We start from the raw sequence: 54,647 nt of genomic DNA, 5'->3' as shown, positions 1-54,647 counted from the left end.
ATGTGAATGCCGAATGCGCGGCGTGCAAGAGAACATTCCACGTAGGCAACTGGGAGCTGGCTTAATCGATGGGAGCTTTCCACCCGGTCCAGACATTCGGCCCAAGTCGGCTTTCGACCCATTGCAGACATCAACGTGAAGCGTAGAGTTCGCGCTCATGGGGCGGATGCAGAAGTCGACGGCCGTATCTGTGCTGCTGCTGCTGCTGAGTGCCGCGGACAATCCGCCGCGAGCGCATTTTCAGGAGATGACCGGAACAACATTTCAGCGTTTCGCACTCATCGCTGACAAGGTCTGTCTTTCTCGCAATCTGCGCGATCTTGATCCTTCAGGTCTCGTCGAACTGGAGGAGGAGTTTGAGATCCGGCTCTCGCCGCAATCTCGGAAGCGACTTACTTCCTTGGACAAGAGATGGGAGGGCTGCCCAATTGCGGGTGCGTCCTGCCCGGGCCAGCATACTCTACAAGCCCTAGAGAAGTTGAACTTGCTCGGTCCGTTCACGATGTTCGCTTGCTCGAGCGGCCAGTGACTTACCTTCTGCACGCTGGTACCTTTCGCGCCTGATGTCCGATTTCCACCCATTGCGGGCATTCAGTTCATCCCAGCGCAGTGCCCGTTGGTGTGAGTGAACCAACCTAGGGGGACCCGCGCTGAGGCCCTCCGAATGGATTAGTAGCTGAAACGCGCCGTCAGGCGGATGTCACGTCCTGCAAGTGGCGCGTAGTCTTTCAGGAGACTAGCCGAGCGGCGTGCCTCGACGTCAAAGATGTTGTTAGCAGCCAGCGACAAAGTCAGGTCATGCCGTGTTGTCAGGGGATGCCAGTCGACCCCAGCATTCACCAGCGTGAACCCTGACGTGGGGAGTTCCAGTGGCGCGGTCCGGCGGTGAGCGAAGTCATGCTCAAGCTCCACGCGCCCGTTGACCCGACCCCTCTTGGCAGTGAGCGCCCCCTGTAGTCGCAGCGGCGGGATCAGAGGCGCTGGGCCGAAGTCCTTGATGCTCACCCGAGAAGCGTCGGCGATGCCCTCGACGCCAAGATCGATCCCGTGGACAGAACCAAGCCGCCCGTCCACCTCCACCTCAAAACCCGAGTAGTTCGCTCGCCCCTGCCGGAAGGCATAGACCGGCAGATCGTCACGGACTTCACCGGTCGGTGCCTGGTAGATGAAGTTGGAGTAGCGGCTGACGTAGTAAGTTGCGTTGATGTCGAGCCGGCCGCTTCTGTGCTTGACGCTCGCCTCGAAGCCAATGCTCTTCTCGGGCGACAGGTCGGGGTCACCCAGTTCGAAGCTCGCGTTGCCACCGTGGGGCCCATTCGCGAACACCTCGTCCACGGATGGAGCGCGCTGCGAACGCGCTATGTTCAGGCCCAGCGTCCATGCAGGCGTGAGTGCATAGGTTCCGCCCGCCGACACCGAGAGCGTCGAGTAGCGGCGCTGCAGGTCCCGATTGCCGACGACGCTGCTTGCCTGCGCCTTAAGGCTAGTGCGCTCGAACCGGGCGCCGGCCTCTAGGCGAAGCGGCCCAGTCTCAATGTGCTGGACACTGAACAGACCGAGTGTCCGCTGACCTGTGGGGGGCAGATACTGCTCGTCACCGGCGATATGCTGGCGAATGTCCAGGTACTGCACGCCGCTGTCGCCGCCCCAGCCGCCCGTATCGCGCTGGACGAGGTCCGCACGGGCTTCCCCGCCCTTGGAGAACACTTGGCTGCCGATCGAGCCATCCGCGCCAAGCTCCTTATGGTTGTAATCGGAGTACCCGCCGCGCAGTCGGATCTGCCGGAACGCACCATGGAGAGGGGCCTCGACACGGGCATCGTACCGGGTCTGGTGAACGTCGATATGGGTCTGCTCCGCCTCGATAGCCGGATAAAGCGAGAAGCGGATCGGAACGCCATACTTCGCCGTGTGGCGAGTGATGGACACACCGGCGTTGAAGCCGCCGTCGATATACGCCACCGAACCAGCTGCCTCGAAACCACGCCCATCGCTGTTCGGGAGCTTGCCCTTCAGCCTCGCGAGTGACTGCACTTCTGGGTGCGCACTGGCGGTCGCTTCAGCACGCAAGGGTGACGAGAGGATATACCCGCCGGTGCGCAGGTCGTCATTGTGGGTGTAATTGGCGTCACCGTGCACAACAAAGTGACTGCCGAAGGGCACGTCGACTTCGCCATTTGCGAGCACCTCGTGCGCAGCACTCCCGTAGCCGGTGATGCCCTGCCCATGGAGCGGCGCGTCGGGCACTCGGCGCGGAATGCGCGAGTCGATTACATTGACTATGCCTCCGATGGCCGATGAGCCGTAAAGCAGCGCCGCAGGGCCGTGCAGCACTTCGATCGCGTCCGCCGTAAGCGGGTTGATCGCGACAGCGTGATCGCTGCTCGACGCCGACACATCGAGGCTGCCGATACCATCTGTCAGGATACGCAGTCGCTCACCTGAAAGACCACGAAGGACGGGGCGGGCGACGTTCGGACCCGAACCCGAAGTCGAGATACCAGGCTGGTGCGCAAGCGTCTCGCCGAGTGTGGGTCGGAGTTGGTTCGTGAGTTCCTGACCGCCAAGGACGGAAACCTCTCCCAGCACATCGTCGCTCCTGCGGCGCCGCGCAGTGACTACAATGTCCTCACCCAGAGGCGCAGCTGGGGGACCAATGCCTGCCGCAGGTGCCGCTGCCGGCCGCTCTGGCGTCGGTGCGATGGAGCCTGCGTCCGTGTCCCCGGCAAACGCCGCGCTGGATGCACTGGCGGCGAGTATGAGAGCGACGGCTGTGGAGGGGGTTCGAGATACGACTAGGAGCACTGGCATACCTATAACGCGCTCCAGTGGTAATGTAATAGTGTATCAAGGGTGAATAAATGGTCAGGAAAGTGGGCCCGTGAGCTGTTCGGCGAACCTGGAGGGCCATGCTCGGCTTATGTCCACTTTCCACCGGAAGCTGCCACTAGTGCAGATTGCTCAGCCCTTCCTCAGCAAATGCTCATGCTGCTCAGCCGTCTCGCTGTCATAAGACCAGCGTATGGGAGGCGAGCAAATGACTGAAGCGAGCACGAGCCGAGCCTACCGCACTGGAGTTTCCATCGCGGTTCTGGCGTCGTTACTCACTGTTTGGACAACGATCGTTCGCGACGATGGCACGGGTATCAGCTGGTTCCTGGTTATCATGGCGGCAGTAGTGGGTGGGTTCTCTGCTTGGTTCCGGCCAGCGGGCCTGGCACGGACCGCAGTGGGCGTAGCAATCATGCAGGCGTTGCTCGGCGTTGCGACTGCAACCGCGCCCTCGACTGCGATCATGGGGGGTGGATCCATCGGCGCGATCTTATTCAGCGGCTTATTTGCAGCGCTGTGGCTGATATCGGCGGTGTGCTTTCGAGCCGCTGCGTCAAAGGATAACGCGACGGCGTATTAGATGCCGAAACTGCGTCGGCCGCACGGGATCGCTAGGGTCCATTTTCCACCGATCGCAGCCACTAGCGGGCCAGCGGCAGCTTTCGACCCAAAGCCGACGTGCTGAGGTCCTTGCCTCGGTCATCGCTGGCGGGTGTGAGGCAATTCGCTTAGCACGTACGCGGTTGCGAAAGGCCCTGCGCGACTGGAGCCACGTCAATGCCGATGTTCGACTACGTCATGGTTCTTGCCTCAATCGTAATCGGTTTGGCGCTGACGCATCTAATGCAGGGTGTCGCTGGGTTGATCCAGCAGCCGCGTAAAGTCCGTATCTGGTGGGTGCACCTGCTTTGGGTCGCCTATATGTTTCTGGCGTCCGTGTTTTGGTGGTGGTCGGAATACCTCCTGCGCGACATCGCGGTCTGGACCTTCGGAATCTATGCGTTCGTATTGTCTTACGCTTTCATCATCTACCTCGCCGCAGCGCTGCTGTTTCCGCGCGACCTCGACGGCTACTCGTCCTTCGAGAACTACTTTCTGTCTCGACGGCACTGGTTTTTCGGCGTTCAAATCCTCTGGGCTACGATCGACCTGGTGGACTCGGCACTTAAGGGCCGCACCCATTTCAATGCTCTTGGGACGGAATATTGGCTCGCACAGATTGCGTTCATCGCCATGGCGTCCATTGGCATTTGGACCGCGCGCCGCTGGGTGCAGGCCGCGATCGCCACCATCTATTTGGCGTATCAGCTCAGCTGGGCCATTCGGTTGTTCCAAACCGTAAGTTGAGGTGCGAGGGTGAACGGGGCGGATGAGGCGGCATGAGCTAGTGTCCGTTTTCCACGCGTTGCGGAAATTCGGCGAACGCCTGCATTCGACAAAAGCAGACATTTGCTAGTCACCGCTATTCGCCACCCTCCTGCCTGTAGAGCGGAGTCATCCCCGTAAGCAGATGTTCGTTGGATCAGCGCAGGAGCAACGAGGAGCGCAGCCTAAAGCAGGCCTTCGCAGTTAGACTTCGCATACGCTCCTGCTGTGAGCCCCAGATCAGCGCTCCGGACGTGCATCAAGCCTGAGCGGGCTCTTCCCAGGTCTCCGTCTCACCTTCCGGAGGTGCGCTGGTCAGATCACCCGTGAATGCGTCGTGCAGTTTGGCGGCGGTCTCAGCGACCAGGCGACCTTGGAAGCGTGCGCCTTCAAGTTCGTTCTCGCTTGGCATCCTCTGGCCTTGCCCGCCCGTGATCGTAGTGGCGCCATAGGGTGCTCCGCCTGTGACCTCGTCGAGAGTCATCTGCCCCGCGAAAGAGTAGGGAAGGCCAACGGTCACCATTCCGAAGTGCATTAGGTTCGTCAGTATTGAGAACAGGGTCGTCTCCTGTCCGCCATGCTGGGTAGCAGTAGCCGTGAAAGCTGCGCCAACCTTGCCGTTCAGAGCGCCCCGGGCCCAGAGGCCGCCCGCCTGATCCAAGAAGCTGGCCATCTGCGATGCCATGCGTCCGAACCTAGTTCCGCAGCCGACAATAATGGCATCGTACTGCACCAGGTCCTCGATGGTCGCCACGGAAGCAGGCTGATCGAGCTTATACCCCGCATTGCGGGCAACCTCGTCCGGCACGAGCTCGGGAACACGCCTGACATCAACATGCGTGCCCTCGACGGATCGTGCGCCGTCCGCCTCCGCCTGGGCCATCGCTTCGATATGACCATAAGTGGAATGATAGAGAATGAGGACGCGAGCCATGATGCTTTCCTGTTTGTTTGGGCGGCCCCTCGAACGATTAGCCGAGGAGCTTGTGCCGGTTATTGAGCAAGCGAAACGGGGATGTTTGGAGCTAGCGGCCCCCGTGGGCGCCACAGCGCAACACTCGAGCTAATCAGGCGGCATCGACCAGAACGATCTCGCTGTCCTCGATCGCGGTCACACGCAAGGTGCCCACATCCGTGATTGCGGCGCCATCACGGGCACCGATGAGCTTCCCCTCGATCTCTACCGCTCCGGTGGCCGGAACCAAGTAGGCGCGGCGGTCAGACCCAAGTGGATATTCCGCGGACTCACCGGCCTTGAGCGTTGCGGCAACGACCCGCGCATCTGTCCGGATCGGCAATGCGTCGTTGTCGTTCGCAAAGCCGCTTGCAAGCACAACGAACTGGCCGGACCGGTTTCCCTTCGGGAAGGGCTTGGCGCCCCACGCAGGCTTCTCTCCGGTGCGGTTCGGCTGAATCCAGATCTGGAAAATCTTCGTCGTGACGTCTTCCTGGTTGTACTCAGAGTGCGCAACGCCCGTTCCCGCGGACATGACTTGCACGTCCCCTGCTTCCGTGCGGCCTTCGTTGCCGAGGTTGTCCTTGTGCGTGATGGCGCCTTCGCGAACGTAGGTGATGATTTCCATGTCGCGGTGCGGATGGGTGGGGAAGCCGGTCTTCGGCGCGATGGTGTCATCGTTCCAGACGCGCAGCGAGCCCCAGTTCATGCGAGCGGGATCATAGTAATTTGCGAATGAGAAGTGGTGCTTGGCGTCGAGCCAGCCGTGATTGGCGCCGCCGAGGCCAGTGAGAGGACGAACTTCGATCATCGTGGATCTCCCAATTGTTCGAGGACAATCATCCTCGCTTCCACGCTCAATTAGGCGCTGCCGCTTCGCGCGATCAGAGGTATAAGTTCGGGCTCAACCTTCGAGAAAGTTGAAATGTCAAATCCTGGAACGCCGACCTATGAGCAATTGCGCACCTTCATGGCGGTGGTGGACGCCGGCAGCTTCGCTGGCGCCGGTCGGCGCCTCAACCGAGCAGTATCGGTGGTAAGCTATGGCATCGCCAATCTTGAAGCGCAGCTCGGGGTGCTGCTGTTCGACCGGGCGGGAACCCGTAAGCCGCAGCTGACCGTAGCGGGTCGTGCGGTCCTGGCCGAAGTGCGTGCGATCGGCGAGGGCTTCGATGGGCTCCGTGCAAAGGTGAAGGGCCTGCTCGAAGGCCTGGAGGCAGAGGTCAACTTGGCCGTCGACGTTATGCTGCCGGCTGATCGCCTTGGTGCTGTGCTGCGTGCTTTCCGCCACGAGTTTCCGACAGTCCCGTTGCGGCTCCATGTTGAGGCGCTTGGCGCCGTCACGTCGCTGGTCTTGGAGCAGAATGCGAACCTCGGCATCTCCGGGCCGCTCGCCGTCGGGGGAAGCGGGGTCGATTGCGTTTCAGCTGGCTCCGTCGTGATGGTGCCCGTGGCTGCACCCGATCACCCGCTCGCGCGTATGCAACGGATCGCACCTGGCGCAGGGCGCGACCACATTCAGCTTGTGCTGACCGACCGCTCTCCGCTCACAGAAGGCCGTGATTTCTCGGTGATGAGTCCGCGCACCTGGCGGCTGGCGGACCTCGGCGCGAAACACTCGCTTCTTCGCGAAGGCATAGGGTGGGGTAATATGCCGTTGCCAATGATTGAAGGGGACCTTGCGGCAGGGACGCTCGTGCGCTTGGCAATGCCGGACCATCCCGGGGGCATTTACCGCTTCGCCGGCGTCTGGCGAAGGGATCTTCCGCCTGGGCCAGCGGCCTCATGGCTGCTGCGGCAGTTCGTCGATCGCGCTGCGGCCGATCCGAATGAAGAAGCGTTGGCAGACATCTGACCAAAGGCGGCACGGAGTTGGCTGGCACTCGCTTCAAAGTCCCACGTCCTCCCGTAAGCTGACGAATTCGGCCGAGCCGAATTTGAACCGTGAGCCTGCTCGTTGGGGAGCTCCTCCGCCAACACGACGCGGAGTTCAGTGGCCCGCGATGCGCACGCACGCAGGATGCAAGGCCCAATTGTGCGGACCGCGCCGAAGTAAGGATTGCCGGTGCGACACTTGGTCGTTCGCGATGTTCACGGCGGCTCGAATGGCCTGCTGCCAAGCTTCTACCACGTCCGAGGCTTCCTGCTCTGCGGACTGGGAGAAATGCTCGTTGACGATGCTGACGCGAAAAGGTTTGGTTGTCCTGATGTATGACCATCAACCCGTACCTGCGGACGTGCTTGGAGCAGCGGACGTGCACGAACGGTTGGGAACAGCGGCCAAAGAAGAAGTCCCTGCCGCGCAGCACCGGAGCGCCGTCCGATCAGCTTACTGACCGCAGAGGGCGGGTGGCTGCGACGAGCCGAGCGTCCTCCCAGACCTCGGATCTAAGTCCTTGCCGGTTACGTAACTTGGCAGCCTCGAGCGCGGTGTCGTCTGAAGCGGCCATAAACTTTTCAGTGGAACAGATGTGTCCTGCTCGGTCGAAACAGTAGAGCCGATATTGAGCCATGGTTCGATACGCCCACAAACATTTACATAGATTAGGAACGCTGCCGATCTAGCTTCGTCTTAAGTAGATGCCCCAAGATGTCGATCGGTTTCGGGTGCGGGCTCAAGAGTGCCGGGCACTAGCTGAAGGCGCCCGCAATCAGATTGACCGGAAAGGTCTGATTGAAATCGCTGAAGAGCTCGAGGCAGAGGCCGCCATGATCGAGGCTGAAGCAATCAAGCAGGGTCAGGGGAGAGGTCCTGAGCATTGAGCGTCGCGACCAGGCGCGCTCCCTGCCATACCTCGCATTTGATAGCGCCGTTCTTCATGTTGCGCGCTTTTTCGATAGCCTCCGCATCATCGCCAGCTGTAATCGGCTCCGCGAAGCAGATTTTGCCTGCACCGTCTAGACAGTAGATCCGGTAGTCAACCATGCGCACCGCCCCCGTGCGGTTCGTCGAACTACCATAACAGCACAGTGGAACGATACAGCCGTTAGGCGTGCTCACTCGGGCTCCACCCGGGGCGCCATGCCCCGAAATAGAGAACCCCTGCCAAGGGCGTTGTCAGAGCAAATGCATCGATAGGTAATCGAGCGAGGGTAGGGGCTGCGCAATGCCTCGCTCCGGTGTCCCGATTAGTCCGTTCCGCTACTTCAAGACCTCCCCTGAAGTGATCCGCCTGGCGGTGCTGCTGTACGTGAAGTACCCGCTCAGCCTGAGGAACGTCGAAGACCTACTATCAGAGCGAGGCATCGACATTAGCCATGAGACAGTCCGCTATTGGTGGCAATCGAAGCAGCCACGCCTGAGCAGCGATCTGGGCGCAAGGCTTTAGGAACAACGCTATCCAACGGTTGTTCAAGGCGCCGGCGAGGATAGAACGCGCACAATAGGTCGGTTCTTTCCCGCTGATAAACGAGAGGGAAAAACCATATGAAAGCCACCACGAAGATCCTGACAGCGTTCGGCGCGGCCTCACTGGGGCTGACCGCAGTTCCGGCTCTCGCACAAGATACGACCAACACTACGACCACCAGCACCACTTATCCTGCTCCGCAGCAGGATAACGACGATGATCACGGTAAGTGGGGGCTTTTGGGCCTACTTGGTCTAGCTGGGCTGCTCGGGCTCAAGCGGCGCGATCGCCACGATCACGTGCACACTGACAACACTACTCGCCGTCCCTAATCTGATCGCGCGATTAAGTGGGCGGCTCGTCACTTGGGGCCGCCCCCATCTCAACCGTCTGAGCGTTGTGGAGGAAGGCAGCAACGCATTCCTACGGCTGCTCGGGAGTAGGGACGTGCTTTGCCGCGTGCGCTTCGATCTCGGCAGCTTCGATCTCCAAATCCTCTGCTACTTCCAGCAAGGCGTGTCGGTCGCGATCGTCCCGTGCCCCCGCCGCCAGAGCGCGACATTCCCGCGCGCGTTTCCGGTAGCGCTCCGCGTCGTCTGCTATCAGCGAGGTTCCAACCTGCAGCTTCACGCCGCGCCGCGTAGGACAGCTGATTGTCGGTCGGCAAGGGCCGCGCGCTCACATCGACAGTCAGTGCACGGCCACCCAAAACACGTAAGCAAACACCGCGACGATAAAGATCCAAAGGGTTGCCGCGCCCAGCCTTACGCTACCCACGAGCAGCACTCGCTCGCCGTTGCTCCGCGTAGAGTTTTGCGAGTTCCTGGTGGACGCGTCGCGCAGCTGCGTCCGTGCTCTTCTTAGCTGCCGCTCGCTCCGCCATTTCTCGCGCCCAGAGGTCTTCTTGAGAGATCCAACCGCCGGGGCCGTTAGATTCTCCGTGGTCGCCGTGGAAGCTAACTATCGGGCCGCCGACACTCACATTCGCCATTGTAGATCCGTTGCTCGGTAATACTGGGCTTCCCAATGATCGTGCGAGCTACGGGTTGCGACGGATTAATCCGTGTTATGAAGAATGTAGCGGCGTCCCCGTGATGTTCGAACCGGCACGCTGATTACTGAGCTAACCGTTGCTCTTCAGCAGCTTCAGACGGCTCTTGCGTAACGACCCTGCCGACAGATGCGCCTCGGACGCTCTCATGCCCTTCCTTCGCCAGCTTGGGGCGCCAGTTCATCCATCGAGCGGCACTCAGGCGCGGACTGATAAGCGCGTTCCACCACCCCGCTCAAGACAGGGTCTCCCGGTGTTCGATTGAGGCTAGGCACCGAGCGAGCACTTCGGCAACGTTGTCCTGCGGCGCTGGGCTTCTGCGTCCACGGATCGCTTGAGCTAACGCGGTGCATCCACACGCAGCAGCGCTCGTCCGGGTTGGTAGAAGAGGGCTTCTTGTCCGGACTCGTCCGGCGTCACCTCTTCGGCTCCTCAGGTGCGGCCTTGGGCGGAGCGGCGTCAGGCTACTTGTCGGGTTTGCCATGCTTCACCGGCTCAAGCGCCGCCGCCATTTACCGGGTTTCGACGGCAAGTCGCCACCGGCGCTAATCAGAGTGTCCCAAATCGGCACAACTATAACTGTTGATAGAAGCTGCATTCAGAGTTAACGGTAAATTAACAAAAGTTAATGCGGTTTTGCGTTCGCCACGTGGGCTTCCATCGCAGCTACGGAGTTGATTATGACGATGATGAGCAGCGAGCTCGTTGTTAAAGCGCGGACCCTGTTGCGCCAAGCTGGCATGTCACGCCGGTTCGTCACGTGGCGTCGTGCGAAAGGTTACGAGCAGTCTCTCACAAATGCGATGCGGAGCGTTGTTCATTCCAACGCTGTTGTCTGGGACGTGGGCGCCAACATCGGAGTTTACTCACTGCACTTTGCCGACTGGGTTGGTCCTTGCGGCCACGTCCACTCCTTTGAGCCCGCCCGAGCCAACGCTGAACGACTCCGGGCTGCCGTCTCCAGCCGCGCGAACATCGATGTGCTGCAGCTCGGGTTGTCCAACGAAGATAAGTTTGCAGGATTCCATGAAAATGAGCATCCAAACGGGGCCACGTTCACTGTTGCCCGCCCAGGTAAGGAGGCAAACTGCCTCGTTGAGCTTGCCACTGGCGACGCGCTGGTCTCGCAAGCGTTATGCGCTGTTCCCAACGTTATAAAGATCGACATCGAAGGCCACGAACTCGAAGCACTGCAGGGGATGCAGCAGACCCTCAGGAGGGCTGAGTGCCAGCATGTATTCGTCGAGGTCCACTTCTTCATCCTGTCGCGCGAACGGCGTGACTGGGTCCCACGCAAGATCGAAGAGATCCTAGGTGATTGTGGGTTCAAACTTCGGTGGGTCGATCAGTCGCACATCCATGGTGCTAAGACGCATCGACGATTGCAGTGATTCCAGCTTAAAGGACCGCTGGCGCTCGCCCCGGCTGGGCGGAATTTGCGCTTAGCGCGTAGAAGCGAGACAATTCGTCGTTGATCTCGTTCATGGGTGAGAAGCTGACGCTCGGAAGCGCGTCGTCCTGTTGAGTTGGCGGCCGGTGCCCGTTTACATGTCGTCGGGCTCGCGCCAGCCTCGGCGCCTCCATTCAGCATAAGGATCACCAACATACCTGTACAAGGAATACGTCTTCGTTCGGCCGGGGGGTTGGAGCAATGTTAGTTCAGCGGCTCTAGCTCTACATTTAGAGACTGCTCCGAGCGGTCCGATCACTACTGTCGTAGCATCGGGTGTTTTCCCAGGAGAATACTGCCCTTCAGTATGCCGGTAGTCGCTGTAGTCGACTATGTACCTGCCGGTAGATTCTTTGAGCTCGACGGCAATCCCAAGGTCTTCGCGAAAAGACTCGGGAACGTGGATCCAGCTGCCGAAGCATCCCCTTGGTGACGCCGACCGAGCAGTTGTACTTGCCCCTCCTTGAAAGAGCACCCCGTAGACCGCGGCGACTATGATGAGAGCGAGCGGCGGCAGGAGAGCGGGACCGTGAGCATCCGCAAAACGGTTTAAGGCCGTCGATTTTTGCCAGTTTGACACGGGTCCGGTCCCATGAAGACAACCAAGGTCCAAGCCTATCCGAAGGCCCAACCGCCAACCACCTCACTCGGCTAAGCACTCCGAGCATTACGTGACTCGTTCGGTCGAGGAAGGCAACCGCCGGTGCAAACCAGAAAGTTCGCGAACGCTATCTGCCCGAGGATGACGGTCCTGCTTACAACCTGCCCCTACTTGATCGTGTGTTTCGCGAAGCTCGCCTCCCATTTAGGGCATCGTATCTGAACCTCGGTCCGGCGAGACCCGGCTCAGGAATGGACATTTGTTTCGCGCGGCCACTCATTCATGTTCTAGGTCACCGAGCCCCGTCACGGGTGCATTCCGAATTCATCTCAGCCTCTTGTTCTCATGGTGGGAGGATTGATCCGGCGCATATTCCGGAGGCGTGGATACGTAGTGCTTCGAAACGGGACAGCGCTCAGCGTCAACTTGCTGACGTACAGTTCGTCAGCGCACACGGAAATTCGTTGCGAGAGGGAATCCGATGTTGCCGATGAGAAAGCAGGTGCCAGCGAAGCTTGCTAAGAGGCTTCGGCAGCTCCAGCGCCTCGGCCCGGCGGGGCTGGCTCGAACAGCCTACATCAGCGTCCTTGGACGAACGCTTTATGCGCTCACTGATCCTGCCCGCGACGTGGCACTGCGTCTACATCGCCGCAAGGTTCTCTCGCGTGCACTAGGCCCCCGATTGGCGCACCTTGAGCAACGCTGGAGTGCTTACGCAGTGCGCACTGACAAAGAGCATGGCCACGAATACAGCTTCGATGCCGAAAGCGGCCGCTTCGTTCAGACGCTTGAAGCGATGCTTGATCTGACGGATGCCGGGTGCGCGATCCCGGCCGTCCGCAAGGTCGACTGGAACACACGAACGATAGCGTGCTCGGCAGTACAGGGACCTCTGCTCCGTCAGGTCATCGATCAAAGCTCAGGCGCCGCCCGCAAGGTCCTGCTTGCGACGGTCGGAGACTTGCTGCTGCAGATCCACGAGAGCGGCTATGTGATCGGGTGCATCGACCAGACGTCTGTGAATGTCATCAATGGCGCGCCGGTGTTTACGAACATGACGCAGGTAATGTCGCTGTCCGGCCTCTCGCGGGACGTATCCGTGTACGCGCGCGACATCGATCGCCTTCAGCTGAATGCATCCTTCGGAACAGCACTGTTGACGGCAGCAACCATGCGAGGACAAATGGCTGGCCGGGCTCCGGCTACCTACGGTAGCGTGGACAAACCGGGCGCGGTTTACGCTCCGGTTCTGATCCGTGACGACGTTCACTGGGGCAAGCTGTGGAACCCCGATGTTGGCGTCGGCCGCTGGAACTACATCATGCAAGAACACCTGCCGGTCCCCAGAGGCGGCAGCGTTCTCGATCTGGGTAGCAACAATGGATACAACCCGCTCCAGATGCTCCGCGCCGGTGCAGCATCCGCCGTCGGCGTTGAGATCGACGAGAACTGCATCCGCGAGAGCGAGGTGGTGAAGTCTGCATACGAATGGCTGGACAACCGCCGGTATGACTTCCACTCGATCCACGGTTCGCACGCCGAACTCGCTCGCTTGAACCTGCCGCGGTTCGACATGGTGACAGCGCTGTGCACACTTTACTATCTGAGCGACGCTGAGATGCGCGAAGCAGTACGCTGCATCCGCTCGCTGACCGATCTCCTAGTACTGCAGTGCAACACGGACAGGCTTATCGATCGCAGCAGCGAAGACACCTACCGAAAGGCATCTGTTGAGTTCGCAGTCGAGGTTCTTGAAGCATCAGGGTTCCGTAGTCGGGTGATCGCGCCGCCAGGATACAGCCGACCCTTGGTGATCGGCCGAACTAGCTGAAAAAGTCAGGTATGGGGATCAGCTCGGCCCTGAGGTTGCTTAACTGCGCAGAAGTCATTCAACTGCAATGTGATGTCCATCGTTCTCAGATAAGGGCCAGTCGACTCGTCAGACGCGTACCTTGACGGGCGACGGCCCGGACTTCAGCGAGTCCACCTCGCTTGAAGGTCGGGCCAAGTTTCAACTCCATCGCTATCTGCTGATCAAGGGGGAACGGCTGCTCTTAGAGGGCGTTTGAGGGCGTTGCGGTGCAGTAGAATGAACTCAACACGGGCCGGATGTACGTGGTCCTGAAAGTGGAGTCCGGATGTTCAGGGCCGTGCGACGATGACGGGTGAGCCCGTTGCCCTGCAGAAGCCGCCGGTGGGGGGTCGAACACTGCAGCGAGTTGCCGGCATGACGCCCGTTGGCGCCATCCCCACGGGTGTGTTCGCAGCGCTCATTGTCGCACTGTTGCTCCTATGGTTCGGGATGCTTCTCATCCATGACAGCGCGCCGGACCGCGCAGTGTTGAACGAGGTGTATGCGGGTCGTTGGCCCAACTTGGCGGCGGTGGCGCAATCCATCACAGCATTGGGCACTCCGCCACTGCGGTACGTTGTTCCCATCGTTGCTGCTCTGCTGCTCGCCTGGAAGCAGCGCATCGTTCCGGCAGCTTTGGCGCTAGTGGTACCTACCTCTGGCAACTGGGTGGTGAACCAATTGAAGCCTCTGCTGGCTTTGGGCCGTCCGCCCGAAGACCTGCACTTGATGCAGACTTCGACTTTCGCATTCCCGAGCGGCCACACGGCAAGTGCAACAATGGCGTACTTGAGCGCAGCTCTGTTGCTTGCAGGCCGCGGCAGCTTGGTAGGCGGGGCACGTTGGGGGCTCGCTGCTGCGCTGATTATGAGCTTCGCCGTGGGTTTGAGCCGAGCAATGCTGGGAGTCCATTGGCCAACAGACGTAATTGGCGGTTGGGCTTTTGGAGGCTTTTGGACGCTCGTCACGCTGCGAGGGGCAGACGCCGCGTCGCGCCGTCTTGCTGTCCGTGATCTCTTGCCCATCGGGTGAGCACAGCCTCAGGCGCTCGGCTGGCACCAACGCATCGGCGGCCCCTTTTGTGGTCCGGGGCAGATAGCTTCGTCATCGATGGACTCTGGAGCCGGCTCGTTCGTCAGGTTTGACGGCACCATCCGTGCCAGCAATCTGGCCACATTTGCCTTCTGAGCCGAGGGTTCGCCACCCGGGCGCGGGCGATCTTAAGCCGGGCTTCTGCTGACGCAAACCACGAGCGGGGTGCCGAGCCGGAGCCCGGCACCCGCGCGCAATTGGATCAGCTATTAATAGGTGATGTCGTCCGCGACGAAACCGTTCGTGGCGTGGACCAGCAGCAGGAAGTCGGCAGTGCCGTCCCCGTTGGTGTCACCGTAGAAGGTCAGGTCACTCGAGCCGTTGCCGTTATCGACCGAGGTGAACCAGAGGTCGCCGGCAGTATTCGCGGCAACGCCTGTTTCATTTAACGTGAAGGCCTGGTCACCATCGGTGATGGTGTCCGCGTCGATCGCGGACAGATCGATCTGATCGTCCGAGCCCTCACCAGCAACTGAGTAAAAGTCGGTGATCGTGTCGTAGTGGGCGACCGTGGAGTCGCCGGCCGTGGTGTAGACGAACGTGTCGTTGCCGAGGCCGCCCTTGAGGGTGTCCTCCAGGTCGAGGCCGGTCAGCGTGTCGTTGCCCGCTCCACCCGTGAGTTGGTTCTGCAGGGCATTGCCGGTGAGCGACAGACCTGCGCTGCTGGCGATGATGCCGTTGTCCACATTGTCGGCGAGCGTGAGGCTCACGGTCGTCTTGACGACATCGCTATGGCCTTCGTCGAGGGCTTCGACGATAACATCGCTCACGCTGTCGACGTAATAGGTGTCGTTACCCGTACCACCAGCCATAGTGTCGTCGCCAGCACGCCCATTTAGGATGTCGTTGCCGTCGTCGCCGTAAAGAGTGTCATCACCGTCGGCTCCGTCGACCGTGTCATTGCCAAGGCCGCCGTGCAAAGTGTCATTGCCCCCCTTCCCGTAGAGGGTGTCCTTCCCATCGAGGCCCCAAATCGTCTCGTTGTTGCCGCCGCCAGTGATGACGTTGTTGGCAGCGTTGCCGGTTATGGTCGCATCGCCGGTCGTGCTGCCGAAGTAGGTTCCGACGACGATCCGCTCGAAATTGTCGCCGAGCGTGTAATCCATGCCGCGCGAGATCTGCACCGTATCGGTGCCTTCGTCCGCGAGCTCGACTATCGTGCCCTGAGCCTTCGAGGTAACGCGGTACACGTCGTTGTCGGCGCCGCCATAAATGCTGAGCGTGCTTGCGGTGCCATTGACGTCGTAAAAAACGTCGTTGCCCGACCCACCCCGAAGTGTCCCGGTAACTGTGTGGTTGTAGCCACTGAACACGTCATTGTCGCTGCCCAGATCGACGGTCAGGTTTGCGACGTCAGTCGACAGGTTGATACGATCGCTGCCCCGGTCGCCCGTGATCGTCTGGTTCGATCCCCCGCGCAGGTTGAAAAGATCGTTGTCCCTGCCGCCGGAGACGGTCGCATTCGACGCGAAGATTTCGAACCGATCAGCGCCATTCTCACCATAAACTACGACATTCCCGGAGATCAGTTTGATGTAGTCGTCGCCCTCACCCATGGCCGCGTTCGTGGTGGTTCCGCCGTTGACTGTCAGCGTATCGTTACCGCCCAAGAACGTCAGATAGTAATCGCCGGCGGCCCTCACCGAGTAGGTGTCCGCATCCTGAGTAAAAAATTGGGTAGGCATTCACTGAACTCCGTTTTTGCGCGGGCGAATCACATCTCCCGTCGTCGCACGGTAACCCAATGCTCAACTTAATCCAGAAAACTTGTTTTTAATGTGTGCCTTGCGGGGACTAGCGTGGTGCCCTGCGCATCCGGCGTTTGGCCATGTTCGGGCTCCCAGCAGGGAAGCCCATGGCGCCCCCTCAACCTCTGACTCGCGCCAGGAACAGCCATATCCCCGCGCCACCCAGTATGATGAATGCGGCTGAGGTGAGCCGCGCGGCGGCACGTAGAGCTCCGACGGAGAAAGTGCTGCGGCCGTCGGCACGTTCTCGTCGCTTAGCTACATTCAGCCAGCAAATTGCGGCTGCGATAAGCACCGCGGAGCCGAGGCCCAATAGCGTATCCTGGACATCCACGTTGCTCTCCCGACTAACGGTCGCAGCATCGCTGGGACACTAGCGTCCACCCTAGGCTGGACCATCGTTGCGTTTTATCAAATTCGGGCACTCGCCTCTCCACGCCCCGAGGAGACGCAACTTGCACCTTCGGGGTGTCCCGAGTTGGCACAGCTCACCCGTTAAGCCTTCATATCAACAATGGAAAGTAGTTCGCTGACTTCGCAAGGAGGTCCGCATGGTGAAACACGTCTGGGAGTTCGTGATCGCGTTGTGGCTGGCACCCGCAATTTTGATGGGCGCTCTCGTCTACCGTGAGGCAAAGCGCCGCGATGAAGACGGCCGCGCGGACTTCACCGACTCTCCCACTGATTAGTGCCCGCCCGGTCGGCAGACGTAAGCGATGTTCACGAATGGTTCTCACCTGCTTATCTCTGCGGCATGTCCACAAAGCACGTCCGCACGACGGGCGACTTAGTTCGCTTTGGCTGCAGCCTGCGGGTTGATTGCGCGAGCTGCGCCGCGGCCCATACGATCACTGGACCTAGGGCTGTGGCATCGTTCGGGCTTGTGCCGCTGAGGCAAGCACAGGGCCGGCTGAAGTGCTCCAGGTGCGGTAAGAAGCAGGCGCGGCTGGTAGTGCTCAATCCCGTTTGATTATGCATACGTATGCAGCAGTCGAAGTTAACTTAGATTACATCCCAGCGTGCGACCCGGCTCTGATGCAAATCAGAAGAAAACCGGAGCGGGAGAACCGGATTCAAGTCAGCCTCGAGGCGCACCTGACCAATTCTGATGGCGTCAGGCTGCCGGTCACATTCAAGGACTTGTCGCGCCGCGGGTTCAAAGTCGAACATGCAGGGGCAGACCTGAACATCGGTGAAATCGTTATGATCGGAACATCACGTTCCGACGCTCGGGCTCAGCTGCACTGGGTCACAGCTGACGAAGCAGGCGGTACATTCATCGACGACGTTGAAGACGTGTTCGGCTGATGCAAGCAGGTCGGCCCAAACCGCCCGGACGCATCCTCATCGCCGGATTATCGCTGCGGACGCGAGTCCGGCAATGAAAAGCGGCCCGGCGTTGGTTAGCCGAGCCGCCTTCAGGGCAATGTGACTCGCCGGGGTGGGAAGGTTGGCGGCGAGTCGACAGGCAGGTTACGCCCTTTTCAGATAATCAGAAATAAATACTCTAACGCATGGCTCTTAGCCCTCGAGGAACTCTAATGCGCAGACCAGCCGGCCAAGCTGCCGAAATGATCCTCAAGGCCGTCTCCGACGCTCATCCGGAGGGTCTCACCTACGCGCAGCTGGGAGAGCGCTGCCGGCTTCCTGGCGGCACGATTCACGAAAACGTGCGAGCGCTCCGCAAGCAGGGGAAGATCGAGAGCTTCAAGGGCGACGACGGCGCCGCCTGGATCTGCTTGCCGGAGTAACACAGTTCCCTATGTGTTACCTGAAGCCGATACGGTAACATGCAGAGTGGGAGTAAACTGGCGCGCCCGGTAGGATTCGAACCTACGACCTCAAGCTTAGAAGGCTCGTGCTCTATCCAACTGAGCTACGGGCGCGTGCCGAGGGCACGATTAACGGCAATTCGGGCCGAACGGGTCTAGATTTTTTTGGGAAGCGTGCGTCGTGCTGCCCTGCCGGTCTCAATCGCGCAGCAAGCCGGCCGTCCGAAGTGCGTCTTCAATTGTTTTCTGGATGCCGCTCGAAGCGGTCGCTGTACCCGTTGGGGTCGCGGGGGCATTCGGCACCGCCGTGCCAGCCCGAGTCTTGGCGGTCGGTGGCGAGTGCCGCTCTGTCGCCGGCACCGGCTTGTCGATGCCCCAGAACCGCAGCGTCTCTCGCGTCGACGAAATGCCGACGTCGAGCATGAAGGGAGCAGCGGTTTCGCCCTGCTGGTGCGCCGGGTCCAGCGGCGTTCCGTGGCCCATCCCGGATATGACAAACTCCTCGATCGCTTCGCGGCCCGTCGAGTCGTGCCAGACGTGGTGCGTGTAGCCATGAACCTTGTCGGTCGAAGACGGCGCAGTCGGCAGACCCTGGAGGATCCGCCACTGGTCGACGATCGCTTGAGCGTTGCTGCGGTCGACGGTCGCATCGTTGGTGCCGTGCCAGACGGACAGGGCCGGCCAGCGACCTGTGTGACTGGACGCGGAGCGGACCAGGCGGGCGAGCGCATCCGGCGTTGCGCCGCCGTGGCCACGCATTCGGTCGAATGCCTCCGGCACCGATCGCGCCGTGCCGAACGGTAGTCCGGCGATGATCGCGCCACCGGCAAAGACGTCCGGATAAGTGGCGAGCATGACGGCTGTCATCGCTCCGCCCGCCGACAGGCCGCTGACGTAGACGCGAGCTGGATCCGTGCCGTGCCTCGCCTGCATGGCGACGACCATCTGCCGGATCGACATGGCTTCGCCGCGCCCCCGGCCCGCGTCCTCGGGCGAGAACCAGTTGAAGCAGAGGTTCGGATTGTTCGATCGTTGCTGCTGCGGGAAGAGCAATGCAAAGCCGAATTGGTCGGCGGCGGAGGACCAGCCGGCGCTGCGATCGTAGCCGCTCGCCGACTGCGTGCAGCCGTGAAGCACGACGACCAGCGGAGCGTTCGGGCGCACAGACTTAGGGACGTAAAATCGCGCATCGAGCTGCCCCGGGTTCGAGCCGAAATCGCCAAGCCGGTCGAGGTGATCGTCACCTGCAGCCGGGTTCGCAAGTCCGTTCCGCAAGGCGGTCAGGCGCGTGATCGTATTATGAAGGCTGCGGATGGCGCCTCTCCTCTGCCGGGACCGGGATGGGCCTCCAAGCCACTGTAGATAGGGATTATGCTGCGCCGCACAATAACCATGGATGGTCCAGTTCGCTGCTGTTGACGGCAGGCGGAACCGGGCTACGCCTTGAAGGATGCAGGGGGACGAGCGGCGGACTGTCGAGGCGCGGGCGCTTGCGGGCGTGCACTTCCGCTATTTCGACTTCGTCATCGTGGCCTTCGTGGTCGTGCTGCTGCTGTCCAACGTGATCGGCGCGGAGAAGCGCTCGGTGGTGCAGCTGCCGCTGCTCGGCTTGTGGCCGTTCGGCGCCGGCATCCTGTTCTTCCCGATTTCCTATGTCATCGATGACGTGCTCACTGAAGTGTACGGCTATGCTCGGGCGCGGCGCGCAATCTGGGCAGGGTTCGCCGCGCTGGCGTTCATGGCCGTGATGGAGTGGACGGTCGTCCACCTGCCGGTCGGCCCCGGGTGGAGAGGCCAGGAGGCCTACGAGCGCGTATTCGGCGGCGGCTGGCGGATCATCGGAGCGTCGATGATCGCCTTCTGGGCGGGCGACTTCCTCAACTCGGTCGTGCTCGCCAAGATGAAGATCTGGACGAACGGGCGCTACCTTTGGACGCGGACGATCGGCAGCACCGTCCTTGGTGAAGGCGCCGATAGCCTGATCTTCTATCCGCTCGCATTCTACGGGCTTCCCGACTGGCCGGTCGAGGCAATGCTCCAGGTGATGCTGAGCCAGTACGTCCTGAAGGTCTGCTGGGAAGTCGTGCTGACGCCGCTCACCTACGCGATCGTCGGCTGGCTGAAGCGGCGCGAAGGCGTGGAAGTGTTTGACGTGGGCACGAACTTCACCCCATTCTCCGCCCGAGTCTGACAGGGGGACGACGATGAACGCCGCACGGATCGCGCTTGCCGCCTCGCTGATTGCAGCATCGGGGGCGGCGCAGGCGACCACCGTGGTGATCATCGTCGAGCCGATGACGCTGGACCACTACACCCGCGTGCTCGACACGCCGGGACGCGACCGTGTGCTGATGTGCATGGCGCCGCCCTCGACCAGCGGCTGCACCGAGCTGAAGATCAGGCCGAGGCGCTAGGAGACGGTTTCCAGCAGTCCTTCGAACAGCCGGCGCCCGTCGGTGTTTCCGTGGGCCGGCTCGAACGCGCGCTCGGGGTGCGGCATCATGCCGAGTACGTTGCCAGTTTCGTTGACGATGCCGGCGATCGACCGCGCCGAACCGTTGACCTGACCGCCGTAGCGAAAGACGACGCGCCCTTCGCCTTCGAGGCGATCCAGAGTCGCTTCGTCGGCCTGATAGTTGCCGTCGTGGTGCGCGATCGGGATGCGCAGCTCCTCGCCCTGCTCATAGCCGTTCGTAAAGAGCGTCTGGCTGTTCTCGACGACCAGCGGCACCGGCCGGCAGATGTAATTGAGCTCCGCGTTGCGCATCAGCGCGCCCGGGAGAAGACCGGCTTCGGTCAGGATCTGGAAGCCGTTGCAGATACCGATCACCGGCACGCCCCGGTCGGCCGCTTCCTTGACGGCGCCCATGATCGGTGAGCGCGCGGCCATGGCGCCCGACCGCAGGTAATCGCCGTAGGAGAAACCGCCCGGGATGCCGATGAAGTCGGTGCCTTCCGGAAGCTCGCTGTCGCGGTGCCAGACCATCGCCGGCGCGCGGCCGGTGACCTGCTCAAGCGCCACGGCGAGATCGCGGTCGCAGTTGGAGCCGGGGAAGACGACGACGGCGGTCTTCATCGGCCGGCGTCCTCCAGCCGCTCGATACGGAAATTCTCGATGACGGTATTGGCCAGGAGCCGGCGGCACATGTCCTCGATCGCCGAATCATCGGTTCCGTCCGCAAGCTCCAGCTCGATGAGCTTGCCCGCGCGCACGTCGCTCACGCCGGAAAACCCCAAGCCTTCGAGCGCGTGATGGATCGCCTTGCCCTGCGGGTCGAGGACTCCGGGCTTGAGTGTGATGAAAACGCGGGCTTTCATGCCTTCGCCTCTGATGTTGAGCGGATGGGCGTCCCTATGGCGGCGAGGGTCATCAGCGGCAAGCTTTACCGTCTGTTTACGCGATCGAGCGCATCTGGGAGCGTGTCGGGCGAGCGGGCCCGCGGAGTGGAAGCAATGATCGTCGGTCTCGCAGTCGCCATCTTCGTCGCGCTGTTCGGTTGGGGTTCGGTGTACTTCGGGTGGAGCGACCCGGAGGGCAAGGTTCAGCTTGCGCTCGCGACCAGCTTCATTCTCGGGATCCTCAGCGGTTATCGCGCCAAGGGGTGATCAGCTCCAGTTGGCGTCCGCCTTGGGGTCGAGGCGCCTTGCGGCATCGACGATATCTTGGAGGTCGACGGGCTTGTCGTAAGGGTCATCGTCCAGCTTGGTGACGCGCTTCAGCCGCTCCTGCCAGCGGCGCAGCATCTCCGTATAAGGCACGAATGGCTTGCGCATCAGCTGCCCGCCGGGGAGCTCTTCGACGTCGGCGATGCCCATGTGCAGCCACTCGCCGTTGTGCCAGTCGGTCATGTCGACGGCCGGGAACAGGCAGAGGCCATGCAGGTCGACGCCGCGGTTCACCGCCGCCAGACACTCGCCGACGATGTCGTCCAGCCAGTCTGGGCGGCCGCCATAGATTCCGGAGGTCTCGGCGACGATGCAGGGCCTTTTGAACTTCTCCCAGGATTCGGTGATCAGGTCGGCGACGGGGCGAATGCGGTCGTCGCCGGGCTGCAGCGGGTTGTTGGGCTTGCCGCCGCCCGCATATTCCATCTGCCCGAAGCTGTAGTTGTTGAGCCCTAGAATATCGATCAGCTCCAGGCTGCCGCCATATTCGGGGTGCTTGAAGCCGGAGATTATGTCCCAGGCGAGATAGGCGTCGTCATAGGCTTCGCGGTGCGCCGCTTCCGCCCACTCCGGGTGGTCGCGTGGGGGCACCACCCAGATCAGCGGATCGATATGCACGAACCGTGTGTCCGGCAGTACGTCGCGGACCGCCTTGCACCCCGCGATGTCGGCGCGGGCGAGCATGCATGTGAAACGGCGGCGTTCGTCGCGGCTTTTGCCGAAAGGCGCGCACCAGCCCCACTCGCCGCCCATGTAGCCCCAGAAGGTCGGCTCGTTGACGGGCGTGATGCACAAAGGCCCATGGTGCGCTCGCTTGGCGACGTATTGAGCAGCAGCCTTGGCGTAGGCGGCGAAGCGGGTGACGAATGCTTCCGAATAGGGGTCGAGCCCGTCCGGGTAGCCGTAGTGGCAGAGGTCCCAGATGGGCAGGATGTTGTGCCGGCGCTGTGCTTCCAGGAACGGGTCGATCAGGGAGAAATCGAACTCGCCGTTGCCTTTGTCGACCAGCGGCCAGGGGATGCCTTCGCGGGCCACGGCAATGCCGAGTGGCGGGAGCAGCGCATAGTCTTCGTTCGCATGCTCGTAGTGGCGCAGCTCGGCGTTGAGATCGCGCCGCTTCTGCTCCTTGCCCCACAGGAAGGTCGAGCACTCGAATCCCGAGAGGAAGAACGTCGGAAAGATGCCCTCGCGCTGCGCCATCATGGGGTTACGCCTGAACAGCCGTATCGTTGCGCCACTTGCATGGGTGTCAGCGCCGTCTTAGCCCGCGCCCCAAAGGAGCGTTGAATGGCTGGCCCGATTTCGACCCGCAAGCATGGCGACGTGCTGATCGTCCTCAGCAACAACCCGCCGGTGAACGCGCTGAGCACGTCCGTGCGGCAGGGCTTGGTCGATGCCATCGCAGAGGCCGAGGGAGACGACCGCGTCAACGCGGTAGTCATCGCGTGCGAAGGGCAGACGTTCTTCGCCGGCGCCGACATCACGGAGTTCGGCAAGCCGCCGCAGCCGCCTTGGCTGCCGATGGTGGTGGATGCGATCGAGAATTGCAGCAAGCCGGTGGTCGCCGCGATCCACGGAACCGCGCTCGGCGGCGGTCTCGAGATTGCGCTGGGCTGTCATTATCGGGTGGCGGACGCATCGGCGAAGCTTGGCACGCCGGAGGTGAAACTCGGACTGCTGCCAGGTGCCGGCGGGACTCAGCGGCTCCCCCGCGTCGCGGGCGTCCGCAAAGCGCTGGAGATGACCACTTCCGGCGCGACAATCGGCGCCCGCGAAGGCTTCGACTGCGGGTTGATCGACCGGCTGATCGAGGGCGACCTGATCCCGCATGCGGTCGCCTATGCCGAAGAAGTCCGCGATGTTCGCCCCCTGCCCAAATCATCCGAGCGGCAGGGCAAAATCGCGGAGTGCGATCCTTCGGTCTTCGATGATTTCCGGAAGGAGAATGCACGCAAGTTCCGGGGCTTCGATGCGCCGGAAGCCAATATCCGCGCGGTGAAGTTCGCCTGCGAGAAGCCGTACGCGGAAGGGGTAATCGAAGAGCGGAAGCTCTTCATGGAGCTGATGACGGGGGCGCAGTCGGCGGCCCCGCGCTACTTCTTCTTTGCCGAGCGCAAGGCGGCGAAGATCGAGGGCCTCCCGGAAGGCACCGTCCCGCGCAACATTCAGCGCGTCGGTGTCATCGGCGCCGGCACAATGGGCGGCGGCATCTCGATGAATTTCCTGTCCGCGGGCATTCCAGTGACGATTGTCGAGATGGGGCAGGAAGCGCTCGATCGCGGCACCGGCACCATGCGCAGGAACTACGAAGCGAGCGCCGCCAAGGGCAAGCTCACGCAGGAGCAGGTCGGTCGCTCGATGGGGCTGCTCAGTCCGACGCTCGACTTCGAAGCGCTCGCGGATTGCGACCTCATCATCGAAGCCGTCTACGAGAATATGGACGTGAAGAAGGAAGTCTTCACGCGCATCGACAAGATCGCAAGGCCAGGTGCGATCCTCGCCTCGAACACCAGCTACCTGAACGTCAACGAGATCGCCGCGACCACCTCGCGGCCGGGCGACGTTCTCGGGCTCCACTTCTTCTCGCCTGCGAACATCATGAAGCTGCTGGAAGTGGTGCGCGGCGACGCCACCGCGCCCGACGTGCTGCTGACGGCAATGACGCTCGGCAAGCGCATCCGGAAGGTGCCGGTGGTTGCGGGGGTCTGCCATGGATTCATTGGCAACCGGATGCTGATGCCGCGGCAGATCGAGGCAACGAAGCTGCTGCTGGAAGGCGCCACGCCGAGCCAGGTCGACCGCGTCCACGTCGAGTTCGGAATGCCGATGGGCCCGTTCCAGATGGCTGACCTCGCCGGTGTCGACATCGGCTGGCACCGCGATCCGAGCCGTGTCGAAACCATCCGCGACCAGCTGTGCGCCATAGAGCGTTGGGGCCAGAAGAAGGGTGCCGGCTTCTACGACTATGACGAGAAGCGACGGCCGACGCCATCACCCGTAGTGCAGCAGATCATCGAGGACTTCGCGCGCAAGCAAGGCGTTGAGCGGCGCGAGATCAGCGACGAGGAGATCGTCGAGCGAACGCTCTACGCGATGGTCAACGAAGGCGCGAAAATCCTCGAGGAGGGCATCGCCCAACGGGCGTCGGACATCGATGTCGTCTGGGTCTACGGCTACGGCTGGCCGGTCTATCGCGGCGGGCCGATGTTCTGGGCGGACGGCGTCGGGCTCGGCAAGATCGTGGAAGGCCTCAAGCGACAGGAAGCGCGGATGAAGCCGGAGTTCAGTTTCGCGCAGCTGCTCCTCGACAAGGCCGAAAGGGGCGAGAGCTTCACGCGCTAGGGCGCCGCTGTTCCGGAAGCAGGCTGAGCATCGCCAGCGCCACGGCGGCAATCGCGGCGCTGGTCAGGAACGTCGCGCTGCTGCCGTCGCGATCCCAAAGCCAACCGGCCCCAAGGCTCGCGAGCAGTGAGCCGATGCCGGTCACGAACCAGAACGCGCCGAAGCTCGTCGCGCGCAGGTGCTCGGGCGCGCTGTCGGCAATCATCCGGGAGAAGATTCCTTGCGTCATCGCCATGTGGGCGCCCCACAGCACTATGCCCATGAAGAGACCGAGCGGACTTCCTAACTTCGCCAGCACCAGGTTGCCGGCGATCAGGACCACGATGCCGGCCATAAGGATCGATCGCGGGCTCATCCGGTCGCTGAGCGCTCCGGCGGGGTAGGCAAGCGCGACATAGGCGAGGTTGAAGAGCGCGAGGGTGATCGGCGACCAGGTCTCCGACAGGCCTGCTTCCATGCCCTTCAGGATCAGGAAGGATTCGGAGAAGCGGGCGAGCGTGAACAGGAAGCCGACCGCGAGCAGCCGCCGCGTGTCCTTGTCGATCTCACGGAACCCCGCGAAGAACGGCGAGGCTTTCCCGGACGTGACCCGCTGCTCCGGCTCCCTGAGCGCGAGCCATGCGAGCAGCACCGAGCCTACTGCAGGCACGATCGCGATCCAGAAGACGAGGCGGATGCGGCCGGCGAACAGCGTCATCAGGCCGATGGCGACGACGGGCGCCAGCAACGCTCCGGCAGTGTCGAGGGCCTGCCGAAGGCCGAACGCGCGGCCGCGGATCTCTGCCGGCGTTTCGTCGGCGATCATCGCGTCACGGGGCGCGCCGCGGATGCCCTTGCCGACGCGGTCTGCGAAACGGGCGCCCATCAAGGTGAAGGCGCCGCCCGCCAAAGGGAACAGCGGCTTGGAGAGCGCGGCGAGGCCATAGCCTGCGAGCACCCACGGCTTGCGCCTGCGGCTTCGGTCCGAGAGCCGGCCGGAGAAGAGCTTGCCGAAGCTCGCCGTTGCTTCGGCGATGCCGTCGATCGCGCCCAAGGCGGTGACCGGCAGGCCAAGGACGATCGTCACGAACGCGGGCAGCAGGGCGTGGTAGATCTCGCTCGACAGGTCCATCAGCAGGCTGATGAAGCCGAGCACCCAGACGGTGCGGGGAAGTCGGGGACGGGTTCTCACCTGAGCGTCCTTCGTCTGCCAGCGATTGCGAAACAACCCTGCCGAAAACAACGTAGCGCTTCTGAAAACATTTGCTAGAATGCAACAATGTTTGGGGGATCATCACCACAGGCGCTTGCCAGCCGCTTCATCGCAATCGCGCAGAACTGGGTAGCCGACGGCCCGGCCGAGCGGGCGGAGCGCGGCAGGCGTAAGCTCCTCGACGCAATCGGCTCGAGCGAGCCGGCGACGCTCAACGAGGTTGCCGCCGGGGTCGGCCGCGGCGCTCCGGCAGTGAGCCGCGCTGTCGAGGGGCTCGTTCGATCCGGCCTGGTCGAACGTACGCAGGATCCGAACAATCGCCGCCGGCTCGCGCTGCGCCTGACTGCCGCAGGGCGCCACCAGCTGCAGGAACGGCCGGTCACTGGTTCGGGCTTTGCCGTCCGCCTGGAACGCCTTGCCCAGAGCGAACTGCGGGCGATCGAGCGCGCGGTCGAAATCCTGGAGCGCGGCTTCTAGGAGCGAAACCCAACGGCAACAGACGGTTGCTGCATTGCAGCAACATCCCTATATGCGCCCCTCACATTTTTCCGGAAAAACATCTGATGAACCTGCGTAACGTCGCGATCATCGCGCACGTCGACCACGGCAAGACGACCCTTGTCGACCAGCTCTTCCGCCAGTCCGGCACCTTCCGCGACAACCAGCGTGTCGAGGAGCGGGCGATGGATTCGAACGACCTCGAGAAGGAGCGCGGGATCACCATCCTTGCCAAGTGCACGTCGGTCGACTGGCACGGCATCCACATCAACATCGTCGACACGCCCGGCCACGCCGACTTCGGCGCCGAGGTCGAGCGTATCCTGTCGATGGTCGACGGCGTCATCCTGCTGGTGGACGCGGCCGAAGGACCGATGCCGCAGACCAAGTTCGTCACCGGCAAGGCGCTTGCGCTGGGCCTCAAGCCGATCGTCGTCGTCAACAAGATCGATCGTCCCGACGCGCGTCCGGCCGAAGTCCTCGACGAAGTCTTCGAGCTGTTCCTCAATCTCGAAGCCAATGACGAGCAGCTCGACTTCCCGACGCTCTACGCCAGCGGCCGTGCGGGTTACGCGGGCCTGAGCGACGACGTGCGCTCCGGCGACCTGACGCCGTTGTTCGACACCATCGTCAAGCACGTGAAGGCGCCCGGAAGCGACCCCAGCGGCGAGTTCAAGATGCTTGCCACATTGCTCGACCGCGACGCCTTTCTCGGCCGCATCCTGACCGGGCGCATCGAAAGCGGCACGCTGACCACCAACATGCCGATCAAGGCGCTGGACGTCGACGGCAACGTCGTCGAGCAGGGCCGTGCGACCAAGGTCTTTGCGTTCCGCGGCCTTGATCGCGTTCCCGTCGAGAGCGCCGAAGCCGGCGAGATCGTCGCCATCGCGGGCCTGGTGAACGCTACTGTTTCGAACACCATCGCCGAGCCGGCGGTCAGCGAGCCGCTGCATGCGCGTCCGATCGACCCGCCGACGCTCGCGATGAGCTTCGCGGTCAACGACAGCCCGTTCGCGGGCAGGGACGGCGACAAGGTGCAGAGCCGCGTCATCCGCGACCGACTGATCCGCGAGGCCGAAGGCAATGTTGCGATCCGCGTCACCGAGAACCCGGGCGCGGACTCCTACGAGGTCGCGGGACGTGGCGAGCTTCAGCTCGGCGTCGTTATCGAGACTCTCCGTCGCGAGGGCTTCGAGCTCGGCATCAGCCGCCCGCGCGTGCTGTTCCGCGACGGCCCGAACGGCCGCGAGGAGCCCTACGAGACCGTCGTCATCGACGTTGATGACGAATTCTCCGGAACGGTCATCGACAAGATGGCGCTTCGCAAGGCGGAGATGACGGACATGCGTCCGTCGGGTGGCGGCAAGACCCGCCTGACCTTTTCGGCCCCGTCGCGCGGGTTAATCGGCTATCACGGCGAGTTCCTGTCCGACACGCGCGGCACCGGCATCATGAACCGGCTGTTCGAGAAATATGGACCCTTCAAGGGTCCGATCGCCGGCCGCCAGAACGGCGTTTTGATCTCGATGGAGCAGGGGCCGGCGGTGGCCTACGCCCTGAGCGCGCTCGAGGACCGGGGCGTGCTGTTCGTCTCGCCTGGCGAGATGCTCTACGAGGGGATGGTCATCGGCGAGAACGCCAAGACCCAGGACCTCGAGGTCAATCCGCTCAAGTCCAAGCAGCTGACCAACTTCCGCGCTTCGGGCCCGAAGGACGAAGGCATTCGCCTGACGCCACCGCGGCGCATGAGCCTGGAGCAGGCGATTGCCTACATTCAGGACGACGAGCTGGTCGAGGTCACGCCGAAGGCGATCCGCATCCGCAAGCGCCACCTCGACCCGCACGAGCGCAAGCGCGCGTCGCGTCAGAGCCAGGCCGCTTAAGCGGGCTTAACCTACAGGGCGGGCGGTTCTTCCGCCTTGCGCTTCTCTTCGTTGATCCGGAGGGCTTCGGACCGTGCCGCGCGGTCCGCAAGCTGCGTCCAGGCGGCTTCGGAACGGCGGCAACGCTCGCGTACATGCTCGAGCGTTGCCGAGTTCCCCTCGTCGCGCGCTTGTGCAGCGCGCGCGAGATAGAATTGCAGGTTGGTAGTGCTGCTCACGTGGAGCGGCGCTTACTCTGCTGCGTCCGCTTCGTCAGCCTGCTCCGTGGGAGCCTCGGCCGAGGCCGCCGGTGCATCGTCCGCTGACTTGAGGTTCACTGCAGCAGTTTTGCCGCGGCGATCTTCCTCGAGGTCATAGGACACGCGTTGGTCCTGGCGGAGGCTGCGCATGCCGGCGCGTTCGACAGCGGTGATGTGAACGAAGGCGTCGTTGCCGCCGTCGTCGGGCTGGATGAAGCCATAGCCTTTGCTGTCGTTGAAGAATTTCACGGTGCCTATCGGCATGTCTTCGTTCCTTCTATTGCGGGAACCCGAGTAGGGCGCCCTTGCGCTAGGAGTGCGAGAGAGAAGGAATAAGGAGCCGCAAAGCGCCAAAGACCGTCAATTTGCGACTAGTAGCCGCCAACGACATACGCTTGTTCAGTCGTGATTGTAAGGACGCGGCAAAGATCAGGCGTTTGAAGCCTGACCGATCATTTCTCGGCCATCGCCAGTACCTTGCGCCATTCTTCTGGACGGACCGGCGCCACTGACAGTCTGGACTGGCGAATCAATTCCATGTTCTGGAGCGATGACTCGGCCTTGATCGCCTTGAGGGTCACGGGCGAAAGCGGTCGTACAGGCTCGACGCCGACGGAAACCCAGTTCGGGTCCTTGGCATCGGGCTGCGCCTCGCGCGTGACGCGCATGATGCCGACCACCTGCCGCTCGTCCATGCTGTGGTAGAAGAACGCTTCATCACCGACTTTCATGGCTCGAAGATGGATCCGCGCCGTAGGGTTGCGGACGCCGTCCCACTCCGTGCCGCCGTCGCGCACCAGGTCGGACCAGCCGTAGCTGCCCGGTTCCGATTTCATGAGCCAGTAGGCCATCCGGTGGGCCTTAGCCGCGCTGCGAGCCGTGGCAAAGCGCGGTAAGCCGCCAAAAAGAGCCCGTTGAGTCGAGTGCCACGGGCGACGAGACGAAGAATCCCATTTTTGTTCCGGCACCTATCCCACGACTCCAACGATTCATCGCCAATCGCTTGGACTCTTGAGGAGCCCACCATATCTGGCCCTCAGCGATTGAGAGCGAGCGAGCCGAAGCGCGAGGCGCACGGGCTCCAGGGCAAGACGGAACAGCCGCTGCAACACGGGAGAGCGCCGAAGGCGCTTTGCAGCGGCAGTCTCCGCCAACCGAGGGTAACTATAAATTGGTCAGTTTGTTGGGAGGCCGCGGTGCGTCCGCGGTCATGGGTCTTTTCATGCTTGCGCTCGGCTCGAGTGAGGTCAGCGCGCAGAGCATGGCGGCATTGAACGTTCCCGCTGCGGTTCGTGCCCTGGACGTCGATTCATCGGCCAAGCCGCTCTCTGGAGGCGCAAGCCTCACCACGGGGACCGCGCAGGCGCCAACAGCAGCCTCGCTAGCCACCCCCGCGGTTCTCACCACCCACAGCCCTGTCACGCTTTCCACTGGCGCCAGCGTTGCTGCACCGCCGGCGCAGACGGTCACGGTCAAGCTGCCTCCGAGCATCGACCGTGAAGCCGCCTGGCTCTACCGCAGCGGCTGGCCGCTCTACGCGCTGGTCAACAAGTACAGCGCCGGCGCGCCGCTTGGCGAAGAGGCCAATTGCATCGCCACGGCCGTCTATTTCGAAGCCCGCGGCGAGGCGCTGGAAGGCCAGATGGCCGTCGCTCGCGTGATCATGAACCGCGCTGCTTCGGGCCGCTATCCGGCGAGCTGGTGCGCAGTGGTCAAGCAGCACGCACAATTCTCGTTCGTTCGCGACGGCCAGTTCCCGGCGATCGACGCAAATTCGGATGCATGGGCGAAGGCACAAGGCATCACCCGCCTGGCGATGGCCAATGTCATTCCGAGCCTTTCGAACGATGTGCTTTGGTATCACGCCAGCTATGTCGCTCCGTCCTGGCGTCGTAACCTTCGCGAGGTCGAGCACATCGGCGCGCACATATTCTATCGCGCCTGAGCCGCGCCTCATTCCAGTTCAGAGAAGGCGTCCCGGGTCGGCTCGGGGCGCCTTTTTCATGTCGGGATCATCGTTTCGGCGCGGTGCCGACTCGACCCGCCGATAATCGCGTTGAGCAGGGATTCGCACGTCGCATAAACGGGAGCACACCAAGCCACGGATTTTCGGGGGATAACTCGGGGGTAGGGGAGGCTCACGAAATGCTAAAAATTCTGATCGTCGAGGACGATTCACAGCTGGCATCCACGTTGAAGTACCTGGTCGAGGACAACCCCCGCTATCGGGTCGTCGCGACGGCCGAGGACGCCGACGGGGCCATCGCAGCGGCAGAGGCGAACGATCCGGACCTCGTACTGCTGGACCTTCATCTCGCACATGGCAGCACCGGCTTCCCGGTCGCCGTTCGTTTGAACGAGATCGGCGTCCCTTGCCTGTTCGTCAGCGGCAAGGCGCCGAGCTTCCCGATGCCGGACCTGGCGCTCGGCTGCCTGGTGAAGCCGTTCACGGCCGAAGAGGTGCATCGGTCGCTGGCGATGGCCGAGGACCTGCTGCGGGGCCGGGAGACGCTGCGTCCGCGTCCGCCCAAGAACCTGACGCTCTACGAGGGCGCATCCCCGGAGCTGGAAGAAGAGGAAGAGGAGCGGATGCCCGAACTCGGGTTCATCCCGTCACGGCCCTCGCTTAGGACGCGGATCGAGCATTGGCTCTCCGGACATCAGCGTCTGGCGGGCTAGTCTCCTAGAGCGGCATCAATCCGCGGCGTGGCTCCCGGACGCCCAGGGTTTCGGCAGTCAGCGGAGCGCCGGCTGCAAGCAGCGCCTGCCGCCGGCCTTTCACGGCAGCACCGCGCTGCACATCTTCGAACGGCAGCAAGGTGGCGATGCACGGGTGGGCCAGCGTCCGCTGGACGAAGGCCGCCGTGCGCGGCCAGCGCTGGCGGTCCGGTTCGAAGCCCGCGTAGGCGGCATTCCGAAAGAAGGTAGCGATGGTAATGTCCGCGATGCCGATGTCGCCGCACAGGAAGCCGGCGGCCGGAAGCTCCCTCTCAAGATAGTTTAGCGCAGCCGGGATGCGCTCTTCGAGCGTGTGGCGGATCCGCTCCTCGTCCCCGGGCTCATTCCAGACCAGCGGCCGAACGATCTTCTGGTAGAACAGGCTCCAGATGAAGAGGTCGCCAAGACGCGTGTCGGCGAACTCCTCGAGCCAGCGGGCACGGGCGCGGTCCTTAGGATCGCGCGGCAACAGCGGATGGCCCGGATAAGCTTCGTCCACATAAGCGCAGATGACGCTTGAATCGGTCAGCGCGAGGTCGCCGTCGATGAACACGGGGATGCGGCGCAGCGGGCTCAGGCGCTCGAACTCGTCGTTACCGTAGAATGGAGTGATCGGGTCGACCTCATAGGCGATGCGCTTGAGGTTGAGGCAGGCGAGCACCTTGCGGACATAGGGGCTGACAAAGCTGCCGATGATGCGGACGGGGGCGGCCATGGCGCTGCAATGCTCCGCCGACATGCCCGCTGCAAGTTCATGCTGGACACGCTGCAAATGTAGCGCTACATATGTAGCGTAAGCACGAACAGACATTCAAAAGGGGACTACACATGCGCTCGACACTGCCGATGTTCGCTCTCGCGTTCGCGATTTCAGCTCCCGCACTTGCGGCCGAGGCAGTGCCCGTCGGCCACTTCAGCTCCGTGCAGCTGCGCGGCGGCGGTGACCTGACCATCGTCCCAGGCCCGGTTCAGCGGGTGACCATCCTCAACGGAAGCACGCAGTTCACGACCTTCCGCATGCGCCGCGACGGCCAGCTGGAGATCGACGCGTGCAACCGGCAGTGCCCGCACAATTACAACCTCCGCATCCAGATCGAGAGCCCGCGGGTGCCGACCGTCGCGGTCGAGGCCGGCGGAACGATCATCGCCGGACGCGGCTTTGCTCCGCAGCGCGAGATCGTTGCGGCTGTCTCGGCGGGCGGCACGATCGACCTGCGCGCGCTCGATGCTGAGAAGGCGGTCGCGGCAGTGAATGCCGGCGGCGATATCTACGTCCGGCCACGGGCAAGCCTGACCGCAGCGGTCAGCAGCGGCGGCGATATCCACTATTCCGGCAACCCTGCCGTCACCATGGCCGTCCAGGGCGGCGGCGACGTCCGCCGCGACTAGGGCAGCTCCGTAACTGCGACCCGCTCGCCGTCGAACTCGAGGCCGACGGTCAGCAGCGCCCGGAAGGCGTTGTAACCGCCGGTCCCCGGGTGAAATGCGTGGAAGAAGAGCTGCGGCTTGCCGTCGAGCCCCGGAGCAACCGAGGCGTGGCCCGGCGCAGTCCACTCGCGGGTCGAGCGGAGCAGCGGCTCCCCCTGCTTGCGGTAGGGGCCGAGTGGGTGATCCGCGACGGCGACTCCGATCCCGTAGGCGGGAGTCGCGAAGTCGTTGCCGGCGTAGAACAGGAAGTAACGGCCGTCCTGTCGAGTGACGAACGGGCCCTCGATCAGGTGGCCCTCCCAGTCGAGGTCGTTCGCAAGCACGATCCGGTCCTCGCCGACCAGCGAGCGGCCGTCTTCTGCGATTCGCTGGGCGCGCAACGGCGTGACCATGGCGTCGAGGATCGCACCGGCGAGCCCTGACGCGACCAGCGCGGCCTTGACCGACTGCCAGTTGGCGAGCGCGGCTTCGATCAGCTGTTGCATGAGGAAGAAGCGTTCCATCGGGCGGCGTCCGTTCGCCCATTCCACAGCTGCCGCCGCGAAGGCCGCGGTCCGGCGGTCCTCCTCGCTCGCGAACAGCTTTCCAATGAGGTGCGGCTCGCGGCGAAGAAGCATCGCGAGCGGCCGGGGCCAGATGCCGTTCGTGTCGTCCTTCCAGAACAGATAGCGGTCGCCATTGCCGTCGACGAAGATGTGGGAGTCGATAACTCCGCCGCTCATCTGCGGCTTGGACGCATCGAGGCCCAAGCCCGTCGTGTCCATCGGCTTGCCGGTGATCAGCGGCGCGCCGTTGTCGGTCCACGGGCCTTCCGGGCTGGAGCTGCGGGCGAGGCCGATCGCGAGCGCGTTCGACTGCTGGCGCGCCGTGAAGCACAGCCAGTATTCGTCGCCAGCCTTCGCCATCTCGGGCGCCCAGAAGTCGGAGATCTGACGGCCCTTCGCTGCCCAGCCGGGCGCCTGGCCTTCGGGGAACACGAAGCCGCGATGCTGCCAGTGCTGCAGGTCCTCGGAATGAAGGATGGGGAAGGAGTCCGGCGCGTCGTTGGACGTCGCCACGAGATAATAGCCGTCGTCCGTCTTGAGGACTGCGGGGTCGCCGTAGCCGACGAGAATCTGCGGGTGGATGTTCTCGGTCAGTAGTGGCCGCCAGCGGATGTGCGCCGGCGGGTGCTCTACGGACTTGTCGAGCATGTGCGGGACGCGGGTGCCGAAATCCGCGGCTAGCTGGCCGAGGAACTCGACATAATGCTGCTGGCTGTTCCCCGGCAGCTCATAGGCGCGGCGCTTGCCGGTGGAGTCGGTGACGTTGATCAGCCGGCGCTCGCCATCTTCGGCCGCGTCGACGGTGAAGGCAGGAATGGACGTGGTCATCGGCGGGCGCGGATAGGCTCCGGCGGTCCGGGTTGGAAGCCCTTTCGAGCCCGGCAGCCGTCGCTTATGGTCGCCGCTCCAGCCGAACGGGGGCGGTGCCCATGCAGCCTGATCACGTCCTCGCGATCGACCAGGGGACGACATCGACAAGGGCGATCCTGTTCGATCAGGATGCGCAGCCCGCCGCCATCGCACAGCGGGAGCTTCGCCAGCACTACCCGCAGCCCGGGTGGGTCGAGCACGATGCCGAGGACATCTGGCGCGACGTGCTGGCGGTTGCGCGCGAGGCGATTGCAAGCAGCGGGGTCGATGTAAGGCGGATCGCGGGCATCGGGATCACCAACCAGCGCGAGACCGTCGTGGTGTGGGACCGTGCTACGGGCGAGCCCGTCCACGGCGCCATCGTCTGGCAGGACCGCAGGACCGCCGAGCAATGCTCGCGGCTGAAAGCGGACGGCACGGAAGCGATGGTCCGCGAGCGCACGGGGCTGCTCCTCGATCCGTATTTCTCGGCGACCAAGGTGGCTTGGATCCTCGATAACATTCCAGGCGCGCGCGCCCGGGCGGAGCGCGGCGACCTCGCGTTCGGCACGATCGACAGCTTCCTGCTCTGGCGGCTGACTGGCGGGGCCGTTCATGCGACCGACGTCACCAATGCCAGCCGGACGTCGCTCTTCGACATCCGAACGATGTCGTGGGACGCCGACCTGTGCCCGCTGTTCGGGGTGCCGCAGGCGATGCTCCCCGCCGTTCACGACAACAGCTGCACCTTCGGCACCACGGCGGCTGGGCTGTTCGAGGTTGAGCTGCCGGTCGCGGGAATGGCCGGCGACCAGCAGGCGGCCTTGTTCGGGCAGGCGTGCTTCGAGGCCGGGATGGCCAAGTCCACCTACGGGACCGGCTGCTTCATGCTGCTCCACACGGGCAATGAGCCGGTGATGTCGCAACACCGGCTGCTCACGACGCCTGCCTACCGCATCGGCGGGCGCACGGCATATGCTCTGGAAGGATCGATCTTCGTTGCCGGCGCTGCGGTTAAGTGGCTGCGCGACGGCCTAGGCGTGATTGCCGCTGCTGCGGACACTGAGGGGCTGGCGGCGAGCGTCACGGACACCCACGGCATCTACATGGTCCCGGCATTCGTCGGCCTGGGAGCGCCGCACTGGGACCCTGATGCGCGCGCCGCGATCTCGGGCCTGACCTTTGACGCATCGCCGGCGCACCTCGCCCGGGCAGCGCTGGAGGCGGTGGCGTATCAGACGCTGGAACTCGTCGAGGCGATGGCGGCGGACGGTGCAGCGCGCGCCGGCGCACTTCGCATCGACGGCGGCATGGCGGACAATCGCTGGGTCTGTCAGTTCCTCGCGGACATTCTGGAGGTGCCCGTCCAGCGTCCGCGGATGCTCGAGACGACGGCGCTGGGCGCGGCATTCCTGGCGGGCCTCGCGACGGGGGTGTGGCAGGACATGGAAGCGCTCAAACGCCTGTCGAGCAGCGGCGAGACTTTCACGCCAGGCATGGAGCCTGGACTGCGGCATGGTCTCGTCGCCGGCTGGCAGCGGGCACTGCGCAGGACGCTCAGCGGACACTCTCCCGCACAGGGGTAGCACCCGCATGCGACCCCGCATCGGCCGACCGCGCCGCCATTAACCACGTCAGGCAAATCCGGTGAGCCGCCAAATCGCGATGCAATCCGAGCGCGGTTACGCAGACCTTTGAGTTTTAACGGGAATTTGCGACCCCGCCATTAACGCTGCCAGACGCGTGCGACGAACAACTCATCGTTAATTCCGGTAACGGTTCGTTGACGTGGTCGCGGCATAAACGCAGCCTCCAGTCCATCGGGGGACTGGGCAGGTCAGGGGCTGTGCCTTCCAGTTATAAATAACAATCCAGCATCATAGCGAGACAACAAGTCGGGCTTCGTCGCCTGGGTTTAGCCATTTCCGGGGAGGAATTTCACTGATGTCGATGATGATTTCGCGCAGACATTGTATTTCTGCAGGCGCGGCAGCGATACTTTCTTCGTCGGCTGTTGCGGGACGCCTGAAAGTTACCTCGCCTGTCCAGACCGGCTTGCCGCCGTCTTCGGGATCCGACTACCTGACCACGCTCGTCAACGGCTTCACTCCCAAATATCCGACCTGGCAGGGCCAGGTCTGGTCAGCGGACATGGGTTCGACGTGGATCCTCAACATGGACCATTGCTGGCGCGCCACGCAGCAGCGCTGCCGCTTCGAGCTTCATAACACCGTCAATGATCGTCCGAGCGGCGACAAGTCGACCAAGCGCCGTTCCGAGCTCCACCTTTCGCGCGTGAAGCTGCCGAACAACACGCCGCTGTGGGGCGCCTTCTCGTTCAAGGACCAGCCCTGGAGCGATCGAGTGGGCATGGCGCGGACCACCGGCGGAACGCTGATGCAGATGCACGCGCCGGCCAGCGGCTCACCCGCATTCGCGATCCGGCGCGGCGGCAACGGCAATCTGGTCATCACGACGGTCGGTGAGCTCGATCCCAACAATCACAAGCGCTACGATCAGCCGCTCGCCTTCAACGAGGTTCACGACGTCGTTTACCGCTGCGTGCTGAATCCCAGCGCCGGCGAACTCGACGTCTGGGTCGACGGCCGCCAGGTCCTCTCGCTGCGGAACCAGTCGATCGGGTATGCCGCGACAGGCCACTACGCTTGCTTCGGCTTGTATTTCTCGGGCGGGGTCACTTGCCCGGTCGTCTGCGAGTTCGGCAACTGGGTCACGCCCAGCACCAGCAGCCTGCTTGGCCGCGCCAGCCGCGGGCCAGCCTGGCCGACGGCTTAATCGGCTTCAGCGCCGATCCTATCGCACACGTTCGGCCCACGCCGCCGGGACCTTCTCGGGTCCCGGTTGCGCATGAACACTAGACGCTTCCATTAACGTTAATTAAATGCGGATTGAGGTCCGCACGCGCAACTGCGGATTTCGCTCGTTACGCGAGCGGCGGCTCGGCCCGGCGCACCCCGCTGGCCGGGCCGCTTCCGCTCTTGACCGGGGCCGCAGATGGAAGCTGATTATCTCTACTACCGCCGAAGGATTGCAGAGGAGCTGTCAGCATCCGAACGCGCGATCACCGGCGCCGGCCAATTGAGACACCTGGAGCTGGTGGGGACGTTCCTGTCGCACCTGGAGAGACTCGGGGAGCCACTTCCGATCTCGAGAGCTGATTTGGCGAGGCTGAAGGCGGAGCGCACCGAGGCAGAGGTCAGCTAACCCCGCGGCTTGCAGATCCTGCACCAGTCTTTCCCGGATGCGAATGAAGCACCGCGATTGAGACGACCTTCAGAGCGCGCTGCATGTGCGCCATGCCCGCTCCAGCCGATCACCACTCCACAGCCGTCGCACAGAACTCGGTATTCGACCGCCAGGATCCGCCTCCGTGTCCTCGCGCACGGCGCTCGCTGCTGCGGCGGCCGTGGCTGTATCCAAGCGGATGACTAGGTCGGCTGCGGCCAAGCTGACTAGGCGGACTTAAGGCCACATACTGCGAAGAGTACGGCTCCCCCCGTGTTGCTGCGCCTGGACCCCGTTGTGCACGCGCGCGCTGTTCTGCGGAAAGCATGGCGTAGCGAGGGCGGCGGAGGTCTCCGGTTTCGCTCGGAAGAGCGAGCACCACCGAAGCTGGTGCTAGTTTACCCACGCAGTCTCGAATGCGCTGGCCGACGCAGCTGGATGCCCCGCGTGGATTCGAACCACGATTGACGGATTCAGAGTCCGTAGTCTTACCATTAGACGACGGGGCAGCGCCGAGAGGGCGAGTGGGCCGCGAGATAGAAATGGGCTCGGCCACTGTCAACGCTCGTGGAACCCGCCCGCGCTTGCCCTTGACCCGCAAACTGTGATTTAACGGCCCCAAGTCAGCCGTGCTTTCCGCGCGGTGTAGAACAGAAACGGGCGTGAAATGGCGCAGCATGTCGCCAGTGCGCTGGCTCTGAAGCAGGCTCATGTCGGCCAGAGCGGGCCGTCGGAATCGGGAGCTCCGCACAAGCGGGAGGCTCACCGCCACACTTACGGCGCGATCGATCTCGGAACCAACAACTGCCGCCTGCTGATCGCTCGCCCGACCGGCGGCGCTTTCACGGTCATCGATGCATTCTCCCGCGTGGTTCGCCTCGGGGAGGGGCTCTCGCACAGCGGGCGCTTGTCGCAGGAGGCCATGGACCGGGCGGTCGAGGCGCTCGGCATTTGCTCCGACAAGCTCCGCCGCCGCAACGTTTCGTTGTCGCGCTCGGTCGCTACCGAGGCGTGCCGCCGCGCCGAGAACGGGCGAACGTTCACCGACCGGGTCCGCGAAGAGACCGGGATCGTCCTCGAAATCATCCCTCCGCAGGAAGAAGCGCGGCTCGCGGTGCTGGGCTGCCACAAGCTGCTGGAGCCGGGCGACGGACCGGCACTGATCTTCGATATCGGCGGCGGCTCCACCGAGCTGGTGCTGGTCGACCAGCAGGAAGGCACGCCGCGGATCCGCAGCTGGTGGAGCGCGCCGTGGGGCGTCGTGTCGCTTACGGAGAGCGAAGGGCGGGACGCGCTGGAGGGGTCGGACCGGGTCCTTGCCTACGAACGCATGCGCGAGCGCGCCCGCCGCGCCTTCGCGCGGTTTGCAGCTATGCTCCCGGACGACAAGGAGGGCATCCGTCTGCTCGGGACGAGCGGCACCGTCACGACGCTCGCAAGCGTCCACCTCGCGTTGCCGTCCTATGACCGGCGGGTGGTGGATGGGCTGCACGTGCCGATCGAGGAGATGCGGCGGATCAGCGGCATGATCGCGGCGATGAGCCACGACGAGCGCTCGGCGCTGCCGTGCATCGGCAGCGAGCGGGCGGACTTGGTCGTCGCCGGCTGCGCGATCCTTGAGGCGATCCTGGAAATCTGGCCCGCACAGAACCTGGGCGTCGCCGATCGCGGCATCCGGGAGGGAATCCTGCGGTCGTTGATGGCGCGCGACGGCCATTCGTTGTGAAGCGACTGAAAACGGCGAGGGGCCGCAAGGTATCGTCCACGCGCTGGCTCGAGCGGCAACTCAACGACCCGTACGTGAAGCGCGCGAAGGCGGAGAATTACCGGAGCCGCGCGGCCTACAAGCTGCTGGAGCTCGACGAGAAGTTCGGGCTGCTGCGTGGCGTCCGCTCCGTGATCGATCTCGGCATCGCGCCAGGCGGCTGGAGCCAGGTGGTCCGGCGGAAGATCCCGCAGGCCGCCGTCGTCGGCATCGACCTTCTGCCGACGGACCCGATTGACGGCGTGGCCATCCTGCAGATGGACTTCATGGCGGAGGATGCCCCGGACCGGCTGAAGGAGGCCCTGGGCGGGCCGGCCGACCTCGTCATGTCCGACATGGCCGCAAATACGGTCGGACATCCGCAGACCGACCACCTGCGCACGATGGCGTTGGTCGAAGCGGGCCTCGAATTCGCAACCGAGGTTCTGCGGCCTGGCGGGGCCTATGTCGCCAAGGTTCTCGCGGGCGGCACGGACAACGCCCTGCTGGCCCAACTCAAGCGGCATTTCACCACCGTGAAGCATGCCAAGCCGCCCGCCAGCCGCAAGGACTCGAGCGAGTGGTACGTGATCGCCCAGGGCTTCAAGCGCGCCGAGGCGAACTGACTTTCCGGCAGGGCGATTCTGCTCCGGGACGAACGGCCCGTTTCTCCCTCGAATTCTGACCCATGTTCCCTTAGCAAACGGAAGAATCGCTTCCCCATGGTCGTGCGCCAGCATGACGGGGCTGCGGGGGTCAGCAACAAATGGCAGCCGCGTTTCGGAGAGTGCCGAATGGGTCCGTACTTGCGTTTTCTGCTCGGCATTGCTGTCATGGGCTCGGGCGCCGCGGGTGCCGCAAATGAACCGCCCCTGCAGCAAAGTGGCGGCAACGATGCCTCGAATGGCGAGACGTACGACCTCTGCATCGACGATGCAGTAGCGCTGGCTCAGCAGCGCAGCTTCCGCACCGCGCGGGCGAAACGTTCGCTCAGCCAGAACGAATTGAGGGTGGCCAATGCCAAGTCCCAGTATTTGCCGAAGCTGACGACCAGCGTTGGCCTGAACCAGCAGGCGCGCGACCTTGCGTTCCGCGGCAACACCTATGCCTATGATGAAGCCAGCCTCGGTGAATTTCGTGGCAATGCCAGTGCCGACCTGTCGATGCCGATCGATGTCGGTGGCGTGATCCGCCGCCAGGTTCGCCAGGCCGACCTGTGGCGCGGAATAGCGGCGGAAGACGTCGCCAACACGGCGCTCGACGTCACCCTCGATGTGCAGACAGCCTATTTGAACGCGCTGCGTGCGCAGAACAGCGCGGACGCCGATGAGCGGGTCGCAAAAGAGATCGGGGACCTGCTCGCGCGCGCGGGGCCGAAATCGTCCCTCGGCAGCTTCCTTCAGGTCGAGCTCGCGAACGCCCAGCAGACTGCGCAGAGCAGTCGCGAGAACGCGGACAATGCGCAGGATGGACTGAAGCAGATCTTGCGGGTGCCGCCCGAAGCCCGCCTTCGGCTGACCAGCGACTTCCGCGGACGCAAGCAGCCGGTCGAGCGGGACGGAGTCCTTGCGCGTGCCCTGAGCCGCCGGCCGGATATCAAGTCGGCGCTGCTCAAGGTAAAGCAGGCGCAGACCTCGATGCAGCAGGCTTCGGATTCGCGTCGTCCGACCGTCCGCGTCGGCGCTTTCGCCAGTCAGCAGCTTGCCGGAGGAGCCGTGTACGACGGGCGCTACGACCGCCTTCGCCAGGAGGGTGGGCTGGTCAACATCAGCGTTCCGTTCGTCCAGTGGGACAACGGGCAGTTGCGCCGCAACCAGCAGGTGGCGCAGATCCAGCGTGAGCAGGCCGATGCCGATGTCGAGGAGCTGCGCGAGCGCGTTGCTTATGATGTCCGCCAGCAGCTGCTCGCCGTCTCGCGCGCCGAGAACCGCATCCGCAACCTGCCCGATCCCAAGCAGGCCCTGCAGGCGCTGCAGCGCGCCGAGCAGCTGCTACTGACCGCGCCGCCGGAGACGGCACAGGGGCTGGTCGCCCAGGTTTCGAACGCGCGGCAGGCGTGGCGCTCAGCCGAGACGGCGACCGCAGACGCCTACATCGACTACAACAACGCGGTTTTCAGGTTGAAGCGGCTGATCGGCGATAGGGATGCGCCGGCGGCAAACCCGACCGCGACCCAGATTCCGGTGCAGACCGTCGGGCCCGCGTTCGGGAAATGACCGGTGCCTAGCTCCTGGCGCGGGCTGCTGCGACCGCCTGCTTGAGAGCATCGTAGCCGACAGCGGAATTCACCACGCGATCACCGATTACGAACAGGGGCGTTCCGGTTGCACCGAGCTGGCCGGCGAGCTGGAAGTTGCGCTTCAGCTCGGCCTCGATCGCCGGGTCCGACGCGGGCTCCGCGGGAACGCCTGCAGCCTTCGCCGCCACTGCAATCGTTTCCGGCGCCGGACGTCCGGTTGCCCACAGCGTGTCGTGGAAGGTGGTGAAGTGCCCAGCCTTGGACGCCTGGAGGGAAAGGCGGGCGGCGATCACGCTGTTTGGCCCCAGGATCGGCAGCTCGCGGTAGACGACGCGCACACCGTTGTCCTCCTGCACCAGCCGGTCGATGGCCGGGTTGCTCGCCTTGCAGTAGGGGCAGGCGTAGTCGAAGAACTCGACGAGCGTGACGTCAGGTTTCGCCGAACCTTTCCACGAGCTTGCGAACGGCGTTTCGAGCGCAGCCTTGTTGGCCGCGATCGCCGGCGCGTACTGCGAGTCGCGCAGCCTCTCGGCAGCGTCGGCGAGGATCTGGGGGTCGGCCATCATACCCTGCCGGACGATCTTGCCGCTGAGATACTGAGGAACGGCGAAGAGGATCACGAGCGCGGTCAGAATGGCGCCGACAACGCCGCCAATAACCGCTGCTCCCAACGTTCCGCCGGTCCGCGGCGCAGCATGGTCGCTCACTAATCCCTGTCTTTCTTTTTGGTTTTCAACTCAGCCTTGGCGACCATGGCGATATCCTGCGCGCGAAGCCAGTCCGGGCTTCCCGACGGGATACCGCTCATCGCCAGGTTGGCGCTTGCAAGGGCAAGCTTGGGATTGTCCTCGAGGCTGCTGCGTTCGGCCGTTGCGAGTGCTGCCCGGCCTTCGTCGCCCTCATTCTCGTAGATGACGCCAAGCTGGTACCAGGCGAACGGATTGTCGTTGTCACGCACCACGGCGGACTTGAGGACTTGCTTGGCCTCGGCGAAGTTCTTGGTGTCTTCGGTGGCCACCAGCGCGTGGCCGAGCATCGATGCGATGAGCGGCGCCCGGCCCGACTGTTCGGTCGCTTCCCGGAGCGGCGCGATCGCTTCCGCCGGCTTGCCGGACTCAAGCAGGATCTGGCCCTTCAGCTCGAGGAAGAAGGGGTCGGCGGGAGTGGTTTTGAGCAGCGCATTGGCTTCCGACAGCGCTTTGTCCGGGTAACCGCTGACATGATAGGCGTAAGCGCGCGCGTAATGGCCGGCGACGGTTTGGTTACTCTCGGGATATTTGTGAACCGCATGACGCGGATCGACGAAGCCGATCAGCTTCGCCTTGACGCGCTGGAAGCGAGCTTCGAGCGCGGGGTCGGGCGGCTTGCCCCACGCCGGATCCTTCCGGAAGAGCTGTTCGAGAGCCTGGATGCGCTCCGATGACAGCGGGTGCGTGCGCGCATAGCTATCCGTGTCGTATACCGCGAGGCGATACTCTTCGTTCTGCAGCTTGCCGAAGAAGTCGAGCAGGCCTTTCCCGCTGACTCCCGCCTTGGAGAGGTAGCTCGCTCCGGCCTGGTCGGCTGTAGCTTCCTGGGTCCGTGAGAACGCGAGCAGCTTGCCCATCGCGACCTGCTGACCAGCCGCGAGCAGTCCCATGCCGGCCTCGCCAGCGCCGGCGGCGATTGCCAGCGCGCCGAGAACCAGCGTGGCGATGCTGATCTTCGAAGCCTGGCTCTCGCCATCATGGAAGCGGACGGAATGGCCGCCCGCCACGTGGCCCAGTTCGTGGGCGATTACGCCCTGGAGCTGGTCCACGTTGTCAGCGGCGAGCAGCAGGCCCGACTGGATGTAGACGGTCTGGCCGGTCGCAACGAAGGCGTTGATCTCCGGGTCCTTGAGCAGGACCACGGAGACGCTGTCCGGATCGAGCTTCGCCCCCTGGATGAGCGGGCGGGAGATGTCCTTGAACAGCAGCTCCGTCTCGGTGTCGCGAAGCTCCGAGAGCTGCGCCCCGCTGTCCTGTGCGAGTGCCGGCTGCCATGTCGACATGGCAAGCAGCAGCGCCGCCATGAACAGCCGGACGAAGCGGGACAACGCTGGTCTCATCTGCCTCGGCTTAGCATCCGAAGCGGTGAACCGGCGATGAAAAGCCGCCGACCGTTAGCCGAAGGTGCGCTGCCACCAGCCGCCGCGGCGAGGCTCTCCGTCCTCGTCCGAGTCTCCTCCGCCGCTATCGTTGCTTGCGGGCGGTGGGACCGGCGCTTCAGGCTCGGCCTGTGCAGGCTGTTCGACGGGCGCCGGATCGACGGCTACCGGATCGGCTGCCGCAGCGGCCGCCTTGGTCCGGCGCTTGCGCGCCGGCTTGGCAGGCGGAGCAATCTCCCCGGTCGTTCCCGTCGGCGGCGCGGCCTGGTCGACTGTCTCGGCGGGCGGTGCTTCTGCCGGTGCCGGTTCCGCAACGGCGATTTCGGCCTGCGGCTCAGAACCCGTCTCCGGCTCAGCGGCAGCCGGCTTACGACGGCTCCGGCGGCGCTTGGGCTGCGGCTCCTCAAGAGGCGCGGTTTCCGCGATCGGTGCTTCTTCCGAGACCGGGCGCTCGACCAGCGGCGAGCTGTCGACATCGACCGGAGCTTCGCCGCTGTCCGCGGGTCCCTGCTCCTCGCCGTGATCGGCGACGTGCTCGCCCTCGGCTCCGGGCTCACCGTCGCGGCGGCGACCACGGCCACCCCGACGGCGACGCCGGCGCTTGCGGCCCTGGCGATCGGCATCGCCTTCACCTTCGCCGTCGCGTTGACCCTGGCGCTGCCGCGGGGCGCGGTCGGAAGCGGCTGGTTCTTCCTCTTCGTCGCGCTCGTCCTCCTCGACCTCGTCGGTCTCATCATCGATCTCGTCGGCGGGCTCCTCGGAGAAAGGTACCGGCTCCGCGCGTGGGCGGGCGATCGGGCGGGGACCCGAGCTTTCGACGGTCATGCGTGCGCCTTCGAGGGACTCGTCGATCGCGACCTCAATGAACACGCCGTAGCGCTCTTCGATGTCGGCAAGCTCGGCGCGCTTCTTGTTGAGTACGTACACCGCAGCTTCGCGGCCGGCGCGTAGAAGCACGCGTTCGCCGCGGCCGCGGGCGGCTTCGTCCTCGATCATCCGCAGCGCAGCAAGGCCGGCGGACGACGCGGTCCGCATCAGGCCCGTGCCTTCGCAATGGGCGCAGGGACGCGTGGACGCCTCGAGGACACCGGTGCGCAGGCGCTGGCGGCTCATTTCCATCAGCCCGAAGGATGAGATGCGCCCCACCTGGATGCGCGCGCGATCGTTCTTCAGCGCTTCCTTCATCGCCCGCTCGACTTTCCGAACGTGGCCGTTTTGCTCCATGTCGATGAAGTCGATGACAACGAGGCCTGCCATGTCGCGCAGCCGAAGCTGGCGGGCGATCTCGGCAGTCGCTTCGATGTTTGTGGCAAACGCCGTCTGCTCGATATTGTGCTCGCGGGTGGACCGGCCCGAGTTGATGTCGATGGACACCAGAGCTTCGGTGGGGTTGATGACCAGATAGCCGCCGGACTTCAGCTGCACCGTCGGCTGGTACATCGCCGAAAGCTGGTCCTCGACACCGTAGCGCTGAAACAGCGGGGTGGTTTCGCTGTGCAGCGACACGCGGCGGACGTGGCTCGGCATTAGCAGCTTCATGAAGCCACGCGCCGCCTTGTAGCCGGTCTCGCCCTCGACGATCACTTCGTCGATCTCGCGGTGATAGAGGTCGCGGATCGCCCGCTTAACGAGGTCGCTGTCGCGATAGATCAGGGCCGGCGCGGTGCTGCCCAATGTACGCTCGCGGATCTCGTCCCAGAGACGCGCGAGGTAGTCGAAGTCGCGCTTGATCTCGACCTTCGTGCGGGAAAGCCCCGCAGTGCGGACGATCAGCCCCATGGTGGACGGCAGCTTGAGGTCGGACATGACCTGCTTCAGGCGCTTTCGGTCGGCGCCGTTGGAAATCTTGCGGGAGATCCCGCCGCCGTGGCTCGTGTTCGGCATCAGCACGCAATAGCGGCCGGCCAGCGACAGATAGGTGGTGAGTGCGGCGCCCTTGTTGCCGCGCTCTTCCTTGACGACCTGGACGAGCAGAACCTGGCGGCGCTGGATGACGTCCTGGATCTTGTAGCGGCGGCGCAGCGCCTGGCGCTTCTGGCGAAGCTCGTCGGCGGCGGACTCGTCGACCGGCGAGCGATTGGAGCCGGTTCCGGTCGCGACCGGATGCTCTTCATCACCGTGCTCGTGGTCGTCGGCGGCGTGCTCGTCTTCTTCGTCGTCGTGGTGATCACGATCTTCCGAGTCCGTATCGTGGAGGTCGTCCTCGTCGTCGAACTCGGCGGCGCGGAGCCGCTCTTCCTCGGCGGCGTGTTCGGCCTCTTCGCGGAGCAGTGCTTCGCGGTCAGCCTTCGGGATTTGATAATAGTCGGGATGGATCTCGCTGAAGGCGAGAAAGCCGTGGCGGTTTCCGCCGTAATCGATGAACGCCGCCTGGAGCGACGGTTCGACACGGGTGACCTTGGCTAGATAGATATTCCCTTTGAGCTGCTTGTGCTCGGCGGACTCGAAATCAAACTCTTCGATCCGGTTTCCCTTGACGACTGCGACCCGGGTCTCCTCCGGGTGGCGCGCGTCGATCAGCATGCGCATGGACATTGAAATTTCTCCGGGCGCGCCAAAGCGCCGGGCTGTGCCGGCGGCGCGCAGTGATGATGGCCGCGTTCCACGGCTGGAAGCCGTTCGCGCTGGCGGATGTCAGTGAAAGTGGCTCTGCTGCATGTGCCATCCCGCGTTCCGGCGCGAGAAAAGCGCCCGCGGCTTCGTTCGGAAGCGCGGCCGGGGCGTTCTGTGGCATCATGCGAGCTTCAACCTCGTGGGAGCCGCTGTCTTTCGCACCGACAGCCGGCAATTTGCCGGCGGAAAGCCGACGCGTGACGGGTTAGCACCCCATGGTTAAGCCCGCAACCATGCGCACCCGAAAACGGGGAGTAACAGCTGTAATTTCGCAATAACCATGTCTGCGTGATAGCTTGCGTGTGACGGAAGGGGTTGCTGGGGACGTGAAGGTGCCGATGATCAGCAGGACCGTGGCCGCAGGTGCGGTCGTGGCAGGCGCCGTCACGGTCGCCGCCCTGCTTCTCGCGAGCGCCGACCGTGGCGGTGCCACCACTGCGGCGGACGAGCACTCGCCGGCTGCCGTCGGCGAGGCGAGGCCGGGGGCACTGACCCTGGCTCTGCCGACTGCCGTATCGGACCGCATCTATGCCGGGGCTGCAGCAGCGGGCCGCCCGATCGTCGTCATCGATGCCGGACATGGCGGAACCGATCCGGGCGCAACCAGCGTATCAGGCCAGATTCAGGAGAAGGACCTCACGCTGGAGCTCGCCCGCGAACTTCGCGACGCTCTGGTCCAGCGGGGCCGCGTGCGCGTCGCGATGACGCGTGCCGACGACCGCTATCTCACGCTCGACCAGCGCGCCGATGTTGCGCGGCGGCTGGACGCCACGACATTCGTCTCGCTCCACATGGATAGTGCCCCCAATGCCCTTGCGCGCGGAGCGACGATCTACTCGCTGTCGGATGTCGCATCCGACGCGGAAGCAGCGCGTATCGCCGCGGCGGACAATGGCACGGCTACTTCGGACGGGGGAGGCGGCACGGTTGCTGCAATGCTGTCAGACCTCTCGATGCGCGACCAGATGAACGCGTCCGCCGAGTTCGCGACGCGCGTTGCCGCCCGTGCGTCCGGCCGGTTCGAGCTGCGGCCGCAGCCGCATCGCTTCGCCGCGTTCCACGTCCTTCGTCGGGCGGCAACGCCGGCGATCCTGTTCGAGGCAGGCTACATCAGCAATGCGGACGACGAACTGCTGCTTCGCGACCCGCGCCACCGCAAGGCAATCGTGCTTGCGCTTGCCCAGGCCATCGAAGCCGACGTGGCCGCCCGGTCGCGCGTCGAATCGTAACTTCTCTCCGCGCTCGGAAGCCGCTAGACGCTGGCCCGGATGAAGTTCGACCGCTTGACCGTCCCCTCCTGGCCGCTTCCAGATCTGGTCGCCTTCAATCGGCGCGTGCACGAACGCGTCGATCCGTTGTGGCGCCGCCGCTGGCTGCGCTGGCTGACCTGGTCGGCCCTTGGGCTGTTCACTCTGTTCGCCGCTATGTGGCTCTACTTCGCAGCGGGTCTGCCCTCGTCCGAGACGCTGCTCGCCTACGAGCCGCCGCTCCCGACGAACGTCCGTGGCTACGAAGGTGAGCCGATCCAGACCTTCGCGCGCGAACGACGGGTGGAACTGGCCTATGACGAAATCCCGCCGCTCGTCGTCCAGGCCTTCATCTCAGCCGAGGACAAGGGTTTCTTCCAGCACCACGGTATCGATTACCCGGGCCTAGCAGGCGCGGTATTCGACTACGCGGCGAAGAGCGTGACCGGCGGCGGCCGGGCCAAGGGCGGCTCGACCATCACGCAGCAGGTGGCCAAATATCTGCTGCGGGACTCGAGCTACAACGTGGGCCGCAAGGCGCGCGAGGCGATCCTGGCCTTCCGGCTGGAGTCGACGCTCAGCAAGCAGCAGATCCTTGAACTGTATCTCAATTCCATCTTCCTTGGCCGCAATGCGTACGGCGTCCAGGCCGCGGCGCGCGCCTATTTCGACAAGGACGTCAATGAACTGACGCTGCCGGAGGCGGCCTATCTCGCCGTGCTCCCGAAGGCGCCAGCCAACTACGATCCGGAACGGGCAACGCAGCGAGCGCTCGACCGCCGCAACTACGTGCTGCGGGAGATGTCGCGTAACGGCTACATCAGCGAAGACGCGTGGCGCTCGGCGGCAGCGACGCCGCTCGGTACGATCCGCTACGGCAGCAGCGAGAAATTCCGCCAGCAAGGTGGCTATTTCATGGAAGAGGTCCGCCGTGAGCTGATCAAGCAGTTCGGCGAATCCCAGGAGAATGGACCGAACAGCCTCTACGGCGGCGGGCTGTGGGTGCGCAGCTCGATGGTGCCGACGATGCAGGACGCCGCGGCGCAGTCCCTTCGTGACGGCCTGGTGCGGTTCGGCGGCAGCCACAACTGGGCCGACCTCGGCAAGAGCATCGACCTGGACAAGGACTGGGCCGCAGCGCTCGACCGCACGCCGGTCGGCACTGGCTACATCGACTGGAAAAAGGCCGTCGTGCTGAGCAAGTCGGGTGGATCGGCGACCATCGGCTTCAGCAACGGCACGCAGGGAACGCTCCCCGCGTCCGGAGCGTCGATGCCCAAGCGCGGCGTCGGCGGAACAGCCTTCGGCTTCTTGCGGCCAGGCATGGTCATCATCGTCAAGGAAGCCACGCCGGGCAACTACACGCTTCGCTCGGTCCCGCAGATCTCCGGAGGCATGCTCGCCGAAGAAGTGCACACCGGCCGCGTCCTGGCCATGCAGGGCGGCTTCGACGTTGTCGGCTCCAGTTACAACCGCGCGACGCAGGCGCTTCGCCAGCCGGGTTCGGCGTTCAAGCCGATCGTGTACGTGACCGCGCTCGAGAATGGCTTCACGCCGGCCACGATCGAGCTCGATGCACCGTTCTGCGTCTGGCAGGGCGCCGGCCTCGGCAACAAGTGCTTCGTCAACTTCGACCACCGCTCCGCGGGCCCGCATACGCTTCGCTGGGGTCTGGAACAGTCGCGCAACCTGATGACCGTTCGTGCAGCGTCGATGATCGGCATGGCCAAGATCACCGATACGGCGCGCCGGCTAGGTGTCGGCGATTATGGCAATTACCTCTCCTTCGCGCTCGGCGCGGGCGAGACGACGGTCGAGCGACTGGTCAACGCTTACGCCGTGCTTGCCAATCAGGGCCGTTCGGTGAAGCCGACGACCATCGACTATGTTCAGGACCGGCACGGCAAGGTCATCTACCGCTCCGACAACCGCTGCGCGCTGATGGACAATTGCAACGCTCGCGATTGGGACGGAAAGTCGATGCCGCGGCCGCCGAACCGCACGCGGCAGTTGCTCGACCCGATGGCCTCTTTCCAGATGGTCCACGTCATGGAAGGCGTCATCCAGCGCGGCACCGCAACCGTGCTTCGCGACCTCGACCGGCCGATGTTCGGAAAGACGGGCACGACCAACGGCCCGACCAACGTCTGGTTCGTGGGCGGCACTCCCGACATCGTTGCCGGCGTCTACATGGGATATGACAACCCCCGGCCGATGGGCGGCAATGCCCAGGGCGGACGCATCGCTGCGCCGGTGTTCAAGCAGTGGGCGCTCACCGCATTGAAGGACCAGCCGAAGGTGCCGTTCGTCGCTCCGCCCGGGATCCGCTGGGTCCGCATCGACCGCGCCAGCGGCAAGCGGGTGTATGGCGTCTTCCCCACGGTCGAGGACGCAAAGTCGCCGGTGATCTGGGAAGCCTTCCAGCCGGAGACCGAGCCTCGCCGCACGCTCCATGGGGCAATGGGCGATCCGTACAGGCCGGGCGCGCAGCAGCAGGCGCAACCGCGGCCGCAGCCTGCCCAGCAGGCGGTGCGGGCGCCGAAGCCGGCTCAACGGCGAACCAGCCCTGCGCCTAGGCCGACGCCTGCTCCCCAGCCTCCTGTCGCAGCACCGGCAACGCCGGTCGCCGCCTTGCCAACTCAAAAGGCCGTCTAATAAGCGCTTCTCAGAACAGTCATTACGAAAGCTGACCCATCATGCGCGCCGAAGCGCAGGCCCATATCGACCAGATCAATGCCGCAACCGCACTGCTGCGCCGCTTCCTGGACTGGGACCGTGCGCAGCGCCGGCTGCAGGAGTTGAACGCTCAGGTCGAAGACCCGACGCTGTGGGACGACCCCAAGGCGGCGCAGGAGGTCATGCGCGAGCGGCGGCGCCTCGACGAGGCGATCAACGCCACGCGCGCGATCGAGCAGGAACTGGCCGACACCGCCGAACTGATGGAGATGGCGGAGACCGAAGGCGACACCGACCTCGTCGATGACGGCGTCCGGACGCTCGCGGAACTTGCCGAGCGGGCCGAACGCGACAAGATCGCGGCACTGCTGGCGGGAGAGGCGGATGCCAACAACGCCTATGTCGAAATCAACGCCGGAGCGGGCGGCACAGAGAGCCAGGACTGGGCCGAGATGCTGCAGCGGATGTACAGCCGCTGGGGCGAACGGCACCGCTTCAAGGTTGAGCTGATCGACCACCATTCGGGAGAACAAGCCGGCATCAAGTCGGCGACCATCCTGGTGAAAGGCGAGAACGCCTACGGCAATTTGAAGACCGAAAGCGGCGTGCACCGGCTGGTTCGCATCAGTCCGTACGACGCCAACGCGCGCCGCCACACGAGCTTTTCAAGCGTCTGGGTGTATCCCGAAGTCGATGACGACATCGACATCCAGATCAACGAGTCCGAGCTTCGGATCGATACCTATCGGGCCTCCGGCGCCGGCGGCCAGCACATCAATACGACCGACAGCGCGGTGCGGATCACGCACGTGCCGACCGGCATTGTCGTCGCCTGCCAAAGCGAGCGATCCCAGCACAAGAACCGCGCGTCGGCCATGAAGCAGCTGAAAGCACGGCTGTACGAGGCCGAGCTGCAGAAGCGCGAGGCCGAGGCTGACGCTGCCAATGCTTCCAAGACCGATATCGGCTGGGGACACCAAATCCGTTCGTATGTGCTGCAGCCGTACCAGCTCGTGAAGGACCTGCGGACGGGGGTAACTTCGACTGCGCCCGCCGACGTTCTCGACGGCGATCTCGACCGTTTCATGGCGGCCGCCCTGTCGCAGCGGGTCACGGGCGAGACTGTCGAGGTAGAGGATGTCGATTAGGGCTGCCGCCGTTGGTGCCTTCCTCGCGCTCGGGCTAGGTGGCTGCCGCGCCAAGCCCACGGAGCCGCAGTTCCCCGTCGCCAACCGCGCCGTCGCGCCGACCGTCAGCAACGCCTTCTCTACCGAGGACGCCCGCGATCGTGTCGGCGAGGCCGAGGAAGTCATCCGGCTCGCGGGAGTGAAACGGGGCATGTGGGTAGCCGACGTCGGTGCCGGCGAGGGCTATTATACCGTGCGCCTCGCGCCGGTGGTCGGGCCGAAAGGCCGTGTGCTTGCCGAGGATATCGTTCCCGAAACTCGCGACCAGCTCAGCGATCGTGTTCAGCGCGAGCGGCTGGACAATGTCGCCGTCAAGCTCGGCGCCCCTGACAATCCGATGCTGCCGGAAGCATCGTTCGACCGCGTTTTCCTCGTCCACATGTACCATGAGGTGCAGTCGCCTTACGCATTCCTCTGGCACCTGCGTCAGGCCGGGAAGCCGGGCAGCGAATATATTGTCGTGGACTCGGACCGGCCGATCGAGCGGCACGGCACCCCTCCGAACCAGCTGAAGTGTGAGTTCGCAGCGCTTGGACTGCGCGCGGTCCGGTTTGCGCGGCTGGGTGACACCGACGTCTACCTCATGGCATTCCAGGTGGCGGGGCCGAGGCCCGCTCCCGAACAGATCAGGCCCTGCAAAGTCTAAAGCAGTCCGAGCCTCCGGAAGCTCGTGCACTGCTCTCCAGCGAAAACGAGGTGGTCGAGGATCGCGCAGTCGAGCGCTTCGGCAGCCGAGGCTAGCCGGCGGGTCGACCGGCAATCGGAATCGCTCGGCCGCGGATCGCCGCTCGGATGGTTATGCGCGAGCACGATGCCGGCGCTGCCATGGGCTGCAGCATCGGCGATGATGTCGCGGAGAGGAAAGGGACTTGTCGTCTCATTGCCGTCGTGGCGGGTGAGGTGCAGGCAGCGCGCCGTCTCGTCGAGATGCGCCACCCACAAGCTCTCCCGCGCCGGATCCGAGTCCGCGAGGCAGCCGGAAAAGAACGCCTGCGCAGCCGCTAGGCCGTCGAGCTTCAGCGGGAGTTCGGCACGCTGATGGAACATGGACCGAACCGTAGGTGAGGACACAGCCGCCGTCCCACCCGAACTTCATCCAGATCGCCAGATAATCGCCAAATCGGAGCAAACTGCGGCAGGCTCTTGGAGCCGCTGCATCGGCGGTTTAGGGTCCTGCAATGCGCCAGTACCTCGACCTCATGCAGCAGATTCTCGACCGCGGCGTACCACAGGAGGACCGCACCGGCACCGGCACGCTGTCATGGTTCGGAGCGCAGATGCGCTTCGACCTTGCGGAGGGTTTTCCCCTCCTCACCACCAAGAAGCTGCACTTGCGATCGATCATCGTCGAGCTGCTGTGGTTCCTTCGCGGGGACACCAACATTGCCTGGCTCAAGGAGCGCAAAGTTCGCATCTGGGACGAATGGGCGGACGAGAACGGCGATCTTGGCCCCGTCTACGGGAAGCAGTGGCGGGACTGGGAAGGTGCCGACGGCAGGCACATCGACCAGATCGCGCAATTGATCGAGCTCATTCGCAAGGATCCTGCGTCGCGTCGCCAGATCGTCACCGCGTGGAACCCGGGCGAGATCCAGAAGATGGCGCTGGCACCATGCCATTGCCTCTTCCAGACGCAAGTTGCGGCCGGCCGGTTGAACATGCAGCTGTACCAACGCAGCGCCGACATTTTCCTCGGCGTCCCCTTCAACATCGCCAGCTATGCGCTCCTCACCCACATGCTGGCGCGCGAGTGCGGCCTTGAGCCCGGAGTGTTCGTGTGGACGGGCGGCGACTGCCACCTCTACTCGAACCATCTGGAGCAGGCTCGTCTGCAGCTGGGCCGCGAGCCGCGCCCCCTGCCGCGCCTCGTGATCAAGGATCGCGGGCAGGGCCTGTTCGACTATGAGCCGGACGACTTCGCGTTCGAAGAATACGACCCGCACCCGCACATCTCGGCACCGGTTGCGGTCTGACGTCAGTCGGCGGGAGTGACTTCCGCGACGAAGAAGGGAATTCCGCCGCAGCGCTGCAGGTACGGGCCGAGGTTCGATTGCGCATAGCCGGCGGGCAAGCGGTTGCCGCCGATGACCACTTCCTGGTTTACCAGCATCGGCTGGTCGGTCTTGCCAGGCCGGTGAAAGATCAGCGAGGTGCCGTTGAAAACGCTCGAGGTTGGCCAAACCGGCAAGAGGCGCTCGCCGCCCTCGACCCGGAACATCAGGCACGCGTCCTCGTAGGTGAGGCTTCCCATCAACTCCTCCGCGGCGGCGTTCTCAACGTAAGGGATGGTCGGGACGTCGAGTGGCCGCAGGGGCCGGATATGGTGCGGCTGCTCGACGCGCGGCGTCGCGCAACTTGCCAACGCCAGCACCGCCCAGACCGCTTTGCGCATCATCCGAAACACCTCTTCCGAGAAAATAACGCTACCGCAATGGAGCCGTTCCTGCCGTTCCGGCGTTCATGCACGCCATCATACCAGGAGGATACTATGGTACAGAAAATCGCAACTGCCACGCTGATTGGCTTGGCCCTTGCTACCGCGGCTTGCAACACCGTCCGTGGTGCTGCCCGCGACGTGAACTCGGTCGCGAATTGCACCGAAAACGCGATCAACGGAACGCAGCGCTGCTAAGCACTCACTAGACAATTGGTTGCCCTCGCAGCCATGGTCATTCCGTACCCTCAACGGAAGGAGTGATCATGGCTCGCAAGGTTTTCGAGGTCTCTCTGATTGCAGCCGCGCTGACCATTGCCGCGTGCAATACGGTCCGCGGTGCGGCCGCCGATGTGGGCTCGGCTGCGAACTGCACGGAGAACACGATGAAGACCGGCTACTGCAGGTAGCCTGACGACCGAACGACCAAAAAGAAGCCCCGCCGGCATAACGCCGACGGGGCTTTTTCTTGCACTGGCGAGCGGGCGTTAGTCCTGCAGGTAATCACCCGCGTCGGCGTCCAGCCCGTGACCCGACGGCGCGACTTCCGCGAGCGGATCCGAGTGGGTCGCCGCCTCCGGGCCCTGCGCGAGCTCGGCGGCATGCTCTTCGGCTGCAGTGTTCGGCAGGATCAGCGACTCCTGGATTTTGCGCTGGGCGGCGCGAAGCGCCGTGTCACGCGAAGAAGCAGCAACCCGCAGA

At 63.9% G+C, this 54,647-nt stretch carries 55 protein-coding genes, 2 tRNA genes and 2 pseudogenes (2 of these 59 only partly in view); 35 read left to right on the top strand and 24 right to left on the bottom strand.

Features of this window, described 5'->3' with window-relative positions; all coding sequences use genetic code 11:
• Positions 1 to 65 carry the 3' portion of a hypothetical protein gene (locus ACUXST_RS12585; protein WP_458390329.1) on the top strand. 220 nt of this gene lie to the left of the window's left edge, so the window shows 65 of its 285 coding nt (coding positions 221–285); the start codon falls outside the window, past its left edge; it ends in the stop codon at positions 63 to 65.
• Positions 66 to 157: 92 nt separating this feature from the next.
• Entirely contained in the window at positions 158 to 529 is a 372-nt protein-coding gene (locus tag ACUXST_RS12580; protein ID WP_458390328.1) for a hypothetical protein, read from the top strand.
• Between the two features lie 140 nt (positions 530 to 669).
• Here ACUXST_RS12580 and ACUXST_RS12575 read toward each other — a convergent pair whose 3' ends face one another.
• Positions 670 to 2,589 (bottom strand): TonB-dependent receptor, encoded by a 1,920-nt coding sequence (locus ACUXST_RS12575; RefSeq protein ID WP_458390327.1) that lies wholly within the window; start codon positions 2,587 to 2,589, stop codon positions 670 to 672.
• A 448-nt stretch (positions 2,590 to 3,037) separates the two neighbouring features.
• Here ACUXST_RS12575 and ACUXST_RS12570 point away from each other — a divergent pair, with 448 nt between their 5' ends.
• Both ACUXST_RS12570 and ACUXST_RS12565 read left to right on the top strand, forming a co-directional pair.
• Entirely contained in the window at positions 3,038 to 3,412 is a 375-nt protein-coding gene (locus tag ACUXST_RS12570) for a hypothetical protein (RefSeq protein ID WP_458390326.1), read from the top strand.
• A gap of 197 nt (positions 3,413 to 3,609) precedes the next feature.
• Entirely contained in the window at positions 3,610 to 4,179 is a 570-nt protein-coding gene (locus tag ACUXST_RS12565; RefSeq protein WP_458390325.1) for a hypothetical protein, read from the top strand.
• Positions 4,180 to 4,456: 277 nt separating this feature from the next.
• On the opposite strand, the gene wrbA is transcribed toward ACUXST_RS12565, so the two are convergent.
• Both wrbA and ACUXST_RS12555 read right to left on the bottom strand, forming a co-directional pair.
• Positions 4,457 to 5,131 (bottom strand): NAD(P)H:quinone oxidoreductase, encoded by a 675-nt coding sequence (gene wrbA / locus ACUXST_RS12560; protein ID WP_458390324.1) that lies wholly within the window; start codon positions 5,129 to 5,131, stop codon positions 4,457 to 4,459.
• Between the two features lie 133 nt (positions 5,132 to 5,264).
• A complete protein-coding gene (locus ACUXST_RS12555; protein ID WP_458390323.1) occupies positions 5,265 to 5,963 on the bottom strand; it encodes a pirin family protein in 699 nt (232 codons plus the stop codon).
• 114 nt (positions 5,964 to 6,077) lie between these two features.
• Between ACUXST_RS12555 and ACUXST_RS12550 the strand changes: the two genes are divergently transcribed.
• Entirely contained in the window at positions 6,078 to 7,007 is a 930-nt protein-coding gene (locus ACUXST_RS12550) for a LysR family transcriptional regulator (protein WP_458390322.1), read from the top strand.
• Positions 7,008 to 7,880: 873 nt separating this feature from the next.
• On the opposite strand, the gene ACUXST_RS12545 is transcribed toward ACUXST_RS12550, so the two are convergent.
• A complete protein-coding gene (locus tag ACUXST_RS12545; protein WP_458390321.1) occupies positions 7,881 to 8,078 on the bottom strand; it encodes a hypothetical protein in 198 nt (65 codons plus the stop codon).
• 181 nt (positions 8,079 to 8,259) lie between these two features.
• On the opposite strand from ACUXST_RS12545, the pseudogene ACUXST_RS12540 reads away from it, so the two are divergent.
• Positions 8,260 to 8,430, top strand: a pseudogene (locus ACUXST_RS12540) (IS6 family transposase); the annotation flags it as partial.
• Between the two features lie 149 nt (positions 8,431 to 8,579).
• Positions 8,580 to 8,834 carry a WGxxGxxG family protein gene (locus tag ACUXST_RS12535; RefSeq protein WP_458390320.1) on the top strand — a complete coding sequence of 85 codons (255 nt, stop codon included), beginning with the start codon at positions 8,580 to 8,582 and terminating at the stop codon, positions 8,832 to 8,834.
• Between the two features lie 91 nt (positions 8,835 to 8,925).
• Here the strand turns inward: ACUXST_RS12535 and ACUXST_RS12530 are convergent, their stop codons facing one another.
• The gene (locus ACUXST_RS12530; protein WP_458390319.1) at positions 8,926 to 9,132 is read right to left on the bottom strand and encodes a hypothetical protein; all 207 of its coding nucleotides are present in this window, start codon (positions 9,130 to 9,132) and stop codon (positions 8,926 to 8,928) included.
• A 1,101-nt stretch (positions 9,133 to 10,233) separates the two neighbouring features.
• Between ACUXST_RS12530 and ACUXST_RS12525 the strand changes: the two genes are divergently transcribed.
• From ACUXST_RS12525 to ACUXST_RS12515, 3 genes are all read left to right on the top strand, one after another.
• Positions 10,234 to 10,944, top strand: coding sequence for an FkbM family methyltransferase (locus ACUXST_RS12525; protein WP_458390318.1), 711 nt, complete (start codon positions 10,234 to 10,236; stop codon positions 10,942 to 10,944).
• Positions 10,945 to 12,322: 1,378 nt separating this feature from the next.
• Positions 12,323 to 13,435, top strand: coding sequence for a class I SAM-dependent methyltransferase (locus ACUXST_RS12520; protein ID WP_458390317.1), 1,113 nt, complete (start codon positions 12,323 to 12,325; stop codon positions 13,433 to 13,435).
• A 396-nt stretch (positions 13,436 to 13,831) separates the two neighbouring features.
• Entirely contained in the window at positions 13,832 to 14,488 is a 657-nt protein-coding gene (locus ACUXST_RS12515; protein ID WP_458390316.1) for a phosphatase PAP2 family protein, read from the top strand.
• 269 nt (positions 14,489 to 14,757) lie between these two features.
• On the opposite strand, the gene ACUXST_RS12510 is transcribed toward ACUXST_RS12515, so the two are convergent.
• Positions 14,758 to 16,233, bottom strand: coding sequence for a calcium-binding protein (locus ACUXST_RS12510; RefSeq protein WP_458390315.1), 1,476 nt, complete (start codon positions 16,231 to 16,233; stop codon positions 14,758 to 14,760).
• A gap of 614 nt (positions 16,234 to 16,847) precedes the next feature.
• Here ACUXST_RS12510 and ACUXST_RS12505 point away from each other — a divergent pair.
• The 3 genes from ACUXST_RS12505 (at position 16,848) to ACUXST_RS12495 (ending at position 18,047) form a co-directional block, all read left to right on the top strand.
• Entirely contained in the window at positions 16,848 to 16,985 is a 138-nt protein-coding gene (locus tag ACUXST_RS12505) for a hypothetical protein (RefSeq protein WP_458390314.1), read from the top strand.
• Between the two features lie 283 nt (positions 16,986 to 17,268).
• Complete coding sequence (locus ACUXST_RS12500; protein WP_458390313.1) at positions 17,269 to 17,604, top strand: hypothetical protein; 336 nt, start codon at positions 17,269 to 17,271, stop codon at positions 17,602 to 17,604.
• A 233-nt stretch (positions 17,605 to 17,837) separates the two neighbouring features.
• A complete protein-coding gene (locus ACUXST_RS12495) occupies positions 17,838 to 18,047 on the top strand; it encodes a winged helix-turn-helix transcriptional regulator (RefSeq protein WP_458390312.1) in 210 nt (69 codons plus the stop codon).
• Between the two features lie 58 nt (positions 18,048 to 18,105).
• On the opposite strand, the gene ACUXST_RS12490 is transcribed toward ACUXST_RS12495, so the two are convergent.
• Positions 18,106 to 18,182, bottom strand: a tRNA-Arg gene (locus tag ACUXST_RS12490).
• A gap of 84 nt (positions 18,183 to 18,266) precedes the next feature.
• The gene (locus ACUXST_RS12485; RefSeq protein WP_458390311.1) at positions 18,267 to 19,343 is read right to left on the bottom strand and encodes an extracellular catalytic domain type 1 short-chain-length polyhydroxyalkanoate depolymerase; all 1,077 of its coding nucleotides are present in this window, start codon (positions 19,341 to 19,343) and stop codon (positions 18,267 to 18,269) included.
• 175 nt (positions 19,344 to 19,518) lie between these two features.
• Here ACUXST_RS12485 and ACUXST_RS12480 point away from each other — a divergent pair, with 175 nt between their 5' ends.
• Positions 19,519 to 20,259, top strand: coding sequence for a queuosine precursor transporter (locus tag ACUXST_RS12480; protein ID WP_458390310.1), 741 nt, complete (start codon positions 19,519 to 19,521; stop codon positions 20,257 to 20,259).
• A gap of 13 nt (positions 20,260 to 20,272) precedes the next feature.
• On the top strand, positions 20,273 to 20,482 hold the full coding sequence (locus ACUXST_RS12475; RefSeq protein WP_458390309.1) for a hypothetical protein: 210 nt from the start codon (positions 20,273 to 20,275) through the stop codon (positions 20,480 to 20,482).
• On the opposite strand, the gene purQ is transcribed toward ACUXST_RS12475, so the two are convergent.
• A complete protein-coding gene (gene purQ / locus ACUXST_RS12470) occupies positions 20,479 to 21,144 on the bottom strand; it encodes a phosphoribosylformylglycinamidine synthase subunit PurQ (RefSeq protein ID WP_458390308.1) in 666 nt (221 codons plus the stop codon). The genes ACUXST_RS12475 and purQ overlap by 4 nt on opposite strands.
• On the bottom strand, positions 21,141 to 21,386 hold the full coding sequence (gene purS / locus ACUXST_RS12465) for a phosphoribosylformylglycinamidine synthase subunit PurS (RefSeq protein ID WP_458390307.1): 246 nt from the start codon (positions 21,384 to 21,386) through the stop codon (positions 21,141 to 21,143). The genes purQ and purS overlap by 4 nt, the downstream gene beginning before the upstream one ends.
• A gap of 36 nt (positions 21,387 to 21,422) precedes the next feature.
• Between purS and ACUXST_RS12460 the strand changes: the two genes are divergently transcribed.
• Complete coding sequence (locus tag ACUXST_RS12460; RefSeq protein ID WP_458390306.1) at positions 21,423 to 21,674, top strand: hypothetical protein; 252 nt, start codon at positions 21,423 to 21,425, stop codon at positions 21,672 to 21,674.
• On the opposite strand, the gene ACUXST_RS12455 is transcribed toward ACUXST_RS12460, so the two are convergent.
• A complete protein-coding gene (locus ACUXST_RS12455) occupies positions 21,675 to 22,937 on the bottom strand; it encodes a hypothetical protein (protein WP_458390305.1) in 1,263 nt (420 codons plus the stop codon).
• 84 nt (positions 22,938 to 23,021) lie between these two features.
• Here ACUXST_RS12455 and ACUXST_RS12450 point away from each other — a divergent pair, with 84 nt between their 5' ends.
• A complete protein-coding gene (locus ACUXST_RS12450; RefSeq protein WP_458390304.1) occupies positions 23,022 to 25,076 on the top strand; it encodes a 3-hydroxyacyl-CoA dehydrogenase NAD-binding domain-containing protein in 2,055 nt (684 codons plus the stop codon).
• Here ACUXST_RS12450 and ACUXST_RS12445 read toward each other — a convergent pair.
• Positions 25,066 to 26,247 (bottom strand): MFS transporter, encoded by a 1,182-nt coding sequence (locus ACUXST_RS12445; RefSeq protein ID WP_458390303.1) that lies wholly within the window; start codon positions 26,245 to 26,247, stop codon positions 25,066 to 25,068. The genes ACUXST_RS12450 and ACUXST_RS12445 overlap by 11 nt on opposite strands.
• 87 nt (positions 26,248 to 26,334) lie before the next feature.
• On the opposite strand from ACUXST_RS12445, the gene ACUXST_RS12440 reads away from it, so the two are divergent.
• Both ACUXST_RS12440 and typA read left to right on the top strand, forming a co-directional pair.
• Positions 26,335 to 26,745 (top strand): MarR family winged helix-turn-helix transcriptional regulator, encoded by a 411-nt coding sequence (locus ACUXST_RS12440; RefSeq protein WP_458390302.1) that lies wholly within the window; start codon positions 26,335 to 26,337, stop codon positions 26,743 to 26,745.
• A gap of 86 nt (positions 26,746 to 26,831) precedes the next feature.
• Positions 26,832 to 28,652 carry a translational GTPase TypA gene (gene typA, locus ACUXST_RS12435; RefSeq protein ID WP_458390301.1) on the top strand — a complete coding sequence of 607 codons (1,821 nt, stop codon included), beginning with the start codon at positions 26,832 to 26,834 and terminating at the stop codon, positions 28,650 to 28,652.
• 11 nt (positions 28,653 to 28,663) lie between these two features.
• Here typA and ACUXST_RS12430 read toward each other — a convergent pair whose 3' ends face one another.
• From ACUXST_RS12430 to ACUXST_RS12420, 3 genes and pseudogenes are all read right to left on the bottom strand, one after another.
• Positions 28,664 to 28,870, bottom strand: a complete 207-nt coding sequence (locus ACUXST_RS12430; protein ID WP_458390300.1) for a hypothetical protein — start codon at positions 28,868 to 28,870, stop codon at positions 28,664 to 28,666.
• An 81-nt stretch (positions 28,871 to 28,951) separates the two neighbouring features.
• Positions 28,952 to 29,155 (bottom strand): annotated as a pseudogene (locus ACUXST_RS12425) (cold-shock protein); the annotation flags it as partial.
• A gap of 188 nt (positions 29,156 to 29,343) precedes the next feature.
• Complete coding sequence (locus ACUXST_RS12420; RefSeq protein ID WP_458390299.1) at positions 29,344 to 29,742, bottom strand: EVE domain-containing protein; 399 nt, start codon at positions 29,740 to 29,742, stop codon at positions 29,344 to 29,346.
• Between the two features lie 410 nt (positions 29,743 to 30,152).
• Here ACUXST_RS12420 and ACUXST_RS12415 point away from each other — a divergent pair, with 410 nt between their 5' ends.
• Together ACUXST_RS12415 and ACUXST_RS12410 are read left to right on the top strand one after the other, a co-directional pair.
• Positions 30,153 to 30,836 carry a cell wall hydrolase gene (locus ACUXST_RS12415; protein WP_458390298.1) on the top strand — a complete coding sequence of 228 codons (684 nt, stop codon included), beginning with the start codon at positions 30,153 to 30,155 and terminating at the stop codon, positions 30,834 to 30,836.
• A 200-nt stretch (positions 30,837 to 31,036) separates the two neighbouring features.
• Complete coding sequence (locus ACUXST_RS12410; RefSeq protein ID WP_458390297.1) at positions 31,037 to 31,570, top strand: response regulator; 534 nt, start codon at positions 31,037 to 31,039, stop codon at positions 31,568 to 31,570.
• A gap of 4 nt (positions 31,571 to 31,574) precedes the next feature.
• Here ACUXST_RS12410 and ACUXST_RS12405 read toward each other — a convergent pair whose 3' ends face one another.
• Positions 31,575 to 32,324 (bottom strand): glutathione S-transferase family protein, encoded by a 750-nt coding sequence (locus ACUXST_RS12405; RefSeq protein ID WP_458390296.1) that lies wholly within the window; start codon positions 32,322 to 32,324, stop codon positions 31,575 to 31,577.
• Between the two features lie 113 nt (positions 32,325 to 32,437).
• On the opposite strand from ACUXST_RS12405, the gene ACUXST_RS12400 reads away from it, so the two are divergent.
• The gene (locus tag ACUXST_RS12400; protein WP_458390295.1) at positions 32,438 to 32,998 is read left to right on the top strand and encodes a GIN domain-containing protein; all 561 of its coding nucleotides are present in this window, start codon (positions 32,438 to 32,440) and stop codon (positions 32,996 to 32,998) included.
• Here the strand turns inward: ACUXST_RS12400 and ACUXST_RS12395 are convergent.
• Positions 32,995 to 34,410 (bottom strand): glycoside hydrolase family 43 protein, encoded by a 1,416-nt coding sequence (locus ACUXST_RS12395; protein ID WP_458390294.1) that lies wholly within the window; start codon positions 34,408 to 34,410, stop codon positions 32,995 to 32,997. The two genes, ACUXST_RS12400 and ACUXST_RS12395, sit on opposite strands and share 4 nt — an antisense overlap.
• 101 nt (positions 34,411 to 34,511) lie before the next feature.
• Between ACUXST_RS12395 and glpK the strand changes: the two genes are divergently transcribed.
• From glpK to ACUXST_RS12380, 3 genes are all read left to right on the top strand, one after another.
• Positions 34,512 to 36,017 (top strand): glycerol kinase GlpK, encoded by a 1,506-nt coding sequence (gene glpK / locus ACUXST_RS12390; RefSeq protein WP_458390293.1) that lies wholly within the window; start codon positions 34,512 to 34,514, stop codon positions 36,015 to 36,017.
• 469 nt (positions 36,018 to 36,486) lie between these two features.
• Positions 36,487 to 37,227 carry a heparin lyase I family protein gene (locus ACUXST_RS12385; protein WP_458390292.1) on the top strand — a complete coding sequence of 247 codons (741 nt, stop codon included), beginning with the start codon at positions 36,487 to 36,489 and terminating at the stop codon, positions 37,225 to 37,227.
• A gap of 219 nt (positions 37,228 to 37,446) precedes the next feature.
• Positions 37,447 to 37,656 (top strand): hypothetical protein, encoded by a 210-nt coding sequence (locus ACUXST_RS12380; protein ID WP_458390291.1) that lies wholly within the window; start codon positions 37,447 to 37,449, stop codon positions 37,654 to 37,656.
• A 456-nt stretch (positions 37,657 to 38,112) separates the two neighbouring features.
• On the opposite strand, the gene ACUXST_RS12375 is transcribed toward ACUXST_RS12380, so the two are convergent.
• Positions 38,113 to 38,186 (bottom strand) — tRNA-Gln (locus ACUXST_RS12375).
• 158 nt (positions 38,187 to 38,344) lie between these two features.
• On the opposite strand from ACUXST_RS12375, the gene ACUXST_RS12370 reads away from it, so the two are divergent.
• From ACUXST_RS12370 to ACUXST_RS12360, 3 genes are all read left to right on the top strand, one after another.
• Entirely contained in the window at positions 38,345 to 39,403 is a 1,059-nt protein-coding gene (locus ACUXST_RS12370; protein WP_458390290.1) for a Ppx/GppA phosphatase family protein, read from the top strand.
• Positions 39,400 to 40,047, top strand: coding sequence for an RlmE family RNA methyltransferase (locus ACUXST_RS12365; protein WP_458390289.1), 648 nt, complete (start codon positions 39,400 to 39,402; stop codon positions 40,045 to 40,047). The genes ACUXST_RS12370 and ACUXST_RS12365 overlap by 4 nt, the downstream gene beginning before the upstream one ends.
• Before the next feature lie 168 nt (positions 40,048 to 40,215).
• Positions 40,216 to 41,637: a TolC family protein gene (locus ACUXST_RS12360; protein ID WP_458390288.1), complete on the top strand. Its 1,422-nt coding sequence runs from the start codon at positions 40,216 to 40,218 to the stop codon at positions 41,635 to 41,637.
• Between the two features lie 7 nt (positions 41,638 to 41,644).
• On the opposite strand, the gene ACUXST_RS12355 is transcribed toward ACUXST_RS12360, so the two are convergent.
• From ACUXST_RS12355 to ACUXST_RS12345, 3 genes are all read right to left on the bottom strand, one after another.
• Positions 41,645 to 42,367, bottom strand: coding sequence for a DsbA family protein (locus ACUXST_RS12355; protein ID WP_458390287.1), 723 nt, complete (start codon positions 42,365 to 42,367; stop codon positions 41,645 to 41,647).
• On the bottom strand, positions 42,367 to 43,737 hold the full coding sequence (locus ACUXST_RS12350) for a M48 family metalloprotease (RefSeq protein ID WP_458390286.1): 1,371 nt from the start codon (positions 43,735 to 43,737) through the stop codon (positions 42,367 to 42,369). The genes ACUXST_RS12355 and ACUXST_RS12350 overlap by 1 nt, the downstream gene beginning before the upstream one ends.
• A gap of 66 nt (positions 43,738 to 43,803) precedes the next feature.
• Complete coding sequence (locus tag ACUXST_RS12345) at positions 43,804 to 46,323, bottom strand: Rne/Rng family ribonuclease (RefSeq protein ID WP_458390285.1); 2,520 nt, start codon at positions 46,321 to 46,323, stop codon at positions 43,804 to 43,806.
• A gap of 380 nt (positions 46,324 to 46,703) precedes the next feature.
• Here ACUXST_RS12345 and ACUXST_RS12340 point away from each other — a divergent pair, with 380 nt between their 5' ends.
• Genes ACUXST_RS12340 through ACUXST_RS12325 form a run of 4 tightly spaced genes read left to right on the top strand, consistent with a single transcriptional unit; the run spans position 46,704 to position 52,157 of the window.
• Positions 46,704 to 47,630 (top strand): N-acetylmuramoyl-L-alanine amidase family protein, encoded by a 927-nt coding sequence (locus tag ACUXST_RS12340; protein WP_458390284.1) that lies wholly within the window; start codon positions 46,704 to 46,706, stop codon positions 47,628 to 47,630.
• A 39-nt stretch (positions 47,631 to 47,669) separates the two neighbouring features.
• On the top strand, positions 47,670 to 50,303 hold the full coding sequence (locus ACUXST_RS12335; RefSeq protein ID WP_458390283.1) for a penicillin-binding protein 1A: 2,634 nt from the start codon (positions 47,670 to 47,672) through the stop codon (positions 50,301 to 50,303).
• 41 nt (positions 50,304 to 50,344) lie between these two features.
• Positions 50,345 to 51,472, top strand: coding sequence for a peptide chain release factor 2 (gene prfB, locus ACUXST_RS12330; protein WP_458390282.1), 1,128 nt, complete (start codon positions 50,345 to 50,347; stop codon positions 51,470 to 51,472).
• Positions 51,462 to 52,157 (top strand): class I SAM-dependent methyltransferase, encoded by a 696-nt coding sequence (locus ACUXST_RS12325; protein WP_458390281.1) that lies wholly within the window; start codon positions 51,462 to 51,464, stop codon positions 52,155 to 52,157. The genes prfB and ACUXST_RS12325 overlap by 11 nt, the downstream gene beginning before the upstream one ends.
• On the opposite strand, the gene ACUXST_RS12320 is transcribed toward ACUXST_RS12325, so the two are convergent.
• Positions 52,154 to 52,558 (bottom strand): JAB domain-containing protein, encoded by a 405-nt coding sequence (locus ACUXST_RS12320; protein ID WP_458390280.1) that lies wholly within the window; start codon positions 52,556 to 52,558, stop codon positions 52,154 to 52,156. The two genes, ACUXST_RS12325 and ACUXST_RS12320, sit on opposite strands and share 4 nt — an antisense overlap.
• A 131-nt stretch (positions 52,559 to 52,689) precedes the next feature.
• Between ACUXST_RS12320 and ACUXST_RS12315 the strand changes: the two genes are divergently transcribed.
• Positions 52,690 to 53,484 (top strand): thymidylate synthase, encoded by a 795-nt coding sequence (locus ACUXST_RS12315; protein WP_458390279.1) that lies wholly within the window; start codon positions 52,690 to 52,692, stop codon positions 53,482 to 53,484.
• Positions 53,485 to 53,486: 2 nt separating this feature from the next.
• Here ACUXST_RS12315 and ACUXST_RS12310 read toward each other — a convergent pair whose 3' ends face one another.
• Positions 53,487 to 53,906 carry a hypothetical protein gene (locus ACUXST_RS12310; protein ID WP_458390278.1) on the bottom strand — a complete coding sequence of 140 codons (420 nt, stop codon included), beginning with the start codon at positions 53,904 to 53,906 and terminating at the stop codon, positions 53,487 to 53,489.
• Positions 53,907 to 53,999: 93 nt separating this feature from the next.
• Here ACUXST_RS12310 and ACUXST_RS12305 point away from each other — a divergent pair, with 93 nt between their 5' ends.
• Positions 54,000 to 54,143, top strand: coding sequence for an entericidin A/B family lipoprotein (locus ACUXST_RS12305; protein WP_458390277.1), 144 nt, complete (start codon positions 54,000 to 54,002; stop codon positions 54,141 to 54,143).
• 68 nt (positions 54,144 to 54,211) lie between these two features.
• Positions 54,212 to 54,355 carry an entericidin A/B family lipoprotein gene (locus tag ACUXST_RS12300; RefSeq protein WP_458390276.1) on the top strand — a complete coding sequence of 48 codons (144 nt, stop codon included), beginning with the start codon at positions 54,212 to 54,214 and terminating at the stop codon, positions 54,353 to 54,355.
• A gap of 78 nt (positions 54,356 to 54,433) precedes the next feature.
• On the opposite strand, the gene rpoC is transcribed toward ACUXST_RS12300, so the two are convergent.
• Positions 54,434 to 54,647, bottom strand: partial view of a DNA-directed RNA polymerase subunit beta' gene (rpoC, locus tag ACUXST_RS12295; protein WP_458390275.1) — the 3' end only. 4,052 nt of this gene lie beyond the right edge of the window; only the last 214 of its 4,266 coding nucleotides appear in the window; its start codon lies off the right edge, out of view; its stop codon occupies positions 54,434 to 54,436.

The organism is Sphingomonas sp. F9_3S_D5_B_2, assembly GCF_054263715.1.
The sequence above is the reverse complement of the archived record's forward strand: the minus strand, read 5'-3'. Positions and strand labels throughout refer to the sequence as shown.

What these genes read in the sequence shown, in the direction of transcription:
- ACUXST_RS12345 (WP_458390285.1), bottom strand. Translation starts at nt 46,323, where the DNA reads ATGTCCATGCGCATGCTGATCGACGCGCGCCACCCGGAGGAGACCCGG.
- purQ (WP_458390308.1), bottom strand. Translation starts at nt 21,144, where the DNA reads ATGAAGACCGCCGTCGTCGTCTTCCCCGGCTCCAACTGCGACCGCGAT.
- ACUXST_RS12440 (WP_458390302.1), top strand. Translation starts at nt 26,335, where the DNA reads ATGTTTGGGGGATCATCACCACAGGCGCTTGCCAGCCGCTTCATCGCA.
- wrbA (WP_458390324.1), bottom strand. Translation starts at nt 5,131, where the DNA reads ATGGCTCGCGTCCTCATTCTCTATCATTCCACTTATGGTCATATCGAA.
- ACUXST_RS12395 (WP_458390294.1), bottom strand. Translation starts at nt 34,410, where the DNA reads ATGACCACGTCCATTCCTGCCTTCACCGTCGACGCGGCCGAAGATGGC.
- ACUXST_RS12380 (WP_458390291.1), top strand. Translation starts at nt 37,447, where the DNA reads ATGGAAGCTGATTATCTCTACTACCGCCGAAGGATTGCAGAGGAGCTG.
- ACUXST_RS12510 (WP_458390315.1), bottom strand. Translation starts at nt 16,233, where the DNA reads ATGCCTACCCAATTTTTTACTCAGGATGCGGACACCTACTCGGTGAGG.
- purS (WP_458390307.1), bottom strand. Translation starts at nt 21,386, where the DNA reads ATGAAAGCCCGCGTTTTCATCACACTCAAGCCCGGAGTCCTCGACCCG.
- ACUXST_RS12415 (WP_458390298.1), top strand. Translation starts at nt 30,153, where the DNA reads ATGGCGGCATTGAACGTTCCCGCTGCGGTTCGTGCCCTGGACGTCGAT.
- ACUXST_RS12535 (WP_458390320.1), top strand. Translation starts at nt 8,580, where the DNA reads ATGAAAGCCACCACGAAGATCCTGACAGCGTTCGGCGCGGCCTCACTG.
- ACUXST_RS12460 (WP_458390306.1), top strand. Translation starts at nt 21,423, where the DNA reads ATGGCGGCGAGGGTCATCAGCGGCAAGCTTTACCGTCTGTTTACGCGA.
- ACUXST_RS12545 (WP_458390321.1), bottom strand. Translation starts at nt 8,078, where the DNA reads ATGGTTGACTACCGGATCTACTGTCTAGACGGTGCAGGCAAAATCTGC.
- ACUXST_RS12400 (WP_458390295.1), top strand. Translation starts at nt 32,438, where the DNA reads ATGCGCTCGACACTGCCGATGTTCGCTCTCGCGTTCGCGATTTCAGCT.
- ACUXST_RS12420 (WP_458390299.1), bottom strand. Translation starts at nt 29,742, where the DNA reads ATGGCCTACTGGCTCATGAAATCGGAACCGGGCAGCTACGGCTGGTCC.
- ACUXST_RS12500 (WP_458390313.1), top strand. Translation starts at nt 17,269, where the DNA reads ATGCATACGTATGCAGCAGTCGAAGTTAACTTAGATTACATCCCAGCG.
- ACUXST_RS12505 (WP_458390314.1), top strand. Translation starts at nt 16,848, where the DNA reads ATGGTGAAACACGTCTGGGAGTTCGTGATCGCGTTGTGGCTGGCACCC.
- ACUXST_RS12405 (WP_458390296.1), bottom strand. Translation starts at nt 32,324, where the DNA reads ATGGCCGCCCCCGTCCGCATCATCGGCAGCTTTGTCAGCCCCTATGTC.
- ACUXST_RS12570 (WP_458390326.1), top strand. Translation starts at nt 3,038, where the DNA reads ATGACTGAAGCGAGCACGAGCCGAGCCTACCGCACTGGAGTTTCCATC.
- ACUXST_RS12320 (WP_458390280.1), bottom strand. Translation starts at nt 52,558, where the DNA reads ATGTTCCATCAGCGTGCCGAACTCCCGCTGAAGCTCGACGGCCTAGCG.
- glpK (WP_458390293.1), top strand. Translation starts at nt 34,512, where the DNA reads ATGCAGCCTGATCACGTCCTCGCGATCGACCAGGGGACGACATCGACA.
- ACUXST_RS12300 (WP_458390276.1), top strand. Translation starts at nt 54,212, where the DNA reads ATGGCTCGCAAGGTTTTCGAGGTCTCTCTGATTGCAGCCGCGCTGACC.
- ACUXST_RS12315 (WP_458390279.1), top strand. Translation starts at nt 52,690, where the DNA reads ATGCGCCAGTACCTCGACCTCATGCAGCAGATTCTCGACCGCGGCGTA.
- ACUXST_RS12310 (WP_458390278.1), bottom strand. Translation starts at nt 53,906, where the DNA reads ATGATGCGCAAAGCGGTCTGGGCGGTGCTGGCGTTGGCAAGTTGCGCG.
- ACUXST_RS12410 (WP_458390297.1), top strand. Translation starts at nt 31,037, where the DNA reads ATGCTAAAAATTCTGATCGTCGAGGACGATTCACAGCTGGCATCCACG.
- ACUXST_RS12480 (WP_458390310.1), top strand. Translation starts at nt 19,519, where the DNA reads ATGCAGGGGGACGAGCGGCGGACTGTCGAGGCGCGGGCGCTTGCGGGC.
- ACUXST_RS12455 (WP_458390305.1), bottom strand. Translation starts at nt 22,937, where the DNA reads ATGATGGCGCAGCGCGAGGGCATCTTTCCGACGTTCTTCCTCTCGGGA.
- ACUXST_RS12525 (WP_458390318.1), top strand. Translation starts at nt 10,234, where the DNA reads ATGACGATGATGAGCAGCGAGCTCGTTGTTAAAGCGCGGACCCTGTTG.
- ACUXST_RS12550 (WP_458390322.1), top strand. Translation starts at nt 6,078, where the DNA reads ATGTCAAATCCTGGAACGCCGACCTATGAGCAATTGCGCACCTTCATG.
- ACUXST_RS12360 (WP_458390288.1), top strand. Translation starts at nt 40,216, where the DNA reads ATGGGTCCGTACTTGCGTTTTCTGCTCGGCATTGCTGTCATGGGCTCG.
- ACUXST_RS12565 (WP_458390325.1), top strand. Translation starts at nt 3,610, where the DNA reads ATGCCGATGTTCGACTACGTCATGGTTCTTGCCTCAATCGTAATCGGT.
- ACUXST_RS12305 (WP_458390277.1), top strand. Translation starts at nt 54,000, where the DNA reads ATGGTACAGAAAATCGCAACTGCCACGCTGATTGGCTTGGCCCTTGCT.
- ACUXST_RS12580 (WP_458390328.1), top strand. Translation starts at nt 158, where the DNA reads ATGGGGCGGATGCAGAAGTCGACGGCCGTATCTGTGCTGCTGCTGCTG.
- ACUXST_RS12325 (WP_458390281.1), top strand. Translation starts at nt 51,462, where the DNA reads ATGTCGATTAGGGCTGCCGCCGTTGGTGCCTTCCTCGCGCTCGGGCTA.
- ACUXST_RS12555 (WP_458390323.1), bottom strand. Translation starts at nt 5,963, where the DNA reads ATGATCGAAGTTCGTCCTCTCACTGGCCTCGGCGGCGCCAATCACGGC.
- prfB (WP_458390282.1), top strand. Translation starts at nt 50,345, where the DNA reads ATGCGCGCCGAAGCGCAGGCCCATATCGACCAGATCAATGCCGCAACC.
- ACUXST_RS12370 (WP_458390290.1), top strand. Translation starts at nt 38,345, where the DNA reads ATGGCGCAGCATGTCGCCAGTGCGCTGGCTCTGAAGCAGGCTCATGTC.
- ACUXST_RS12335 (WP_458390283.1), top strand. Translation starts at nt 47,670, where the DNA reads ATGAAGTTCGACCGCTTGACCGTCCCCTCCTGGCCGCTTCCAGATCTG.
- typA (WP_458390301.1), top strand. Translation starts at nt 26,832, where the DNA reads ATGAACCTGCGTAACGTCGCGATCATCGCGCACGTCGACCACGGCAAG.
- ACUXST_RS12495 (WP_458390312.1), top strand. Translation starts at nt 17,838, where the DNA reads ATGCGCAGACCAGCCGGCCAAGCTGCCGAAATGATCCTCAAGGCCGTC.
- ACUXST_RS12450 (WP_458390304.1), top strand. Translation starts at nt 23,022, where the DNA reads ATGGCTGGCCCGATTTCGACCCGCAAGCATGGCGACGTGCTGATCGTC.
- ACUXST_RS12515 (WP_458390316.1), top strand. Translation starts at nt 13,832, where the DNA reads ATGACGCCCGTTGGCGCCATCCCCACGGGTGTGTTCGCAGCGCTCATT.
- ACUXST_RS12475 (WP_458390309.1), top strand. Translation starts at nt 20,273, where the DNA reads ATGAACGCCGCACGGATCGCGCTTGCCGCCTCGCTGATTGCAGCATCG.